Origin of the sequence: Litoribacterium kuwaitense (assembly GCF_011058155.1) — a bacterium.
In the GTDB taxonomy this organism is placed as follows: Bacteria; Bacillota; Bacilli; order Bacillales; family DSM-28697; genus Litoribacterium; species Litoribacterium kuwaitense.
Map to the genome: position 1 here is coordinate 1 of NZ_JAALFC010000018.1, position 57,671 is coordinate 57,671.

At 41.4% G+C, this 57,671-nt stretch carries 54 protein-coding genes and 4 pseudogenes (1 of these 58 running past the window's edge); 36 read left to right on the forward strand and 22 right to left on the reverse strand.

What is annotated here, in order from left to right:
* Positions 1–680, forward strand: a pseudogene (locus tag G4V62_RS10485) (quinolinate synthase NadA); the annotation flags it as partial.
* A 65-nt stretch (positions 681–745) separates the two neighbouring features.
* Here the strand turns inward: G4V62_RS10485 and G4V62_RS10490 are convergent.
* The 4 genes from G4V62_RS10490 to G4V62_RS10505 all read right to left on the reverse strand — a co-directional run bounded on the left by G4V62_RS10490 (position 746) and on the right by G4V62_RS10505 (position 6,918).
* A complete protein-coding gene (locus tag G4V62_RS10490; RefSeq protein ID WP_165201967.1) occupies positions 746–1,597 on the reverse strand; it encodes a hypothetical protein in 852 nt (283 codons plus the stop codon).
* 337 nt (positions 1,598–1,934) lie between these two features.
* Entirely contained in the window at positions 1,935–2,810 is an 876-nt protein-coding gene (locus tag G4V62_RS10495) for a PucR family transcriptional regulator (RefSeq protein WP_165201969.1), read from the reverse strand.
* A gap of 54 nt (positions 2,811–2,864) precedes the next feature.
* The gene (locus G4V62_RS10500) at positions 2,865–3,275 is read right to left on the reverse strand and encodes a carbonic anhydrase (protein ID WP_165201971.1); all 411 of its coding nucleotides are present in this window, start codon (positions 3,273–3,275) and stop codon (positions 2,865–2,867) included.
* 34 nt (positions 3,276–3,309) lie between these two features.
* On the reverse strand, positions 3,310–6,918 hold the full coding sequence (locus tag G4V62_RS10505; protein ID WP_165201973.1) for a dynamin family protein: 3,609 nt from the start codon (positions 6,916–6,918) through the stop codon (positions 3,310–3,312).
* 168 nt (positions 6,919–7,086) lie between these two features.
* Between G4V62_RS10505 and G4V62_RS10510 the strand changes: the two genes are divergently transcribed.
* Positions 7,087–7,473 carry a VanZ family protein gene (locus G4V62_RS10510; protein WP_165201975.1) on the forward strand — a complete coding sequence of 129 codons (387 nt, stop codon included), beginning with the start codon at positions 7,087–7,089 and terminating at the stop codon, positions 7,471–7,473.
* Between the two features lie 111 nt (positions 7,474–7,584).
* On the opposite strand, the gene G4V62_RS10515 is transcribed toward G4V62_RS10510, so the two are convergent.
* Both G4V62_RS10515 and G4V62_RS10520 read right to left on the reverse strand, forming a co-directional pair.
* Positions 7,585–8,217 carry a GDSL-type esterase/lipase family protein gene (locus tag G4V62_RS10515; protein ID WP_165201977.1) on the reverse strand — a complete coding sequence of 211 codons (633 nt, stop codon included), beginning with the start codon at positions 8,215–8,217 and terminating at the stop codon, positions 7,585–7,587.
* A 239-nt stretch (positions 8,218–8,456) separates the two neighbouring features.
* The gene (locus tag G4V62_RS10520; RefSeq protein ID WP_165201979.1) at positions 8,457–9,047 is read right to left on the reverse strand and encodes a TetR/AcrR family transcriptional regulator; all 591 of its coding nucleotides are present in this window, start codon (positions 9,045–9,047) and stop codon (positions 8,457–8,459) included.
* Between the two features lie 109 nt (positions 9,048–9,156).
* Between G4V62_RS10520 and G4V62_RS10525 the strand changes: the two genes are divergently transcribed.
* A complete protein-coding gene (locus G4V62_RS10525; RefSeq protein WP_165201981.1) occupies positions 9,157–9,861 on the forward strand; it encodes an N-acetylmannosamine-6-phosphate 2-epimerase in 705 nt (234 codons plus the stop codon).
* Positions 9,862–9,954: 93 nt separating this feature from the next.
* Here the strand turns inward: G4V62_RS10525 and G4V62_RS10530 are convergent, their stop codons facing one another.
* Both G4V62_RS10530 and G4V62_RS10535 read right to left on the reverse strand, forming a co-directional pair.
* Positions 9,955–10,584, reverse strand: a complete 630-nt coding sequence (locus tag G4V62_RS10530; RefSeq protein WP_165201983.1) for a restriction endonuclease — start codon at positions 10,582–10,584, stop codon at positions 9,955–9,957.
* 116 nt (positions 10,585–10,700) lie between these two features.
* Positions 10,701–11,498: a helix-turn-helix domain-containing protein gene (locus G4V62_RS10535; protein WP_212508743.1), complete on the reverse strand. Its 798-nt coding sequence runs from the start codon at positions 11,496–11,498 to the stop codon at positions 10,701–10,703.
* 199 nt (positions 11,499–11,697) lie between these two features.
* Between G4V62_RS10535 and G4V62_RS10540 the strand changes: the two genes are divergently transcribed.
* From G4V62_RS10540 to ucpA, 5 genes are all read left to right on the forward strand, one after another.
* Positions 11,698–13,176 carry an ABC transporter substrate-binding protein gene (locus tag G4V62_RS10540; RefSeq protein WP_165201985.1) on the forward strand — a complete coding sequence of 493 codons (1,479 nt, stop codon included), beginning with the start codon at positions 11,698–11,700 and terminating at the stop codon, positions 13,174–13,176.
* A 50-nt stretch (positions 13,177–13,226) separates the two neighbouring features.
* Entirely contained in the window at positions 13,227–14,186 is a 960-nt protein-coding gene (locus tag G4V62_RS10545; protein WP_165201987.1) for a carbohydrate ABC transporter permease, read from the forward strand.
* The gene (locus G4V62_RS10550) at positions 14,186–15,016 is read left to right on the forward strand and encodes a carbohydrate ABC transporter permease (RefSeq protein ID WP_212508744.1); all 831 of its coding nucleotides are present in this window, start codon (positions 14,186–14,188) and stop codon (positions 15,014–15,016) included. The genes G4V62_RS10545 and G4V62_RS10550 overlap by 1 nt, the downstream gene beginning before the upstream one ends.
* Before the next feature lie 26 nt (positions 15,017–15,042).
* Complete coding sequence (locus tag G4V62_RS10555) at positions 15,043–16,503, forward strand: sulfatase family protein (protein ID WP_165201989.1); 1,461 nt, start codon at positions 15,043–15,045, stop codon at positions 16,501–16,503.
* A 329-nt stretch (positions 16,504–16,832) separates the two neighbouring features.
* Positions 16,833–17,624 (forward strand): SDR family oxidoreductase UcpA, encoded by a 792-nt coding sequence (gene ucpA / locus G4V62_RS10560; RefSeq protein ID WP_165201991.1) that lies wholly within the window; start codon positions 16,833–16,835, stop codon positions 17,622–17,624.
* Between the two features lie 270 nt (positions 17,625–17,894).
* Here the strand turns inward: ucpA and G4V62_RS10565 are convergent, their stop codons facing one another.
* The 4 genes from G4V62_RS10565 to G4V62_RS10580 form a co-directional block, all read right to left on the reverse strand.
* Positions 17,895–18,131, reverse strand: a complete 237-nt coding sequence (locus tag G4V62_RS10565; protein WP_165201993.1) for a hypothetical protein — start codon at positions 18,129–18,131, stop codon at positions 17,895–17,897.
* Positions 18,132–18,587: 456 nt separating this feature from the next.
* Positions 18,588–19,523 carry an ABC transporter ATP-binding protein gene (locus G4V62_RS10570; RefSeq protein ID WP_165201995.1) on the reverse strand — a complete coding sequence of 312 codons (936 nt, stop codon included), beginning with the start codon at positions 19,521–19,523 and terminating at the stop codon, positions 18,588–18,590.
* 2 nt (positions 19,524–19,525) lie between these two features.
* A complete protein-coding gene (locus G4V62_RS10575) occupies positions 19,526–20,245 on the reverse strand; it encodes an ABC transporter permease subunit (RefSeq protein ID WP_165201997.1) in 720 nt (239 codons plus the stop codon).
* A gap of 99 nt (positions 20,246–20,344) precedes the next feature.
* Positions 20,345–21,208 carry a M15 family metallopeptidase gene (locus G4V62_RS10580; RefSeq protein ID WP_165201999.1) on the reverse strand — a complete coding sequence of 288 codons (864 nt, stop codon included), beginning with the start codon at positions 21,206–21,208 and terminating at the stop codon, positions 20,345–20,347.
* Between the two features lie 337 nt (positions 21,209–21,545).
* Between G4V62_RS10580 and G4V62_RS10585 the strand changes: the two genes are divergently transcribed.
* The 12 genes and pseudogenes from G4V62_RS10585 to G4V62_RS10640 all read left to right on the forward strand — a co-directional run bounded on the left by G4V62_RS10585 (position 21,546) and on the right by G4V62_RS10640 (position 33,227).
* Positions 21,546–22,313 carry a DeoR/GlpR family DNA-binding transcription regulator gene (locus tag G4V62_RS10585; RefSeq protein WP_165202001.1) on the forward strand — a complete coding sequence of 256 codons (768 nt, stop codon included), beginning with the start codon at positions 21,546–21,548 and terminating at the stop codon, positions 22,311–22,313.
* A gap of 382 nt (positions 22,314–22,695) precedes the next feature.
* A pseudogene (eutH, locus tag G4V62_RS10590) lies at positions 22,696–23,834 on the forward strand (ethanolamine utilization protein EutH).
* Complete coding sequence (glpK, locus tag G4V62_RS10595; RefSeq protein WP_165202005.1) at positions 23,803–25,308, forward strand: glycerol kinase GlpK; 1,506 nt, start codon at positions 23,803–23,805, stop codon at positions 25,306–25,308. The pseudogene eutH and the gene glpK overlap by 32 nt, the downstream one beginning before the upstream one ends.
* A gap of 112 nt (positions 25,309–25,420) precedes the next feature.
* A complete protein-coding gene (locus G4V62_RS10600) occupies positions 25,421–26,821 on the forward strand; it encodes an NAD(P)/FAD-dependent oxidoreductase (protein WP_165202007.1) in 1,401 nt (466 codons plus the stop codon).
* A gap of 2 nt (positions 26,822–26,823) precedes the next feature.
* Positions 26,824–27,672, forward strand: a complete 849-nt coding sequence (locus G4V62_RS10605; RefSeq protein ID WP_165202009.1) for an FAD-dependent oxidoreductase — start codon at positions 26,824–26,826, stop codon at positions 27,670–27,672.
* A complete protein-coding gene (locus tag G4V62_RS10610) occupies positions 27,669–28,127 on the forward strand; it encodes an SRPBCC family protein (protein WP_165202011.1) in 459 nt (152 codons plus the stop codon). Before G4V62_RS10605 ends, G4V62_RS10610 begins: the two co-directional genes overlap by 4 nt.
* Positions 28,128–28,619: 492 nt before the next feature.
* Positions 28,620–29,078 (forward strand): MarR family winged helix-turn-helix transcriptional regulator, encoded by a 459-nt coding sequence (locus G4V62_RS10615; protein ID WP_165202013.1) that lies wholly within the window; start codon positions 28,620–28,622, stop codon positions 29,076–29,078.
* A gap of 6 nt (positions 29,079–29,084) precedes the next feature.
* The gene (locus G4V62_RS10620) at positions 29,085–29,582 is read left to right on the forward strand and encodes a hypothetical protein (RefSeq protein ID WP_165202015.1); all 498 of its coding nucleotides are present in this window, start codon (positions 29,085–29,087) and stop codon (positions 29,580–29,582) included.
* Between the two features lie 88 nt (positions 29,583–29,670).
* Positions 29,671–30,282 carry a transglutaminase-like domain-containing protein gene (locus G4V62_RS10625; RefSeq protein WP_165202017.1) on the forward strand — a complete coding sequence of 204 codons (612 nt, stop codon included), beginning with the start codon at positions 29,671–29,673 and terminating at the stop codon, positions 30,280–30,282.
* A gap of 62 nt (positions 30,283–30,344) precedes the next feature.
* Positions 30,345–30,986 carry a ribonuclease H1 domain-containing protein gene (locus G4V62_RS10630; RefSeq protein ID WP_165202019.1) on the forward strand — a complete coding sequence of 214 codons (642 nt, stop codon included), beginning with the start codon at positions 30,345–30,347 and terminating at the stop codon, positions 30,984–30,986.
* Between the two features lie 122 nt (positions 30,987–31,108).
* Entirely contained in the window at positions 31,109–32,212 is a 1,104-nt protein-coding gene (locus G4V62_RS10635; protein ID WP_165202021.1) for an acyltransferase family protein, read from the forward strand.
* A 97-nt stretch (positions 32,213–32,309) separates the two neighbouring features.
* Positions 32,310–33,227 (forward strand): EamA family transporter, encoded by a 918-nt coding sequence (locus tag G4V62_RS10640; RefSeq protein WP_165202023.1) that lies wholly within the window; start codon positions 32,310–32,312, stop codon positions 33,225–33,227.
* Positions 33,228–33,442: 215 nt separating this feature from the next.
* Here G4V62_RS10640 and G4V62_RS20840 read toward each other — a convergent pair.
* A pseudogene (locus tag G4V62_RS20840) lies at positions 33,443–33,670 on the reverse strand (helix-turn-helix domain-containing protein); the annotation flags it as partial.
* 162 nt (positions 33,671–33,832) lie between these two features.
* Between G4V62_RS20840 and G4V62_RS10650 the strand changes: the two are divergent.
* On the forward strand, positions 33,833–34,063 hold the full coding sequence (locus tag G4V62_RS10650) for a helix-turn-helix domain-containing protein (protein WP_165202027.1): 231 nt from the start codon (positions 33,833–33,835) through the stop codon (positions 34,061–34,063).
* 205 nt (positions 34,064–34,268) lie between these two features.
* On the opposite strand, the gene G4V62_RS10655 is transcribed toward G4V62_RS10650, so the two are convergent.
* On the reverse strand, positions 34,269–34,766 hold the full coding sequence (locus G4V62_RS10655; RefSeq protein WP_165202029.1) for an SCO family protein: 498 nt from the start codon (positions 34,764–34,766) through the stop codon (positions 34,269–34,271).
* 572 nt (positions 34,767–35,338) lie between these two features.
* Here G4V62_RS10655 and G4V62_RS10660 point away from each other — a divergent pair.
* The 3 genes from G4V62_RS10660 to G4V62_RS10670 are packed head-to-tail and all read left to right on the forward strand — an operon-like array spanning position 35,339 to position 38,164.
* A complete protein-coding gene (locus G4V62_RS10660; protein ID WP_246218386.1) occupies positions 35,339–36,325 on the forward strand; it encodes a TRAP transporter substrate-binding protein in 987 nt (328 codons plus the stop codon).
* 52 nt (positions 36,326–36,377) lie between these two features.
* Positions 36,378–36,893 (forward strand): TRAP transporter small permease, encoded by a 516-nt coding sequence (locus tag G4V62_RS10665; RefSeq protein WP_165202033.1) that lies wholly within the window; start codon positions 36,378–36,380, stop codon positions 36,891–36,893.
* Positions 36,890–38,164 carry a TRAP transporter large permease gene (locus G4V62_RS10670; protein ID WP_165202035.1) on the forward strand — a complete coding sequence of 425 codons (1,275 nt, stop codon included), beginning with the start codon at positions 36,890–36,892 and terminating at the stop codon, positions 38,162–38,164. Before G4V62_RS10665 ends, G4V62_RS10670 begins: the two co-directional genes overlap by 4 nt.
* A gap of 87 nt (positions 38,165–38,251) precedes the next feature.
* On the opposite strand, the gene G4V62_RS10675 is transcribed toward G4V62_RS10670, so the two are convergent.
* The 3 genes from G4V62_RS10675 to G4V62_RS10685 all read right to left on the reverse strand — a co-directional run bounded on the left by G4V62_RS10675 (position 38,252) and on the right by G4V62_RS10685 (position 39,651).
* Positions 38,252–38,821 carry a nitroreductase family protein gene (locus G4V62_RS10675; RefSeq protein WP_165202037.1) on the reverse strand — a complete coding sequence of 190 codons (570 nt, stop codon included), beginning with the start codon at positions 38,819–38,821 and terminating at the stop codon, positions 38,252–38,254.
* Positions 38,822–38,905: 84 nt separating this feature from the next.
* Positions 38,906–39,268 (reverse strand): fluoride efflux transporter FluC, encoded by a 363-nt coding sequence (locus G4V62_RS10680; RefSeq protein WP_165202039.1) that lies wholly within the window; start codon positions 39,266–39,268, stop codon positions 38,906–38,908.
* The gene (locus G4V62_RS10685) at positions 39,265–39,651 is read right to left on the reverse strand and encodes a fluoride efflux transporter FluC (protein ID WP_165202041.1); all 387 of its coding nucleotides are present in this window, start codon (positions 39,649–39,651) and stop codon (positions 39,265–39,267) included. Before G4V62_RS10685 ends, G4V62_RS10680 begins: the two co-directional genes overlap by 4 nt.
* 246 nt (positions 39,652–39,897) lie before the next feature.
* On the opposite strand from G4V62_RS10685, the gene G4V62_RS10690 reads away from it, so the two are divergent.
* From G4V62_RS10690 to ytvA, 6 genes and pseudogenes are all read left to right on the forward strand, one after another.
* The gene (locus tag G4V62_RS10690) at positions 39,898–41,283 is read left to right on the forward strand and encodes an erythromycin esterase family protein (protein WP_165202043.1); all 1,386 of its coding nucleotides are present in this window, start codon (positions 39,898–39,900) and stop codon (positions 41,281–41,283) included.
* A gap of 119 nt (positions 41,284–41,402) precedes the next feature.
* Complete coding sequence (locus G4V62_RS10695) at positions 41,403–42,650, forward strand: MFS transporter (RefSeq protein WP_312855479.1); 1,248 nt, start codon at positions 41,403–41,405, stop codon at positions 42,648–42,650.
* A gap of 69 nt (positions 42,651–42,719) precedes the next feature.
* Positions 42,720–43,274, forward strand: a complete 555-nt coding sequence (locus G4V62_RS10700; RefSeq protein ID WP_165202045.1) for a hypothetical protein — start codon at positions 42,720–42,722, stop codon at positions 43,272–43,274.
* Between the two features lie 436 nt (positions 43,275–43,710).
* Positions 43,711–44,280: pseudogene (locus G4V62_RS10705) on the forward strand (YIP1 family protein); the annotation flags it as partial.
* Positions 44,281–44,342: 62 nt separating this feature from the next.
* A complete protein-coding gene (locus G4V62_RS10710) occupies positions 44,343–45,071 on the forward strand; it encodes a ZIP family metal transporter (RefSeq protein WP_165202047.1) in 729 nt (242 codons plus the stop codon).
* 113 nt (positions 45,072–45,184) lie between these two features.
* On the forward strand, positions 45,185–46,285 hold the full coding sequence (ytvA, locus tag G4V62_RS10715) for a YtvA family blue-light photoreceptor (protein WP_165202049.1): 1,101 nt from the start codon (positions 45,185–45,187) through the stop codon (positions 46,283–46,285).
* A 484-nt stretch (positions 46,286–46,769) separates the two neighbouring features.
* Here ytvA and G4V62_RS10720 read toward each other — a convergent pair whose 3' ends face one another.
* A complete protein-coding gene (locus G4V62_RS10720; RefSeq protein ID WP_165202051.1) occupies positions 46,770–47,555 on the reverse strand; it encodes a zinc ribbon domain-containing protein in 786 nt (261 codons plus the stop codon).
* A 106-nt stretch (positions 47,556–47,661) separates the two neighbouring features.
* On the reverse strand, positions 47,662–48,006 hold the full coding sequence (locus G4V62_RS10725) for a helix-turn-helix domain-containing protein (protein WP_165202053.1): 345 nt from the start codon (positions 48,004–48,006) through the stop codon (positions 47,662–47,664).
* 119 nt (positions 48,007–48,125) lie between these two features.
* Here G4V62_RS10725 and G4V62_RS10730 point away from each other — a divergent pair, with 119 nt between their 5' ends.
* Entirely contained in the window at positions 48,126–48,389 is a 264-nt protein-coding gene (locus G4V62_RS10730) for a hypothetical protein (RefSeq protein ID WP_165202055.1), read from the forward strand.
* An 83-nt stretch (positions 48,390–48,472) separates the two neighbouring features.
* Here the strand turns inward: G4V62_RS10730 and G4V62_RS10735 are convergent, their stop codons facing one another.
* Together G4V62_RS10735 and G4V62_RS10740 are read right to left on the reverse strand one after the other, a co-directional pair.
* Positions 48,473–49,003 (reverse strand): chromate transporter, encoded by a 531-nt coding sequence (locus G4V62_RS10735; protein WP_165202057.1) that lies wholly within the window; start codon positions 49,001–49,003, stop codon positions 48,473–48,475.
* Positions 49,000–49,563: a chromate transporter gene (locus tag G4V62_RS10740; RefSeq protein ID WP_165202059.1), complete on the reverse strand. Its 564-nt coding sequence runs from the start codon at positions 49,561–49,563 to the stop codon at positions 49,000–49,002. Before G4V62_RS10740 ends, G4V62_RS10735 begins: the two co-directional genes overlap by 4 nt.
* A gap of 276 nt (positions 49,564–49,839) precedes the next feature.
* Between G4V62_RS10740 and G4V62_RS10745 the strand changes: the two genes are divergently transcribed.
* Both G4V62_RS10745 and trxB read left to right on the forward strand, forming a co-directional pair.
* Positions 49,840–51,252, forward strand: a complete 1,413-nt coding sequence (locus G4V62_RS10745; RefSeq protein ID WP_165202061.1) for a helix-turn-helix domain-containing protein — start codon at positions 49,840–49,842, stop codon at positions 51,250–51,252.
* Positions 51,253–51,372: 120 nt separating this feature from the next.
* Positions 51,373–52,323 (forward strand): thioredoxin-disulfide reductase, encoded by a 951-nt coding sequence (gene trxB, locus G4V62_RS10750; RefSeq protein WP_165202063.1) that lies wholly within the window; start codon positions 51,373–51,375, stop codon positions 52,321–52,323.
* Positions 52,324–52,710: 387 nt separating this feature from the next.
* Here trxB and G4V62_RS10755 read toward each other — a convergent pair whose 3' ends face one another.
* Positions 52,711–52,944, reverse strand: coding sequence for a ferredoxin family protein (locus tag G4V62_RS10755; protein WP_165202065.1), 234 nt, complete (start codon positions 52,942–52,944; stop codon positions 52,711–52,713).
* Between the two features lie 159 nt (positions 52,945–53,103).
* On the opposite strand from G4V62_RS10755, the gene G4V62_RS10760 reads away from it, so the two are divergent.
* The 3 genes from G4V62_RS10760 to G4V62_RS10770 all read left to right on the forward strand — a co-directional run.
* The gene (locus G4V62_RS10760) at positions 53,104–54,162 is read left to right on the forward strand and encodes a PdaC/SigV domain-containing protein (RefSeq protein WP_165202067.1); all 1,059 of its coding nucleotides are present in this window, start codon (positions 53,104–53,106) and stop codon (positions 54,160–54,162) included.
* A 519-nt stretch (positions 54,163–54,681) separates the two neighbouring features.
* The gene (locus G4V62_RS10765; protein ID WP_165202069.1) at positions 54,682–56,430 is read left to right on the forward strand and encodes an ABC transporter ATP-binding protein; all 1,749 of its coding nucleotides are present in this window, start codon (positions 54,682–54,684) and stop codon (positions 56,428–56,430) included.
* A 5-nt stretch (positions 56,431–56,435) separates the two neighbouring features.
* Positions 56,436–57,671: the 5' portion of an ABC transporter ATP-binding protein gene (locus G4V62_RS10770; RefSeq protein WP_165202089.1), read on the forward strand. The gene runs 777 nt beyond the window's last position; only the first 1,236 of its 2,013 coding nucleotides appear in the window; the start codon lies at positions 56,436–56,438; its stop codon lies off the right edge, out of view.

A 57,671-nucleotide genomic window follows, 5' to 3' on the forward strand; every position in this document is an offset into this window, starting at 1 on the left:
CACAGCGAAGATTAAAGCCTTTTGTGGGCGACATGGGGGAGCGACGCTAACATCGTCCAATGCACGTAAAGTGATGGAATGGGCGTATACGCAGAAAAACGAATATTGTTTTGCCAGACCAGCATTTAGGAAGAAATACAGCATATGAGATGGGTGTTCCACTTTCGCAAATGGCGGTTTGGGACCCAATTCGGCATCAGCTCGAAATGCAAGAAGATCATCAAGAGGAAGAGATAAAGCTATTACTTTGGAAAGGCCATTGTTCGGTACATCAAGGCTTTACGGTATCACAAATCAAAGCATTGCGAAAACAAGACCCTTCGATACGAATCATCGTTCATCCCGAGTGTACATTTGACGTCGTTCAAGCTGCGGATCTCTCTGGTTCTACAGCGAAAATCATTCAGGAGATTGAGCAGGCTCCCGCAGGCACAAAATGGGCCGTAGGTACTGAAATGAATCTTGTCAATCGGTTAGCAAAAGAACACCCATCGCAGCATATCCGTTCATTAAATCCATATATGTGCCCATGTTTAACGATGAATCGCATTGATTTGCCTCATCTGACATGGGCCTTAGAGCGAATTGATGCGGGTAAGCCTGTCAATCAAATTAGCGTTGATGAGGAAACTGCAGCGGCAGCACACACTGCAATCGAGCGAATGTTTGCGCTCGTGTAAACAAGCGTGTGTCTTTATTTCAAAAAAACGCCCATAAGTCATTGAAAGGACTCATGGGGCATGATTTACGAAGGATGATCAATGTGAAATGCAGGCACCTTTTCTTCTGAAGAGGTGTTTTTTTGGGGATTTGAATAGGAGGTACTTTCATGATGGGTAAGGTGATTTGTGTCTGTCTCCTCAGTAGAGAGCGATTCGAGCGGAGGAGCATTATTGGTTTGTTCATTTGTTTCTTCAATCGTTAACGATAATCTATATTTACAACCTCGGTCTTCAATAAACGGACAAAGCGCATTCAATTTATCAATAATTTGTGAAGTTGTAAACATTCCCTCGATATTAAAAGTCATTTTATGGGGGCTATTTTTATTAGGCAGTGATTCCGCTGGTATATTAGACTGGTTGTGTGTATGTTGTGGCGTACTTTGCGTCTTTTTTAATAAAGCCAAAGTATCCGCTACACTTTGGTTTAGTTGTGTAGACTTTTGTTGTAAATGTAGTGGACTATGATATTCGCTTTTCTTTGATCTATTATGCTCGCGTTCAATTTTGCGTCTTTGATTGTAGACAGTTGCAGTACTAACCTCCCATTTTTCTGCGAGTTGCTGAGCAGAATGGTGTTCCAAATATAAGTGAATTAATTCATTTTTTTGGTGGTTAGGTAGTAATTGGAATCGTGTGTATGGAATGACTTCTTTGCGGTATTCTTTCATCTGGTCTTCTTCTACGGGAACAGTACGTTTAGAATGTTTTTTTTCACGGAGAGGGATCCCTAGTTTTTTCATCATTGAATAAAGCTTGTAATACGGGCAGTCCAACATGTCAATAATTTCTGAGGTTTTCATCGTGCCGCGCCAATGTCTAATTAGCTTCTCTTGTTCAGCAAGGGGTTTTTCGATCAGTTCATGATACTTCAACCGGCAGATCCTCCTTCTACAAATTATAAAACGTTTTATTTATTCAGAATTCGTTATGAATTAGCAAATTCCTTTTTTTTGATCCCATTTTTTACGCTTTGAAATTATTCTAGTCTGGAACATGTCTCCAAAAAAATAAAAAAACGCTCTGTAAAGGGTAACGCTAACTTAGAGCCGGCTTCGCATCCGTCGTGACTCTGTTCGTTCGTTTCTTATGATCAAACGTTAGCAAGGCTTTCGATTTAGCCTGAAAATGTCGAAAAAAGAGTGTAGACAAAGCCGCGAAAGACTTTGTCTGCACTTTAATAATAGCTCTTATGAACACGTATCGTTGACACTATAAATCCATAGCTAACATGGCGATGTATACTGTTACGGCTTGGTGAAATGTTTTAACATCTAGTTGAGTGCGCTCAATAAATTTGTCGACTCGGTATTGCAAGGAATTGCGGTGGACAAACAGTGCTTTTGCAGCAGTTGAAATATTCATGTTTGATTCGAGAAACTTCCTGACACTGTGAAGCAGCTCTTTGTCATCAGCAACTTGTTCGAGCATCGCTTTCACCTCTGCAATGGTTTCCTGTGAGCTTTGGGAGACAAGATAAAGCGGAAGTTGCTCAGCATGGAAAAAAACGGGTGATTTCGAATGAAGCTTTCTTGATATCGCAAAGCTTTCTTGTTCAATAAGATAGCGGGCATAAGCATTTTCGTCGGCTTTTTGTGTGTGGCCAATGTATACATGGACATCTGAGTAAAAGTCTCCGGTTAACGCTTCAGCCAAATCCTCATAAGCGATCGGTTCCTCTAAACTTACGGTCTGTGGCTCGATGAGAAAGCCTCGGTGTAAGCTTTCCCAAATGATGACGGGTGTGTAAGGGTAAATGCCTTTGACAGCTTCTGCAAAAGAATCTCGATCTAAGAGCGCTTCTTTAATATGAAAATGGATTAACCGATGTTCAGGTAATGGCTCTGTTGGCATACTTTTTTCTATGAACAGCTGGTGCCACGGACGCTCCTGATCATTTAGCGTATGCGTATCGATTTCATGACTAAAAAAAAGCTCTAATAACTGTCTTTCTTTTAGACCCATTGCAGTTTTTAAAATGCCGACCCACTGCCCTTCAACATGAAACCATTCATATTGACCGGCATCATGAACAGCATGTTCAAAAATGAGGTTGTCCTGATATAAACGTTTGAGATGATCAAGCATAGGGGCTCGCTGCCTAACTTTATCAGGCCGACAGCGCTTCACCACCCTTCATTCTTAAGCTGAACGAGATTCGCTGACAGAGAGTTGAGTCACTTGACCTTCCTCACTCACATGCAGGCTGACAAGAGTCAGTTGTGGATACCAAGTGCGAAGGCGCTCGAGAGCACGTTCTGTCGTTTCTTTTTGCACATCGGATGTACATGGGTGACCGGCACAATCGTCATGACCAGCTACAATGATGACCTTCGATCTGTGGGCGTTCACGGAAACTTCAATCATTTGCTTGAGGCGTTCAACATCACCTTCATTGCCATCAATTAACACTTTGTTGGCGCCTGGTGCTGTGACACAGTCGACATATTGTATGTCGTAATGTTCCTTAATCCATTGATTGACAGGCTCTTGAACACGACCATCCATACAATTAATAGCTGTCGCAAATGTTTGATCGATAGATATCGGCAATTTAACCAACTCCATTTTTTAAGTTATTGTTTTTTTAAGTGTAAGACAACAGTGTTTGTTCAACAAATTTTTCTTCTTTTTGCCACGCTTCTACAGCCTCAGGGGAGAGCGCTGACAAGAGTGACGCAGCCGTTTCTTTTACGGCATCCTGAGATGATTGCTTGCATGCGTCAAGCTGTGCGTGCAAATGCTTAGATGCCCACGGGGTCAAAAGCTGTTCAGCACTTTTTTGCCAAGCAGACAACGCATCATCTAAAGCCTTGAACAGATCGTTCTGTAATTGTTCTCTACCCGGTCCCTCTGAGAAATATTTAGCATTTTTCATATGCTTTTGCCACGTTCGAAGTACTTCAGAAGAAAACTGGATCACTTCGATCATTTCTGGTACTTTCTGCTGTTTCATATCAACGGTTGGCAATGATTCTTGAAAATGTTTCGCAAAGGTCTCAGCCCAATTTTCTTGTGCTTCCACCGTCAGTTGATAGCTTTTTTGTTCGAGTCTAAGTGCAGTTGCCCTAAGCTCTTGTGCTAAAGCTTCGTTGATGAGGGTTAGAAAATCGTTCATCCCAGCTTGAAAGGCTTCCTTTGCTGAACGTTCAGCGAAAAGCCCAGGGTGGAAAGCTTGCTTAAACCACGTTCCAGTATTGAACTGTGAACGCTGCTTCACGTGATATAATAGCTGATCCTCCTCGTTTTTAAGCGCTGTTTCAAGAGGGGATTGAGCTGTGCTTTGAATCTTGTGTAATATGGCATCCCGCTTCTTAAGAATGGTGTCGGCTTTTTCCTGTCGCATTTCTTCTGAAAGCCGCGCATTCTCGGAAGCTTCAGAGAGGAGACGCTTGACGAAACGCAAGTCAGCGATCGCTTCATTGGTGACGACACTTGCAAGTTCATTTTGGATGAAGTCATTAAAGCGCTGTTTCATTGCCCCAAGCCCAGATTGCTGACGAGTTTCTTCAGAAGAAGACAACGCTTGACGGCTCGAAATAGCGTACAGCCGCGGTTGCTGAATTTGACGAGCAATGAGCTGCTGTTTTACATAGGATTGCACTTGTTCAAGCTCAGCGTCGTTTTTTGCTAAATCTTTAGCATTGACAATAAAAAACATTTTATCCAACGCAAAAGCGTCTTTCACTTTACCGAGCTGTTCCAGAAACTGTCGATCTGCTTTAGAGAATGCATGGTTGTAATACGTCACAAAAAGAATAGCATCAGCATTTTTAATATAGTCAAAAGCAACGGACGTATGTCTGCTATTCATCGAGTCGGCCCCAGGTGTATCAACGAGCACGACACCTTGATTTGTCAACGGACAATCGACATAGACATCAACACTTTCAACGAAACAGGCTGTTCTTTCTTCGGCTGTATACGCCATATATTGACTTTTCGTTGCCACAAAGGATGTACCAAGTGTCTCTTTTTGCTGCTCTAATCCGTGAGCAATTGCTTCAACAAAGGCTTTTTGCGCGCCGGCATGATTTGGCCAGTTCAGCTGAGCGAGAAGAGAAGAGAGCTCCTCTAAAGTGGAAATTTCTGCATTTACAGGCTGTAAAGCGTCTTTCGCATCGTCAAGTAGCTGCGCCTCATCTTTCATATGAATCACAGCCTCGCCATCATGGTGCTCGTTGTTTGGAGCTTGAACCCTAATAATCGAAGCTGTCGTAGGCTGAGGTGAGACCGGCAGGTGACGTCCACCAAGCAAAGCATTGGCAAACGACGATTTCCCTGCTGAAAATGCGCCGAAAAGAGCAACGGTAAAGCGTTGCGTATTGAGCCGTTCCGCTTTTTTATATAAGCGTTCAGCGACAGAATGTGTGCCAGGGAGCGCGGAAATTCGTTTCCCTACTTCGGTAAGGTCATGTGTTAGCTTTTGGCGATCGACCTGCAACACTTTCGAAGTGTCAATGCTCACCCCTGTTGATTGTGTGTCTTCCAACACATCTGGTTCTTCAACAATTTCTTCTTGCTGAACGAATGCTTCTGCAAAAGGACGCACTTCCGAAGTTAAGAGGTGATTGAGCGCTTCTTCTTCATAGGTAGGTGGGTGGTCTAAAACGGCGATCATTTCTTGCTCAAGCTTATCAAGCTCTGCATCTAAAGCACGTCTTTGTTGGTCGGCTTGAACAATTGCCTCCAACTGCTGCATCTTTGCCTGACGCTCCTCATTGGTATGCTGCTCAAATTTTTGTAACGAAGAGAGTCCTTCTTCAATTAACGGAAAGAAAGCCTGTCGAGAACGTTGACGAATGAATGCGATGATGTCATCTCTATATTTTAACACATAGGTTGCATTGGCTGTCGCCCCTGATTGGACGAGATCTGCCAAGTCTTTACTTGTTACAGAAAGGTCTGTATGAAAGACGCTTTCAACCAACCTTTCATCTTTAATACCAACCTGCTGCATTGCATTGCGGACTAGGTCACGAAGGTTCGTCACAAGTTGTTTTAACGCTTTAGATAAAGCGTTATGAAATGCATCGAGACGTGCGTCCTGCTCTGCAAGCACTTTCTTTTTGTTGCGAAAGAGTCCCGTTTTAAATTGCGGGTCGAGTGAAGCGAGATATTGGGCCGCTAACTCCCTTGTTTCGTATGGAAAAAGGTGTGCGTTTGCGGCTGTACGATCGACAGCTTGCCGAGTCTCTTCGGCAAATTGCTTTTGATGATCAATCGCTGTTTGTTGTGCATGATTTTCATTTGAAAGCGCTTCTTTTGCTTCTTCAAGTTCTTCAGCTGTCAAATGCTCAAGGGTGTCGGCGATCTGTTCTCTTTGTTGGCTTTGAGCTTGCTTTTCCCAGGACAAATGCTCTTGTATTAGCGCTTTAGCTGTCACTCGTGCAGCTTCATCGACATGATTGGAAGCGTTTTTTGCGTAGTCATGTAGAAAATGACATAGCTCATGCCATTCGCTTCCAGCTGTCTCAGGTGAGTGAACAGAGGTTAAAAATAAATACGATGTATCCACCCCGCGCTCTTGAAACGCTTGGCGAATATCTTGGCGAAAGGTCTCAATTGAAATTTCTTCATGATGCAGCTTGTCGATTTGATTTACGACGAGCACAACCGGTTTATTTTGCTGTTGAATCGCTTGGAGGAAATGAATATTGACTTCGGAAAGAACGTGGTTACAATCCATTACATAAACGATCAAATCAGCAAGGTATAAGCCGGATTCTGTAGAGCGTTGGTGGGCATCATCGACAGAATCAACGCCAGGAGTGTCGAGTAAAATACAACTCTGGTCGAGTTGTAGGCTCGGGTGAGAGAAGGTGACAGAGGCAATGTCCTGCCCATCCTTCATAAAATGTGAGATGTCGTCGAGCTCATAAGCTTCAGGAATGGTATACGTTGTCCCCTTCATCGATTCAATTGTTGCTTGGTGCTGCCCTTTTTTGATCTCCACTAGGTTTGCACTAGTTGGAATAGGGCTGGACGGTAAAACCGGCATGTTGATAAAAGCATTAATCATACTCGATTTCCCTGCCGAAAAATGTCCACAAAATGCGATATGCGATTCTCCGCGCACAGTCTTTTGGAGGAGTCGTTTTATTTTTAACTGCGCCTTCTCATTTCCAGCATTCTGAAACAGAAAATGTAAGTGAACGAGAGACGCAACGGATGAATGATCTACGGTCACAGTCATGAATAAATCCTTTCTCTTTTGTCTGCTAAAACAAGCATAGCAGAAAGTGTCTTTACAGAAATGATAAGTCAGGTGCTTTAGGATGTCAAAGCATGGTAGAATGAAAATTTAAATTGGTTGGATGAGGAAAAAATGAGGGGAAAAGGTTCACAAAAGGGGCAGAAACCATTGAAAAAGGTCGTATGGATTGTAGTTACTTGGGTGGTGCTTTTGTTGATTACTTATCGTATGTCGTTTTTTACAGGACAAGGCACAGCGACAGTCATTGAAAAAATTCCGACCGCTGAAAATATTGCGATCATAAATGTTCTTTTACGTAAACTGACACACTTTTTTTCCTACGGTGCTTTAGCTGTTGTTCTATGGTGGGCATTAAAAACAAAGAAGAACGGTTTTGCAATTGCTTGGACGATTGCGACCCTTTGTGGTTTGTTTGATGAGGTTTGTCAGTTTTTTCATCCTAATCGAACTGGAGCATGGTATGATGTCGTCATCAATTCAGCAGGTGCATATGTATTTTTATTGGTGATTACAAAAATAAAGAGACGGTCGTAAATCGCCGTCATTTATCATGTGGAAAACTGGAATAAAGGGGTAAATTTACGCAATGAAAGTACCCATTTCACCCCTTAGTTCGTCTGATCCAATCTAACGATCATAGCCCCTTTACTTTGATATACCTTGATAACCAAGTGCATCAAACACATATGCCATCCGTGCATACCCTTCATTGTTCGGGTGGAGTCTATCTAACGATAATAGCTGAGGGTGCTGTTGAAAGATACTATACATATTTCCTACAGCAACACGGGGGCTTTGAATATAGAGAAGCCGTCGGTTGAATAAACGAATCCATCTGTCAAAATCAGGCTGGTTTGGCCAAGGATTATAAATGTTTGCGATGCGAATCAACGGAGGTGCTTGGTTGCGAGAGCGTTTTATTAATAAGTCTACGATGGACCCGATGTTGTGCAGGCACTCATTGATTGCTGACCAAACGATGGCATCCTCTTTTGTGACTAAGTATTGACGACCGGCCTGCAACAAGTCATTACTTCCTGCAGTTAAAGTGACGATGTGTGCGTATTGATCATCGGAAGGTGGGGCATTTAATAGGAGCTGAAGCAGTTCACCACTCGTAAGGCCAGGACGTGCAAGGACCTTTTTATCAACAGGACGTTTCAAGGCTTGGGATACTAAGGCTTGATATTTTTTTACGTATCCTGAGGAAAATATGAGTCCGCCAACACCCACAGTTAATGAATCACCAGTAGCAAATAACCGTACAGGTCCCTTCATGATGTTCACTCCTTTTAAAACAAGTCACAATCATAAGCGGTAAGTGGCGCTTCGCAAAGATGTGTATTATTTTATGCTGGAGAAGCTTTATCGTGATAGGGAAGTGTTGAAAGTGGGGATGAGAAGTAAACAATACGAAGAGGCCAGTGTTTTTACCTGGCCGCAGCCTGTTGCCAAACGCTTTCATTCTTTGCCCGCTTGACTAATCATTCTTTTAAAAGTGCTTTGTTTTGTTCAATTTAATGTGACGGGGTAGCTAGCCCAGATAAAAACACATTCCAAGAACCGATAATTCGTTTTTCATATGTCTCTTTATCATATAAAAATTGTTCGAGAAAAATGCCGTCCATGAGACAGAACAAAGCCGCGACAATATCGTCAAGCGATTGGTCGGTTTTAAAGGAGCCATCGATCTGGCCTTTTTGCAATACGCGCCTCAATACAGCTGTTACTTTTGTTTCCGCTTCAAGTATGGTCTGTTTAAGCTTTTCGGCATGAACTTCAGGAGGGTAGACGAGCAGTGATTTGTATAAACGACCTGCATCCGTATTGGCAAAAAAAAGAGACGATTCCGTGACCATTGTGCGAAGCTGTGTGGGAGGCGGAAGGTGGTCAAATCGTTGTTCAGCAGTCGTGAAAAATTCCACATGTTGATTCATTGCCTCATCAGCACAAGACAGGTATAAATTGTCTTTGTTCGTATAATGATTGTAAAGAGACGGCTTTTTGATACCTACCTTGGCTGCAATGTCCGCCATTGAGGTGCCAGAATAGCTTTGATCGGCAAAAAGTCGAATGGCTTCATGAAGAATTTTTTGAGAAGTATTCATAGCAAAAACTCCAATTATTTTTCAAAAATCCTACCACAAGGAAGGAATTGCGTAAAGGGAAAGCGAAAATGGAGAAAATGTTCAAATTGAATTTGTAGGGGGGAAATTAATGTCACAGGAGCATTTTGACTGGAAGCAGCTTCAAGGTCAGTTAATTGTGTCATGCCAAGCTTTGGAGGATGAGCCGCTACATGGCGCTCACTTTATGGCGCAAATGGCTTTAGCTGCTTACCAAGGTGGTGCCAAAGCCATTCGCGCAAATGGTGTAGAGGATGTAAAAGCAATCAAACAAACGGTAAACATTCCAGTCATTGGACTGATCAAGCGTGAGTACCCGAATTCGGATGTGTATATCACTCCTACCCACATAGAAGTTAATCAATTAATAATGGCAAACGCGAATGTCATCGCGCTCGATGCGACAAAGCGCAGCCGTCCAAATAAAGAAGCGTTGCCAGACCTGATTGACCAAATTCATAAAGAAGGTAAACAAGCGATGGCAGATATTTCAACATTAGAAGAAGGGCTGGCGGCTGCAGAAGCAGGAGCTGATGCAGTGAGCACGACGATGAGCGGGTATACGCCTTATTCTCCCCAGCAGAAAGGACCAGATTTAAAGCTGGTGAGCGAATTGTCGCAAGTTCTTACAATTCCTGTTATTGCTGAAGGACGAATTACCCGACCTGAAGAAATGATCGAGGCGTTTAAACGAGGAGCGTTCGCGGTTGTTGTAGGATCAGCAATTACGCGCCCTCAGCTCATTACAGAAAGATATACGACTGCCGCTGCTGATTGGAGAAAAGACCGCATCTAATTCACCGCCAGTTTTCTTGTGGTCGCACAAAGAAGCTGGCGGTTGTCGTTTGTTAATGAGTGGAGCCTATTAGCGACTTCAGTCATGAGAGGCTTAAACCTTCATATAATAAGCACCGGCGGTTACTTTTCCGTGTTGATGACCGGGGGAGCGATAGCGAGGGCGCACGTTAGACAAGTCTGGATAGATGGCTTCTTCAACGATCTGCCTTGCTTCTAGCGCTTGCCGCTTCTGAACACGTGTTATGAGCTCTTGAAGGTCATCACGAACGAGTATGATCGTGTGAGTCACTTTCGCAAGGTGCCAGCAGGCTTCGGTGACATTCGGAGCAGAAGTAATGATGACGCCACGATCTGCCTTGTAAAAGGCTACAGAGGAAAAAACTTCCTGAACAGCGCTAATCCCGACCGCATCACGATAACGCTTAGCTTGTACGGCAAATGCTGTTCCATCCTCATTTGTCAGAATGATGTCAGCGCCAAAATCCCGACTTTTGGCTGTTTGACGTGTAACGAAACCGATGGAGGCTAGTAAAACCGTTAAATAGTCTTCAAATTCATGTCCTTCCATACGATCGATGTCTCGTAGCGTGATTTTGGCTACATCGTACCGCTTTTTTCGCCGCCAGCTCCGCCAGAGAAAAAAGAAACATAACACAGTGAAAAATACGGTTATCACAACGAATACCCATGATATGGATAGATTTTCAAACCAAAGGTTCAAGTCGTCTCACTCCCTTACGTACGTTACTATTGTATCAAAGCACACAAGTGTTCGCTCGAATTTCCGTAAAAAACCTTGGCAGAGTTAACGCTTGCCAAGGTTTTTAGTGTGCCGTCTTATTCAAGGTATTTTGTAACATTTCGCGCATATTCGCTCGGAGAAACACCTATATGTTTTTTAAACATCCGAAAAAAGTAGGACGTATCATAGTAACCTAAATAAAATGATATGTTGGCAATCGTCATATCAGAATTAGCAAGCAAACTGCACGCCTCTTTAACACGAAGCTGGTGCATATATTGAATCGGGGTTTGACCAACGACTTCCCGAAAAAGAGTGCTCGTGTAATTAGGCGATCGTTGAATAAGCTTTGCCAATTCTTCAGTTTGAATCGCTTCCCGATAGTGTTCGAGGAGGAAGCGTCTGATTTTATCGACATATTGGGCTTTAATGGGGACGACCTCTGGCTTTTCTATTTCCCGAGCGATCTTTCCAATGAGCTCGATGAAGACACCTAAACAAATATGCGAACTGAACGGTGCGTTGTTTTGGGATTCTTTATAGATTTTTTCGAAGGCACGGTGAAAAAATTGAAAATGGTGAACTTTATGGTGAACGAAAGTCTCTTTCTCTAAAAAAGGGATTTGCTTCATCGTGTCCATATTCACCTCAAATAGAATGGCATATTTTTGATGAGGACCTGAAGGATGGTTATATCCAGCCCGGAAGGTATTTTTAGGAAAGAAAATGATCTCACCTTCACTGGCAGTATGCAATTGATCTTCAATTTCATATATATTTTTCCCTTTAGTTACAAATATCAAAATATGGTAATCTATGTGCTCTTTTCGAGTAAGCCAATTGGGAATAAAATCATCAAAATGAACTGATTTAATGGTAAGTATGATGATCACCTACTTTTAGAGTGATAAAGGTTATTAAGATAGTATCATTAGAATATGGTAGCCGCAATTGAAATAATTAGAAAAAAACGAAAATAAAAATATACAATACATCGTAGTTTTGTACATAGACAAAAAATATGATCAGTACGTATACTGTTTCTACAGCAATGAAGAAAGCGTTAACAAAAATATCGGAAAGGGTGATTATGTGAGAAATGTACATTTTATCCAACGGATTGTCTTTTGTTGTTTAGTTGCATTGTTATTATCAGCATGTGGAGCGAACAATAATGATAATGCTGCATCAGAGAATGAAGATGCTGATGGAACGATAACATTACAAGTGATGGACTGGAGCGACAGTGTCAAAACAATAAGGGAAGAATTTCATAATCAATTTATGGAGAAATATCCAAATATTAAGATTGAGTATACCCAGCTCACCGTTGATCAATTCAAAAATACAATTTTAACGGCGGTGAAGTCGGGAGAAGCACCGGATTTGTTTCCAGTTCCTTCTGGAATGAAGCTAGAAACCCTCGTGACGGATGGTTGGTTTCAACCGATTGACCCTTTGATTGATCAAGAATTTAAAGACATGTTTGTCGAAGGTACTTTCACAGAAGGGATTACGATGAACGAAGGGCAAATCTACGCCATTCCTGAAGCACAAACGATGCCACATAGCTTAGTCTTCTACAATAAAACTTTGTTTGAAGAGGCAGGTCTAGACCCGGAAAACCCACCAGAGACTTATTCAGAATTCCGTGAAGCAGCACAAAAAATTACTGACGCTGGGGCTGGACAATATTATGGAATGATAGAGGGCGGTAAGCAAAATAATCGCTGGCTGACGACTGCAAAAGAATGGGCTTCAATGGCGGGTGCCGGGCTGAATAGTTCATCTCCGGTCAACCTTGCGACTGGATCGACAGATTACGCGACCGAACCTGTCAATGGCGTCTTTGAATTGTTTGAAAATTTACGTGATGATGGCTCCCTTCATCCGAAAACAATGAGCATTTCTGCACCAGAAGCGCGCGCTCTCTTTGGACAAGGTCAAGCAGGTTTTATGGTTCAAGGTGCTTGGTCGATTGGCGTTTGGAATAAAGAAAATCCCGATCTCGACTTCGGCGTAATGGCGCCACCGGTACCCGACTCAGGAAGAAAAGGATCGATTCCTATTGTAAGTAGTGCACCATGGATGGGGATTTATGCAGGCTCAGACCATCCTGAAGAAGCAGCGTTGTATTTGGAAGAGCTCTACGGTGGAGATTATTTTCAAGCGGAGCGTGTCAGTTCTGGAGACAGCTTTTCCACTGTTAAAGGGATCAATGAAGAGTTTGTGACTGATGAGAATTTAAAAGACTACTATGACATCGTTCAAGAGGTCGGCAGTCGCATTCCTGACCCAGTGATTCGCAATCCTGAAACAGTCGCTGTTTTTAACGAATACAATGACGTACACCCTGACCTTGGTGGTTTGTTAGGAGGCGTTGTTTCAAAAGCTGTAGATAATCCCGAGCAAATGTTGAAAACGTATTCAGAACAAGTAGGCGTAGCATGGACTAAAGCCATTGAAGCAGCGCAAGAAAAGGGAGCTGACATCGAAGAAACGGATTTTGTCTTTCCTAATTGGGACCCTTTAGAAGATTATACGGAAGAAGATTATGCTGAATTAAAGTAAGAATTGGGGTCTTAAGTGACCCCGATTTGTCAAGAAAGGAAGGGATTCTCATGAGGACGCTCTCCAAAACGTCTACGTCGGCTGTGTCGAAAAAGAAGATTTCAAATAAACGAAGAACGACGCTATGGTGTTGGCTATTTATTTTACCTAATCTTATTTTCTATGCGATGTTTCAAGGCTGGCCAATTATCGTAAATTGGTATTATTCGACCCTCGATTGGTCGGGGTTAAGCTCAGATGCTGTATTTGTTGGGTTGAACAATTTTAAAGAGCTCATGCAAGATCCTTATTTTTGGAATGCGTATAAAAATAGCTTCGTTTTTATGGCTGGATCCGTTCCTTTAATGCTTGGACTGGCCCTGATCGCTGCCCTCGTTTTTAATAATCCGAACTTAAAATATGCAAGCATTTATCGAACCTTGATCTTTATTCCTGTTGTTACAACAGCATCTGTCGTCGGGATTATTATGGTTTATATTTGGGGTTCGGATGGGGCAGTGAACTATACACTCATGCAAATTGGACTTTTAGACGAGCCGGTCAACTGGTTAAGCGATCCGAATTTGGCAATGATGACTGTTATTTTAATAAACATATGGAAAAACCTTGGGATGAATATGGTGTATTGGATTGCGGGACTCCAAGGTGTGCCGCGAGAGCTTTATGAAGCGGCGCGAGTGGATGGAGCTGGTCATTTCAGAACGTTTTTCTCGATCACTCTGCCACTGATTTTGCCGGTGGGAGCTGTCATCTTATTACTGAATGTCGCTGGTTCATTAAAGGTTTTTGATTTAATTAAAACAATGACAGATGGCGGACCGTTTTATGCGACTGACGTTGTATCCACCTATATTTACCGCTTTGCATTTTCAAGTGAAATGGGCTTGCCTCGCTTAGGCTATGCAGCATCTGCAGGAATCTTCTTTGCCTTTACAATTATGATCATTGCCCTCATTCAAGTACTTGTGAAGCGTTCTCTCAATTCTAAGAAGGTAGGAGGGCAGCAGTGATGACAATGAAAAAGCTTAGTCAAGGACTTACGCACGCCTTTCTCATTGCCCTATGTTTTGTCTGGATTTACCCATTTTTATGGATGATTTCGGCATCATTTAAGACTCAAAATGAATTCTTTGAAAAAGGCTTAAGCTTAATTCCGGAATCTTTTCAGCTGGATAACTTTATCCGCGCATGGAATGAAGGGAATTTTGGTCAATATTTCAGCAACTCCATCATCGTGACGATCGCAACAATATTAATCGTACTCTTTATTACAGCGACGTGTGGTTATGCACTGGGGCGCTACTCATTTTTTGGCAAGAAAATGTTTATCTTCATTTTAGGTATTAGTATTTTTGTACCGCTGGAATTTTCTATTATTCCAATCTTCCAACTCATTAAAGATCTTGGCTTAATGAATTCATTATCTGGTGTCATTATGGCTGAAGCGGGTGGAGGCCATGTGCTTTTTGTCTTATTATTCGCAAGCTTTTTTGCCCAAATTCCTAAAGAGCTTGAAGAAGCAGCAATTATTGATGGTTGTGGGTTTTTAAGAACATTTATCCATGTGGCTTTACCCCTTTCGAAACCGATTATAGGTAGTGTTGTAATCATGCAGTTTATTTGGACATGGAACTCTTTCTTACTTCCACTCGTCTTGACGCTGAGCACACCAGAATTACGAACTTTGGCTGTCGGTTTATATGCGTTGCGTGGAGAGAACATCGTTGATTGGACTGGAATCGCAGCTGGTGGAACAATTGCCATTGTTCCGATTATCGTTATTTTCTTAGTATTGCAGCGTTATTTTGTCGATGGAATGGCTGGCGCTGTCAAAGGCTAAAATAATTATCTAAAGGGGAAAAATAAATGAGAGTACTTTTGCTAGATTTAGATTCAACGAGGCCGGATCATTTAGGGTGTTACGGTTATCATCGAAATACGTCACCGAATATTGATCGGATTGCTGAAGAAGCCGTACGCTTCAATCAATATTATACGTCTGATGCCCCGTGTTTTCCGTCAAGAACAGCATTAACGACAGGGAAATTTGGGATTCACAATGGTGTCGTTGGACATGGTGGTACGGCTGCTGATCTGCGTCATGAAGGAGAAGGGCGTCAATTTAAAAGCCAGCTTGATACAGAAAGCTTTGCCTCCATCTTCCGTAGCGCCGGTTTAAAAACAGCGTTAATTAGTCCATTTGGAGAGCGTCATTCGGCATGGCCTTTTTACGCAGGCTATCATGAAATGTACAACACAGGAAAAGGTGGTATGGAGTCTGCGGAAGAGGTAACGCCTGTCGTTGAGGACTGGTTAGAGCGGAATGGGGCACAAGATGATTGGATGCTGTACGTGAACTTTTGGGATCCTCATACGCCGTATCGTGCTCCGGAATCGTTTGGTAATCCTTTTGCTGACGACCCATTACCAGCGTGGATTACAGATGAGGTATTTGAACAGCATCGAAAAAAGGTCGGCCCACATAGTGCCATGGAAATTAATATGTATAACAATGAAACTTTACCAGAGTATCCAAGGTATCCAGGAGAGTTAGAAAATAAAGACGACCTTCGTCGCATGATGGATGGCTATGATTGTGGTGTTCGCCATATGGATGAACATGTCGGTCGTGTCTTTAAAAAGTTAGAAGATCTAGGTGTTATGGATGATGTCGTTATCATTATTACTGCCGATCACGGTGAAAATATGGGTGAGCTCGGTATTTATGGAGAGCATGGCACAGCAGATCAAGGGACATGCCGCATACCGATGATTATTCGTTGGCCTGGTAAAACAACGGGAAGCATAGACGATGGCCTTCATTATCACATTGACCTGTTGCCGACCTTAGCTGAAATGTTCGGCACTCAACCTTCACCGAATTGGGATGGACAGAGTTACGCAACTGTCATTTCTGAAGATAAAGATGCAGGGAGAGACTACTTAGTCGTCTCGCAATGTGCTCACGTTTGCCAGCGCAGTGTACGCTTTGATGATTGGCTGTACATTCGTACGTACCATGATGGCTATCACTTATTTGCTAAAGAGATGTTGTTTAATATAAAGGAAGATCCTCATGAGCAGCATAATGTCGCACAAGAACGAAAGGACATTTGTATGAAAGCCGTGTACCTGCTCAATGAATGGCATGACGACATGATGAATTCTATGGATGTTGATGTTGATCCGTTATGGACAGTGATGAAAGAAGGCGGTCCGTATCATGCAAAAGGACATTTGAAGAAGTATGCCGAGCGTTTAGTGGAAACAGGGCGGACAGAAGCTGTAGAAGAATTAAAAAGGCGTCATCCACAAGAACAGTTATAAGCGAAAATCTCATACACGGCTACAGAGTGTAGGTCAAGTCTATCCGGACTTTGTCTACGCTCTTTTTCAAAAGAAAATCTTACACCGCTATGCCTTTGTCAGTCTAGGCGTAAAGGCAAGTAAAGAATCGAAAGCAACCCAACCTCTAGTTTGCGGGTTAGAGAGGCGGAAAGCGACGAATGCGACGATTTTGGTCATAGATTGGGTTTTTAGCATTCTTCGTTTGTAAGGTAAATGTTAACAAAAATTTAAAATTAATCTTCCTTATGGGTCTGGAGAATTTGTTATACTCAAAGTGAGAATGATATCCAATAAAGGGAGGTCTTTCGATGAATAAAATGGACGGAAAAGTTGCTATTGTTACAGGAGCTGCTATGGGAAATGGAAAAGGAATTGCTGAAGTGCTCGCTAAATATGGCGCGGTCACAGTTCTCTTCGACATTTCAAAACAAGTTCATGACACAGCTAAGGAATTAGAAGAGAAAGGTTATAAAGCAATGGCTGTTGAAGTCGATGTCACTGATAAAGATGCTGTACAAAAAGCGGTTGATCAAGTGATAGAAACGTACGAACGAATAGATGCACTTGTAAATAACGCAGGAGTTGTCCGTTTGGCGAACTTCCTCGATATGGACGAAGAGCTGAGAGATTTCCATTTTAATATTAATATTAACGGTGTGTGGAACGTCACAAAGGCGGTATTGCCGCACATGAAAAAAGAGAAAAAGGGTAGAATTGTAAATTTATCATCTGTAACCGGAACAATGGTTGCGGATGCAGGAGAAACGGCTTATGCTACGACGAAAGCAGCTGTCTTAGGATTCACAAAATCGTTAGCTAGGGAAACGGCAGAGGACAATATTACTGTGAATGCAATATTGCCTGGATATGTATTGACACCGATGGTCGAACAAATGGCAAAAGAAACAAATCCAGACAATCCTCAAGAGGTAATCGACGGTATTGCTAGCGGGGTGCCATTAGGTCGTTTAGGTCGGGTTGAAGAAGTTGGCGAGGTCGCTGCTTTCTTAGCCTCAGATGAATCCAGCTATATCACAGGAACACAAATTGTGTTAGACGGGGGAAGCACTTTACCAGAAACTGTGTCTGTTGGTGTTTAAAATATCGGTAAATAAAAAACAACTTATTAGAAAAAGTTTAGTACTTATTATAGCCTGAACCAAAAATGGTTTTTCAACAGGCAAAGAGCCGCGCTTCTAAGTAGCGCGGCTTATTTTATGCAAATTAAAAATAGGTTGAGAGATCATTGAAACGATAGTTAAAAATGAAAAAGAACAAACCACATGAATAAGGATGTATATCATGATCATTTAATCGTATCAGATGATCATTTTTGGTTCTTTATTAAGAATGATTTATGTAATTTGTGACTAATAATGGTCGAGGTTTTTAACTTCTATATAAACAAAAGAAGGATAGCGAACATTTTCATTTTTTACTTTTGAAGAACGAAAAAATTTCTCATTAAAGCTATCACAAAGCTCTTTTGCTTTCTCTTCTGTACTACAATAGCCTACATAGTTATGACTAAACTTAGTTGGCTCACCATCGTCATTCGTCATTGCATCGAATACTTCGACTAAGTATATTGAGTTTTTTTTCTGCATCTTAAACACTCCTTAAGAATAAATAATGATCTCTCTAAAGGAATGGTATGTTAAACATGTGTGACTTTGTACTCAAATTAACAATTTTTAATGAAAATACTGCAGTTTATAGTTTGTTTAATATTTTTTTGATGTAATTGCTTTCATCTGAAGAGATATAAAACAAAAATCTTTAGAAAGTGTAATTATTTTAGCTTTTTTACTTATGTTTAATAGAAAGATGATCATTAGTAAAATTATTTAGATTTTTAATTGCATCAAAAAAATAATAGTGCTCTTCAAAAATATCGCGGAATAAAAAGTTAAATGATAAGTCAAATTTCATAAAATCAATATAGGTAAATAAAACTAAACTTAATGTAAAAAATGGAGACGGCTTTATAGCGGCTTCTAACAACTACAAGTCGGGGTCAGGCGAAGGATTTAGCCTTCAATGAAAAGCGTGCAGACAAAGTTTTACAAGCTGTTGTCTGCACGCTCGGATGGTGAGGATTGAAAGAAGATATCTTCTAGGGAAAGTGTTTCTGGGCGCACAGCATGCACTTCAATACCTGCATACACAAAGGCTTTGACCATTTCGGGAATATTGTCAGTTGAGTCTGTGTCCAAGGTCAACGTTGAAGGCTGAAGCTCACTCACCTGAAAAGCAGGGAGATGCTCGTGCAACCATTGTTCATTCAATTCAAACTGTGCGTTATATGAAACGGTCACTTTGACACGGTTTCGTGCTTGCTCTTGAAGTTGTGCTAACGTCCCGACGCGCTCAATGCGACCGTCATGAAGAATAGCCATGCGATCACAAATGCGTTCAATTTCATTTAAATTATGTGAAGTGAGAAACACTGTTTGCCCATTTTCTTTTAATTTTACGATTAATTGCTGAATTTCTCTAGAAGATTCAGGATCGAGGCCAGATGTCGGTTCGTCCAAAAACAAGAGCTTTGGTTCACCTAACAATGCTTGTGCAAGAGATAGCTTCTTTTTCATTCCGAATGAAAAGGAGGCAATTTTCTTTCGCTCTTCGCCCTGAAGCCCAACCGAAGCGAGAAGCGACAGGAGCGATGACTTATCCGTTGTAGCTTTTTTTAATCTAGCCATATGTGCGAGAAATTCAATAGCTCTCAAATGAGGAAACATGTTTGCGGCGTCAGGCATCACTCCGACAGAACGTTTAATAGCGGTCATATCTTGATCATTATGATTAAACACTTGAAACTGACCTGAGCTTTTATGGACGATCCCAGTTAAAATATGAATGAGTGTTGATTTACCTGCACCATTTCGACCAACGAACCCAAACAATTCCCCTTCATTCACTGTCAGTTGTACGCCGCGCAATACGTCCTTTTCGTTATAAGACTTTTTTAATTGCTCAATTGTTAAAGCGTTCATCTTTATAAATCCTTCCTTTTTAAAAGAAATAGTCCGGCAAAGAAAAACAGACCAGTCCACAAAATAGGAACAAACGTTAATGCGCCAGGTCCGTGCTCATATAGATGTAATAACGCATTGTAAGGAAGAACGTATTCGTGAATGGTTAGAAGAAGTAAAAGGTCCTCTCTAAATGTGGCAGTCAATGAAGCGATCGGCGCTGCGAGCCCGATGAATAACCCTAAGAAGAGGCTCATTCCAGGTTTAGGAATGATCGTAGATAAAAACAAATTTAAGGCAATGGCATAGGCGAGAAACAGGAAAAGCGGCAGAAGCACGTTTATCATATTTGTTGACGAGACGAAAAACAAAATGAGGAGACAAACGAGCAAACAAATCGTCCAAAAGCTAAAAAAGCCAATGAATTTTCCTGTGTAAAGCGCTTCTCGAGACATCTTTGTTAAAGAGAAACGAATATTTTGCGTTTGAATTTCGCCATTTATACGATCATGGGATAACGAGAAGATGTATAAAAAACCGATGCCGAAAATGGCGAGTAAAAAGAAGGTAACGATTGCATCGTTAACCTCAGCAGGGCTACCGACATCACTACCTAGTAGACCGATCGCCGCATTTTGTAAGCGGGCCAGGCCATAGCTCATCAATAAAAAGGAAGCAACGACGAAAATGGTTTTGATGCTTTTAAAAAGTTGAATAAATTCGTAACGAGCAATCGCTAGCAATAGATTCACATCCTTTTCTTATTGTGTTGTACATCAATCATACGTAAATTATTTTTAAAGGTTTCAAAAAACTCTCCAAGAAAAAGGTTGGAGAGGTGTCTATGAGAATGGTTTAAAGGTAGTGACGATCACTCCGTCAACATTATTGCCAGAAATGATGTAATCGTATCCCTTTAGGATATCTATTGTTTTGATAGGCGCAGGATAGTATTGAATTTGATAATTTTTCCCATCGAACGTTGTCGAGATGGTCTCTTCCTCTTTTAAATACGTTAAATATTCCTCTAAAACAAAATCCTTTTCTTTCATGATCGCGCTATGAGGTAAGCCTACATAGCGAATATGCCAAGGTTCATAAGAAATTCCAGTGATGTCAGTTTTTCCTTTTGGATATCGTAAAATAAAGCCGTATTTCCATGCGTTTTCTTCGATCCACTTTCCTTCAGCAGCTTTATCCATCGTCGTTGTCGTTGAACCGACATCAAGGGATAAGCCTAATTGGTGTTCGCTAAATCCTCCCGGTAAGGCAAATTCACTGCCCATCTCTTCATAGAGTTGGTTTTGTTCCTCAGAATTTCGGTAACCACTCGTAATTATAAAATCTTGAACGCCATCTCGGTTGGCAGCGGAAATTAATGTATTAAAGGCTTGAGTGACCTCTTTCGAAAGTGAAATGGAAGCATCATACAAGCCGTAGTTACCTTTTAATTCATGATGTTCATATAAGTTAACAATGTCTTTCTTTACCGCCGCTTCTTTAACAGGGTGTTGATCGTTGACAAGGAGTAAATCCCCTGTATGCACCTGGCTCGCAGAAATCTCTTTTTGAGTAACCTCGTTCTTAGAATAAGGTGTTTGCTCCGTTTTACTAGTTGTGTTTGACAGCATTTTATCTTCATGGTTCCAAATAAATGGTAGAGTGATAATGACCATAAATAAAATTATAATTCCCCATATTTTCATTTCTCTCGCCTCCTGTTCTATAAAAATCATAACGAACAAAGGTTAAAAGTATTTGAGAAAAATAAAAAGAAAACCTTAAGAAAAACATAAATGAGGTGCTCTTAATAACGTTTGATAGATCAACAAAACGCAAATACCTTTACAAAAAGGAAGGTATGTGATGGTCGCTCGGGAGATCGTAAAGAAGGAACTAGGCTAAATACGTCGAAGCCAAACAATAATGGATCTGCCAAAGAGGGAATCTACTTGACAATCTTTGCAGGCTAGCGTACTTTTTCATCATAAATCAAACGACACATTCATAGGGTAAATCGTAGCTTGAGAGGAGAGCACTAGCATGTTAGCTCAGGAAAGATATACGATCATTTTGGAAATGCTTGAAACGAATAAAATTGTGAAGGTGCCTGATCTTTGCAAGGCATTTAATGTATCTATTGAAACAGTTCGTAGGGACTTAGAATACTTAGAGCAAGAAGGGAAGCTCAAGCGCGTTTACGGTGGAGCGGTTTTAACGACAAAATCGGCAAAAGAGCCTTCCTATTATTCCAGGTCCACGAAAAATGCAGAGGAAAAAGTTGCGATTGGAAGGAAGGCTGCGGAGCTTGTCTCTAATGGAGATACGTTAATGATTGACCTAGGAACGACGACATTAGAGGTTGCTAGACATTTAAAAGATAAAACAGATTTAACGATTATTACGAACTGCCTTACGATTGCCCAGGAGCTGGTTGATGTCCCTACATTTAGAGTGATCCTGCCTGGCGGACTATTACGAGCGAAAGAATTGGCGTTATCAGGATTTATTTCGGAGCAATTTATGAATGATTTTAATGTAGATAAAACAATTATCGGTGCAGGTGGAATTACAGTTGATCGTGGGATTTCCGATTATCATCTAGAAGAAACACGAGTACGTCGGACGATGATTGAAAAGGGAGAACAAACGATTGTTGTCGCAGATCACAGTAAATTTGGCATAAAAGCACTTGTCAATGTTTGTTCGCTTGAAGACATAGACACGATCGTGACAAATGGAAAATTAAAAAAAGATATTGCTCAAACGTATGTGGACAAAAACATCAAGGTTATCGGTTTTGGGGAATAATCGTGAAGTGAAGTTACCTTCACAAAGAAAAGGGCAGCTCCGTGCTTACCTCACAAGAGACGTCTAACATTGACATACATAAGGTATAGAAAATACATCATCACTAATAAAAACCACCCTGACATGGAAAAGGGGGGTTTTTTTGTGCATTATTTATGGATTATGGAATAGTTTATAACAAGGTTTTTTGTTTGGCTAGACTCGTTTCTAGTTAGAAAAGAGGTGGTTTTCGGCAAATAAAGCAGAAAATAAAGCGAAAAACGATTGAAAGCGCTTGCTAAAAAGGATATAATACTCAAAAATACACAACAAACACATATAAAATTGGTATCAATAAGCGAAAAACGGTATTTTGTTGTGTGGAAATAAGGAGGGAATGTAGATGAGCTTTGATGAGATCATTATTTGGATGATGGCGATTGGTGTGCTTATCGGAGCGGTTGACCGTGTCATCGGTAACAAATTTGGATTGGGCGAACAATTTGAAGAAGGCTTTAATGCAATGGGCCCGCTAGCTTTAGGAATGGTCGGTATTATTACACTGACTCCTGTCATATCAAATGTACTTGGACCGGTCATTATTCCGGTTTTCAATGCAATGGGGGCGGATCCGGCAATGTTTGCGTCCATATTGGCGAATGACATGGGAGGTTATCCGCTTGCGATGGAGTTAGCAGTGAATGAAGAAGCAGGGTTATTATCGGGACTCGTTGTCGCTTCGATGCTCGGTTGTACATTAGTCTTTTCTATTCCAGTCGGGCTAGGGTTAATTGAACAAGAAGACCGTCCTTTTTTTGCTAAAGGGTTACTTGCTGGGTTAGTCACCGTCCCTTTTGGTGGGTTAGTTGGTGGATTAATTGCTGGTTTTGACGTTCAGATGATCTTTATGAACCTTATTCCGGTCATTATTTTGTCGGTATTGCTTATCATCGGTTTAGCTCTAAAGCCAGACCTTTTAATCAGAGGAGCCTTGTTGTTTGGGAAGTTTATCGTTATTGTCATCACGATCGGATTAGGTGCTTCGGCATTCGAATCGTTAACAGGCGTTGTCCTCATCCCTGGAATGGCTCCAATTTCTGATGGGATTGAAATTGTCGGTTTAATCGCAATTATTTTACTTGGTGCATTTCCGATGCTTCATCTCATTGTCAAAGGGTTAGAAAAGCCATTAACAAAAGTCGGTCAAAAAATAGGTATGAACTCTGTAGGCGCTGCCGGAATTGTCATTACTATGGCAAATAGCGTACCGGTTTATAAGATGATGAAGGACATGGATAACCGTGGAAAGGTCATCAATACAGCTTGGCTCGTTCCCGCAACAGCAGCATTAGGAGATCATTTAGGCTTTACAGGAGGCGTTCGCCCAGACATGATCACAGCAGTCGTCTTAAGTAAAATAGCTGCTGGCATTCTTGCGATTGCAGTCGCTTATTGGTTTACGAGAGATACGAAAAATAAAACGACAAACTAAAAGAGGGAGTGCTCGATAATGGCAGGGAAAAAGTATTTTATTGGGCTTGACCAAGGAACAACTGGAACGACGACGCTCATTCTTGATGAAGCGTGGAACATTCATTCGCAAGGATATATGGAACATACACAATATTATCCACAACCAGGATGGGTCGAGCATGACCCCTTAGAAATTTGGGAAAAAACGAAAGAATCGATTCGAATGGCATTGGAAAAAGGATATTTACGATTAAATGAGATCACCGCCATGGGGCTAGATAATCAAGGTGAGACGGTGGTCGTCTGGGATAAAACAACAGGCATGCCGATTTATAATGCGATTGTGTGGCAGGACCGAAGAACAGCACAGGAGGCTGATCGACTCCAAGCCGAATGGGGAGACGTCATAAAAGAAAAAACAGGTGTGATCGTAGAATCATATTTTTCAGCCTTGAAAATTAAGTGGGTGTTGGATGAGGTTGAAGGAGCAAGAGAAAAAGCAGAGAAAGGTGAGCTTTTAGCAGGAACGATTGACACATGGCTTATTTGGAAAATGACGGCTGGAAAACTGCATATGACGGATTATTCTACAGCATCCAGAACGATGTTAATGAACATACATGACGGATGCTGGGATGAAGACATTTTAGAGCGTTTGACCATTCCAAAATCGATGATGGCGGAAATTCGTTCGTCGAGTGAATATTACGGTGAAACTGAGCCTGCAAGCTTTATGGGGGCAAAAGTACCAATTGCTGGTAGTGTCGTCGATCAGCAGGCAGCGCTGTTTGGTCAAGCCTGCTTTGAGCCGGGCACAGTAAAAACGACATATGGAACTGGCTGTTTTATGTTAATGAATACGGGTGAAAAAATTGTCGATTCACCAAATGGACTATTAACGACCGTTGCATGGGGACTTGATGGAAAGATGTCATATGCGTTAGATGGCGGAATTTACATTACGGGTGCTGCAATTCAATGGTTGCGTGATGGTCTGAATATTATTGAAACTGCACAAGAAACAGAGAACTTAGCTAGATCAGTACCAGATAACGGAGGTGTATATTTTGTTCCCGCGTTCGTTGGTTTGGCTGCTCCTCATTGGGATCAATATGCGAGAGGGACAATGATCGGAATCACCGGAGGAACGACAAAAGCGCATATTGTCCGCGCGACGTTAGAGAGCATTGCTTATCAAGTGAAAGAAAACATGGAAGTGATGGAAAAGGATTCGGGGATTAAAATACAAGTGATGCGTGTCGACGGTGGACCTGTTGTCAATGATTTTCTTATGCAATTTCAAGCAGATCTACTAGGAATACCTATTGATGTGCCTATGATTACAGAGACGACCGCTTTAGGAGCAGCTTATTTAGCAGGGATGGCAGTCGGTGAGTTCGATAATCTGGAAGCGATTTCAGCAAAATGGAAGTTAAGCAAACGGTATATGCCTAAGATCGATGAAGGTGAAAGACAACAAATAATGAATCGTTGGCGAAGGGCTGTGGAACGTTCGAAGAATTGGATTGAAAATGATGTATAATGAGGTCCGGCTCTCTTTTTTTAGTTATTTTTGTGGATTTATACCAACTTGACGTGTAAAATTGGTGATTGTACAATGTGGTTAAGTGTTCCAAGGAAGGGAGATTTGCACGGTGCAGAATGAAACAAGAGATGTATTAGTCATTGGCGGTGGTGTCGTAGGCACGGCCATCTTAAGAAAACTGTCTTTATATGATTTATCTATTACATTAGTTGAAAAGCAGCCTGATCTTTGTGAAGGTGCCAGTAAAGCGAATAGTGGGATTGTCCATACTGGTTTTGATGCACCGCCAGGGTCTGTTGAAGCAGAATGTCTCAAACGTTCACGTTATTTATGGTCTGATTATGCTGAACAGCTTAAGATTCCCTATATCCCTACCGGAGCAATGATGATCGCGACGAGTGAAGAAGAAAAAGACATGATTCAAACAAAATACATTCCTAATGCTAAGGAAAATGGTGTATTTGTCGAGTGGATAGAAAGAGAAGAAGTGAAAGAAATGAATCCGGCCGTTACAGACAAGGTTATCGGCGGTTTATCAATTCCTGGGGAGGCCATTTGTGATCCGTTCACAGCGACACGCTCATTTGCAGAGTTGGCGGTTTTAAATGGTGCAGAAATACACCTTGAAGCAGGAGTGACGAGCATTGAAGAAACAGCACAAGGGTTTGCGGTTTCTCTAGAAAATGGTGCGGTCATCAAGACAAAATTCATTGTCAATGCTGCAGGAGTGTATTCCGATCAAATAAGTCGAATGATTGGCGATAAAAGCTATACCATTTCCCCCCGCAAAGGACAATTCATTTTAACGGAAGAAGAAATTGAAATTTCACAGATCGTTTTACCAGTTCCTACACCGACGTCGAAAGGAACACTGATTTCTCCTGTTGTCTTCGGTGGGTTCTTGTTAGGGCCGACAGCGGAAGATCAAGAGGATAAAGACGATCGTTCAACGAGCTCAAAAGGAATGAATCAAGTGCTGGCCGGCTGTGAAAAGCTGATCCCTGATGCAAAGGAATATGAGAGTATTCGCCAGTTTGCTGGGGTAAGGGCAGTTTGCTCCACAGGTGATTATGTCATTCGAGCCTCTGAAAAAAACAGCCGTTTTATTCACGCGGCAGGTATTCGGTCGACAGGTTTATCGGCCGCCCCTGGAATTGCCGAATTGGTTGCCGAAACAATAGCTCAGTCTGGACTCATCTTGGAAAATAAAGAAGACGCCCTACTTGAAACGCCGAATTTATTTAATGATACGGAGGAGAGTGTTGGCGAAATTGTCTGTTTATGCCGCACGATCACACGTAGTGAAATTACGAACGCCCTCGAGGGGCCTATTCCTCCAACGACCATTGATGGTGTAAAGCGAAGAACTGGGGCTACACTCGGAGAATGCCAAGGAAATTGTTGTATCCCTAAAATATTGGATCTTCTAAGTGAATATGAATTAAATCGTGAAACCCCACTCAAGGGACTGAAGAACTCAACAATAGCCCTAAAAAAGGGGGGAGAATGACAATGACCTATGAGTTAGTCATTATTGGTGGAGGAATAACAGGCATAAAGGCAGCTATAAAAGCGCATGAGATGGGATTAAAGGACGTAATAATCACCGATCACAATGCCCAATCCGGTGGTTTTTACAGCAGCCTTTTTCAAAGGGACGAATATCGTGAAGAGAAAGCCCTTGTAGATCAATTTAAGAAGCTTCCGTACGAAAAATGGACGCAATCAACCGCCATCGGATTATTTGAAGCCTTTACAGGCGGTGAACACGAGTTAAATATACAAACGCCTGTAGATACTAAAGACATTAAAGCTCAGAAAGTCATTATCGCTTCAGGAGCACTCGAAAAGCCACGTGAAGCGCATAAAATAAGTGGAACGAGACCCTCTGGTGTGATGACGTCACTGATGGCTATGGGTTTGTTAGAACGAGGTTACATTCCGGGTAAAAAGACAACGGTTTTTGTGAATAGTAAAGCCTCTCATTCATTAGCTGAAGAGATGAGCAGCAAAGGAATTGCCGTTAAAACAATAGATCCGAACGACTACAGCCTCCATGCTGTTCATGGCCATGCCCATCTGACAGGCATTGATATCAAGCATCGCAAGAACGGTTTAGTAGAGTCTACTCCTTGTGACAGCTTAATTTTTAGTGAAGGATATATTCCTTCCACCTTTTTCTTAAAAGGGTCAGGCATTGAACTTGATCAGCAGTTCTTTATTCATATCGACGAGAAAGGGCAGACGAGTGTTGACGGTATTTTAGCCTTCGGAACATGTACTACCTTCCCATATATGTCTGACGACCAAATCGAAGAAAACCTTGCACAGTTTTTAAAAGAAGGAGGCATCAACACATGAAGGTAAGAGATTCATTTATGATTAATGCACCTAAAGCAGACGTTTGGACAGTGTTTATGGACGTTGAAAAGCTTGCAAGCTGTGTTCCTGGCTGTGAAAACTTAGTTGCCCACAGCGATACAGAGTACGAGGCTGACATGGTTGTAAAAACAAAGTTTATGACGATCAAGTTTAAAGCAAATGGCGTCCTCGTCGATGCAGTAGAAGGCGAAGAGATAAAAGTTGAAATGGTTGGAAAGCCGATGAAACTTGCAGGCTTATTTAAAGCAAAGATGGGCATTCTGCTCGAAGAAGCAAGTGCGGAAAACACGAAGGTCAATTACGAAATGGATTTGCAAATGACTGGTCGTTTAGCGACATTAGGAGATATATTAATGAAGGGAACGATTACGAAATCTGCCAATGAATTTGCTGAAAACGTACAAGAGTTGTTTGAAAAAGAGCAGCTAAAATAATACCCACTTGTTCTTCTGCTGTGAAGCGTTCGTACTCACAGCAGTTTTTTTAATTGTTTTCACTGATACAAAGGTAAATAAAGTACGGACTTTAAGAAGAGAACGCACAAGCTCAATTTTTAATAGAGGCAATGTCATTTCGTCTAACATAGGTATAAAATCCTATCTGCCAAGGCTTCTTTGAAAAAAGCTTACACTCTCATTTTACATCAAAAACCTACGTCCATTACTTCGCTTTCTTTTCATAGTAGCCTTCCAGACTCACCAACTATGTGAGCACTTTGAAGGCAAAAGCGTGTACATTTAATATGATTTCGCCCTCTACGACAATCGCCGTCCCCGACAGTTGTTTGTGTTCAATAGAGTTTCTAATCGTATAGCTATACAATTCAATGGTGGCCGCGTTGACACATCATTTAAAGTAGTATATTATTTCGTGAATAAATTGTTTCATAAAGAAATATTCGTAATACGAAAAAAGGAGGGTTATTGATGACAAAAGAGCGAGAAAATATTCAAAAATTTATGACCTCCTTACGTGAAATGCATAAAGTGATGGATCAAGTGTTTCGAGCGATCGCTGTCGACATGGGACATACACCACTGCAACTGTTTGTATTACGCCAGATTGCTCAAGCGCCTGAGCAATCTTTAAAAGACTTAGCAGAAGAGTTGAAGGTGAGCAATTCGACGATGAGCGGTGTCGTTGAACGACTCGTACAGGCGAATCTCATTAAGCGTGAGCGGTCAACAAAAGATCGTCGCGTCCTTGTCATGGAGCTCACTGAGGAAGGACAGACAACAAGCAATGATTTTAGACAACGCTTTTTTGCTAAGCTTGAAGGGATTAAACGCTTACCTGAAGAAGACATGCAGAGACTTTTAGCATTGCACCAAAATATTATTGCCCGTATTAAAAGAGATCAAGCGACAACTACAGAAGAAAGGTGATCATAATTGGAACGATCAACACGTAAGTCGAGGATGACCTTAATCAACTTTGTTTTACTCGTTCTCTCTCTCGTCGGCTGTACTGGGAAGGGAGAAGATGTAAACCATTACTATCTTTCCTTCATAGGTGAAAGTGAAACGTGGAAAGTCAGCGAATACACAATGACATTGACGCCGGAAATGCAGAAGCTTGGTGAGGGTACATTAATGATGAAAGGTCAGAGTGACTATCCAAGCGATTGGTTTCATATGCAAGTATTCGCTCTCGTCAATGGTGAAGAGCAGGTTTTGCAAACGAAGTCAGTATCTGCACCAGACAATAATGATATTTCCCAGATGACGATTGGGGCGGTAGAAGGCGAACGGTCCCTCTCGATTGATGAGATGAATCGGCTCTATATTACGGTTGAATGGAACGATATGGAGACGGGAGAAAACATGAAAGAAACCATTGCATTGCTTGATCAACCGATTCGTTTTGAGCAGATGAGTGAAGATCAGTAGTAAGGCGTCGGGCATGGCGATAGCCAATGCATTTTTTGCCGTTCAACAACAATGCCATTATGGATCTCAAAAAGGTGGGTGAGTGATCATGAATTTTTTCTGTGAGTCTACCAACTTAAGCGATTATTTACTAGAATCTCCTGAAGTGGATTATACTCATCCTTTAGTACAGGCGACCACGAAGGAGTTATTTACTTCCACGCAAACAGAGATAGAAAAAACAAAAATCGCTTTTGAATTTGTTCGTGATCAAATTGCCCACTCTTGGGACATTCAATCACAACGAGTCACTTATCATGCTTCTGAAGTGCTGGCCTATCGTGAAGGAATATGTTACGCAAAGTCACACTTGCTGGCCGCTATCTTACGTAGCCAAATGATACCTACAGGCTTTTGTTATCAACGGCTCATGTTATTTGATACACCAGAGAAAGGGTATTGTGTACACGCTCTCAATCCGGTGTACTTACAGTCAGTAGGTCGATGGGTTCGTTTAGATGCACGTGGCAATAAACAAGGCATTGATGCCCAGTTTTCACTAGAGAAAGAAAAAATCGCCTTTGCTCCGCAAGAGGCATTTGACGAAATCGATTATTCTACGATTTTTGTCAAGCCACATCCAGCGACGACAGCAGTGTTATTAGAAAATACGGACGCCATAGATATGTATAGATATCGTTTACCAGAAGCGTTAAAGTAGAATATGGCTTACGCTTGCAATGATGAAGATCCTTTTTAGAGAAGGTTGAGAGGAGATGCTGCATGGCAAAACAGAAATATTACACCGTATGGCGGGGGCGCTCACCAGGCGTTTACGCAACATGGAGTGAGTGTGAGAAGCAGGTGAAAGGGTTTCAAGGAGCGCGTTTTAAATCGTTTCCCTCAAAAGACAGTGCCGAAAAAGCCTTTCGTGAAGGACCGCCAAAAGATCCTTTTACGACACCGAAGGAACGTGCCAAAGCGGCCACATCCACTACCACAGCCACATCGTCCTATATTGAGGACAGCATCTCGGTAGACGCGGCTTGCAGTGGGAATCCAGGGGTCATGGAATATCAAGGGGTCGAGACGAAAACGGGAAAACAGATTTTTCACGTCGGACCCATTGAACAAGGGACAAATAACATCGGGGAATTTTTAGCGATTGTGCATGCATTAGCCCTTTTGCACAAAAAGAATGACGCGCAAACCGTGATTTATTCGGATTCAAAAATCGCCATTTCTTGGGTGAAAAAGAAAAAGTGCAATACGACGCTAAAAGAGACAGAAGTGACTCGTCCACTTTTACAGCTCATCCGGCGTGCAGAGAAATGGCTGGAAACACATGCTTATCAAAACCCGATTTTAAAATGGGAAACAAAAGCGTGGGGAGAAGTTAAAGCCGATTTTGGCCGGAAATCTTAACGGTTCGGGTTCATCGTGAAATCAACGGTGTTTTAAGGAAGTATATTGTGACAAAGACCCTCCCTTTAGCAATATTGCCTGCGAACGAGTAAAGGGAACGTATATTTTATGGGGGTAGGGCGATGTCCAAGGCGCACTTCAGTGAATTGACATTTATACGAGCTTTTGCGTGCATCACCATTGTCACTTTGCATACGGTTGAACGTGCTCTTGAGCATCCTGAATATAAAGGTACGTTAGGGCAGTACGCTCAATGGGGTTGGGAAAGTGCTTATATGCTTATGTTTTACGGTACGCCCCTGTTTATTTTTTTAAGTGAGGTCTTGATTGCATACTTTTATAAAAATGGCTTGCCAGCGAGCTTTTTCCCAAAGCGTTTAAAGTATATCTTCTTGCCATTTGTGTTTATGGCTTTCTACTACGCGGCAACGAAGGCAGACAGTTGGCTTGATTTTACCGAGCGCTTCTTTATGCATGCGGTCATCGGTGATTATCACGGTTATTTTGTGTTAATCATTTTTCAATTTTATTTATTGCATTGGCTAGGCCATCGCTGGTTAGCGAAGCAAGCGCCTGGACCGGTGATTTTTACAAGCCTGCTTATCACAGTGGCTTATTTATCTGTGTTTAATTTTATACCTGCGCCTAGCTTTCCTTTTAGTGATTACGTTTGGGAGCGTTATTATTGGGTACCTTTTCCCGGATGGCTGTTTTATTTTGTGACCGGCTATTACGTTGGCCGTTCGTATCCGGCATGTCGGCAATGGTTAAAAGCGCATCGTGCGTCGTTGTATTGGCTACCATTACTGACGAGTGTGATCGTCTTGGCACTCTATTGGAATGAATGGCTCACGATCTTAAGTTCTAAACGGGTTGATCTCGTTTTGCATACATCGGCTGTGCTTGGCGCCGTACTCGCTTTTGCGATTCGTTTTCCGGTGAATCATACATGGGTACAAACGGTCAGCAGGTATTCGTTCGGCATTTATTTGTGGCATATGTATTATTTGTTTGCGTTGAAAAATGTGCTAGGCGTCCTTTCTATAGAACTTCCTTTTTCTATATATGTGGTCACGCTTGTCGGGGGAAGCACAGTGTTATCCATGCTAACGATGCGATTGTTAAACAGGCTCCCGTTCGGCGCGGCATTGACAGGATTATTAAAGCCCGCATCTGTTCCGAAAGCGAAGACATCGCTAGAACAAAAGGAACGTTTATCGACGTAGGTTTTGGGAGATACAGCTTTACTCCCTTTGTTTTCAAGCAAATTCGGCGTATAATGGCAAGCAGGGTCGGAGGAACGTGTTTTAGGAGGAACTTCATATGGTGCGATGGAAGGCGATTTTGATTGTATTTATCGGGGCGGCAGGTTTTGGTTTTACGCCTGTCTTTGTGAAGAGTGCTTTTCAAGAAGGGTACACGCTTGCCCAACTGAACGGGGCACAAATGCTGCTCGCTTTTTCTATTTTATGGCTCATTGCTGCGATTAAGCGGGTTAAAACGAAGCAAGTGACGCGGAAGCAAGTGTTCAAACTCATGCTGGCGGGATCATTAAATGGCAGCACCGGTATTTTTTATTACGGAGCGATGGCTTATTTGCCCTCGTCTGTAGCCATTATTCTTTTGTTTCAATTCGTTTGGATTGGTGTTTTGTATGAATGGCTGTTTGATCGAGTAAAGCCGTCATTAATTACGTTATTATCCGTGGCGCTAACGTTGACTGGCGTCTTTTTTGCGGCTGGTTTGACGTTTGAAAGATTAAAGGAACTGTCAACGTTTGGTCTAGTATTAGGCATGATTGCAGCATTCTCTTATGCTGGGTTTATTTATGTCAGCGGACGAGTCGTTCGCGATGTCGATCCATTTTTACGCAGTCCGATTATGATTTCAGGGGCAACGGTGCTCGTTCTCGTCATTTTTCCGCCCACCTTTTTATTCACAGACGTTGTTTCTAGTTCGTTATGGTTGTTTGCGTTAGGAGCAGCAGTGTTTGGTTCGGTGCTCCCGCCGCTGTTTATGGCGATCGGCGTTCCGCATATCTCAAGCGGGCTTGCAACGTTGCTCGGTTCGGCTGAGCTTCCGGTCGCGATTTTAATGGCAAGCATCGTTTTGAATGAAGTTGTCTTGCCGTGGCAATGGTTTGGGATATTTTTAATTTTGTTATCCATTACATTAAAAGATGTTGTGGAGACTTGGTGGTCACGCCGCCATGCTCATCGACCCTCGCACGATAAAGCATAGCTTTCACGAAAAAGCGGTTTGAAACCTGATAGGATTTCAAACCGCTTGTTTTAATGCTTGCCTTCATCCGAAAGGCGTTGGCGCCGCTCGACGACCCATTCAAAATGGTGTTTGATTTCAAAGATATCTTGAGCTGATAGACTCTTCCAGGCATCTATATTTAAAAAGAACAAATCATCGATCTTGTGTGCTTGAAAAATCTGGTGAACTTCCAAGATATCCCGATATGGTTCTAATGCAGGGTTTCCCTTTGGAGAATCGCGGCCAAGCAAATAGTCTATACTGACGTCAAAATAATCGGCTATCGTTATTATCGTATCGTAATCTGGCTCACTTCGCCCATTTTCATAATGAGAATAACGTGCCCTTGTAAGGCCCAGCTCATCAGCAATCCATTGTTGAGTTTGTTGTCCGCGCAATTGCTTTAATCTTTTTCCGATCAATCGAAAAATCCTCCCGACGAGATAGCCTTTACAACTTATTATAGATACGAAATGTATCTTAGACTACAAAAGTTAACATACGTATCAAATAATTATTGACGATATATTTTTGATCATTTATAATTTTCATAGGTGGTAAAATTTGAAAAGGGGGAATAAATAATGAGACAAAAATTAGCCCATGAGCGGTATAAACGAGGGTGGACCCAACGAGTTGTAGCCGAAAAAATGGACATCTCTGAAGTGTATGTTCGTAAGCTAGAAAAGGGAGTCGCGAACCCTGGGAGAGAAACAATGGTTCGGTTTGAACAACTGTATGGTGTTTCCGTTTATGAATTATTCGATGATATTTTTCGGAATAATCAAAGTAGAGAAAGAAACGATTTGTTTTGAAAAATCTGATAAAACAAAAAAATAAAACATTCCACCTAAGTCGAATATCAAATCGCTTAGGCGGGACGTTTTTTTTAAGACTGAAGAGATTTCAGATCGGCAATGATCGCATCATAATCAGGGCTTTCATTGCCAGGATAGTACGACATAATTTGTCCATCAGGTTTAATGACAAAAAAGTGAATCCCATGTATATACGTGTCTTCTAGTTTTTGAACAGTTGATTTAAAAGTGTTCTCGGAAACGATTTCACTTCTTCAGGACTGTACCCCGTGACGAAATGCCAATTTGAGAAATCGGCGTTAAAGGTTTCGCCAAATTCTTTCAACACTTCAGGCTGATCTCTTGTGGGGTCTACTGAAAACGACACGAAGGTGACATCAAGGTCTGCTTCTTTCGCTTTATCTTGCAGCCTGGACATATTAAATGTCATTGGGGGACAGACGTCAGGGCAGTTGGTGAAGATAAAATCAGCAACCCACACTTCACCGTTCATATCATCGGTTGAAAAAGGCTCACCCTCTTGATTGACACCTGATAAAGTGGGTACCGGATCATCAAACGATATAGCAACGGCAGGCCCTCCTTCCTGTTGTGAACCCCCCGTTTGTGGAGACAGAACGGTCAACCACAGCACTAAACCGACAAGAATCACCATTAAAATAATTAAAGGAACACTAACGTATGCTTTTGTGAATTTCAAACAGTTCACCTCACTATAAACCATTTATGTCATCCTTTATAAGTGTAGACGAAGTTGATCAGAAGATTCAATAGCTGAAAACTTGTTGTTATGACGGAGGTGTGACAAGTTTAGCTGATTGTAGAAAAAACCTGCTTTACATTTCGTGTGTTTCTTTCAAAAAGAGTTTATTTTTGTGTTAAGAATCTTGTGGTTAAGCCACTCGAAGCATTTTTAGGAACATACTGACACTAATGCTTGTAGATCTGTTCTTAACATTTATTCAGTACACCAGTCTCAGTAAAAGGTAAGTGCCAAGCATGCCCCCAGCTTTCAAGGGGTTATTTGTGTTTTTCGAATATAAGATTTACCTTCGAAAGGATAACATATATCTTTTGATTTCTACAAAATCATACAGTAGGGAAGTCCAAATTTTATCAGTCATCGTGCAAGTGTGATATCTGACCATCATATGTTAATGAAAGACGGTATAAGTGAGAGGAGGAAAAAGAAGCTTGGAAAAACTTTTACAAGTGTACAGGAGAACAGATTGTTCCTTAAGCGTTTATGTTAAGGAGGGCTTTTATTTGAAAATGATAGCGGTTTCATTGGTGGTTGCCTTCCTCTTAAACCTTACAGGATGTCAGCTTTTAGAGAATGCGGGAAAAGCAAACGCCGAAGGGATCACTACAATTAAAATCGCCCACTATTTTTCAGAAACCCACCCAAACCACATTGCTTTACGAGAGAAATTCAAGCCAATGATTGAAGAAAAAACGAACGGCAAATACAAAGTGGAAATTTACCCGGCAAATGAACTTGGTGATGAAGCACAATTTATTAGCGGGGCAAGGATTGGCACAATACAAATTGCAGTGGCTGGAATGTGGTTACAATCAGCCAATCCAAAAATCGGTGCAGTCGAATGGCCTTTTTTGTTTGATAGTTATGAGCAGGCAAAATATATTTTAAACGGCAAAGCAGGAGATGAGCTTTCTAAAGCTTATAAAGAGCTTGGGTTAGAGACGATTGGATGGGCAGCACATGGATTTCGAGTTGTTTCAGCCAACCGCCCTATAGAATCAATGAAAGATTTTCAAGGCTTTCGCCTACGAGTCACTAATTTACCAATGTTTGTAAGCTTGGCCGAGGCATTAGGGACAAATGTTCAACCGCTTGCTCTTTCTGAAGTATTTACTGCGCTCGAGCAAGGTGTCATTGATGGGCAAGAGAACCCGTACGTCATGTTAAAAGAATCGGCGATGTATGAAGTGCAAAGTCACGTCATTGAAACCAATCATGTCTTTAGTCCCATTGCATACTTAATGAACAAAAAGTTTTTTGAAGGGTTGGATGCTGAAACAAAAGAGATCGTTATGGAAGCGGCCCAGAAATCGGCTGATTACGAATGGGAGCTTCTCCAGCAGGCTGAGGAAGAGGTGAAGGATTACCTTACTGAAGAAGGGTTAGAGGTCATTGTACCTGATGAACAATTGAAGCAGGATTTGCGGGATGCGATGAACCCTGTGTATGAAAATCTATATCAAGAATACGATTGGGCCCAAGAATTTGTGCAATGATAGAACGTGAAAAAGAGGCATACGAGAAAGAGAAGCTGGAGAGGTGAGTTTAATGAATAAAATCTTAAAGGTACTGAATCACCTGTTAAATAGTGTCATTATGATCATTCTTGTATCCATGGTCTCTTTGGTCTTCTTCAATGTCGTTCTTCGATACGTTTTTGATTCAGGCATTACGTGGTCTGAAGAGCTCGCGCGCTATTTATTTGTCTGGGTCGTGTTCTTAGGGGCGGTCGTCGCGACAAAAGAGAAAGGACACTTAGGTGTCGACCTTTTAGTAGGCGCTGTTGCGCGAAAATACCAAAAGCTTTTGTATGTTGTATCAAACGCGATCGTCGTTTTTGTGCTTACCCTATTTTTGGACGGGTTATTTAAAATGATGGCATTGAACAAGATGGTGTCAGGACCGGCCACAGGGATTCCTGAAGTTGTCTTTTATTTAGCGGGTGTTGTTGCAGCAAGCTTAATGATAATAATTACGAGTATTCAAACGATTCGTTTCGTATTTTTAGATCAAGATAAACCAAATTGGGCTAAGCCGCGGAATGAATGGGAGGAAACAAAATGATCCTTGTATTTATTCTCACGTTATTTCTATTCTTATTGATTGGTATTCCGGTAGCGATTTCGATGTTAAGTAGTGCGATTGTGATGCTCGTTGTCCTTGGGATGTTTGACACTGGAATATTAGGCGATTATTTAATCAAAGGTGCCAACAACTTTTCGTTAATGGCCATCCCATTCTTTATCTTGACGGGAGAAATAATGAACGCAGGTGGTGTGTCCAAGCGAATTGTTGAATTTGCCAGTGCGTTCGTCGGTCACATTCGGGGCGGTCTCGGCTACGTAGCAATTATTTCAGGAGTGATTTTTGCTGGATTATCAGGGTCAGCAGTTGCTGATACAGCGGCATTAGGTGCCATTTTAATTCCAATGATGATCGCCAAAGGCTATAACAAAAATTCCTCGACCGGACTTGTCGCTGCCACAGGGATCATTGGTACTATTATTCCACCAAGTATTCCAATGATTTTGTTCGGAGTTGTAGGTGGTGTGTCCATTACGCAGTTATTTATGGCTGGCATTGTACCCGGAATATTAATGGCATTAGGTTTTGTCGTGGCCTGGTATATTGTTTCTAAAAAAGTGAACAGTGAAACGCTGCCGAAAACGAATCTGGTCCAAAAATGGGTTGCGTTTCGGCGGGCAATTTTAGCACTTTTGTTGCCGGCCATTATTATCGTTGGTCTTAGGGGTGGGGTTTTTACACCTACGGAGGCAGGTGTTGTTGCTGCGGTGTATGCGTTTATCCTTAGTTTAGGGTATCGGGAAATGACGTGGAAGCAGTTTTCGAGTGTGTTTGTGGATACGGCAAAAACGACAGGTGTCGTGCTATTTGTAGCTTCAACAGCCGTCGTTTCAGGATATGCGATTACGGTGGGACAGATTCCGCGCGAATTGGTTGATGTGCTAAGTGGCCTGACGACAGATCCGACGATATTACTATTGCTGATTATGGCGTTTCTGTTCATTGTCGGGGCGGTCATGGACTTAACCCCCGCCGTCTTAATCTTTACCCCTGTCCTGCTTCCGGTTGTCACAGCGGTCGGCGTTGATCCAGTCTATTTCGGCTTATTAATGGTCATCAATTTGTCCATTGGTTTGATTACGCCACCTGTTGGAACCGTTCTTTATATTGGGTGTAGTATTAGTAAAATCAATATGTTAGATATAACGAAGGGCATTTTTCCTTTTTTGCTCGTGCAAGTAGGCATCTTAATCTTGTTGATTTTAGTCCCAGAGATCGTCACTGTGCCCTTGGGGTGGTTTACTGAATGACGTGACTCGAGCTTGCAACAAAAAAGACCTTTTTCCGTTTATGATGACGGAGAAAGGTCGTTAAATAGTAACCTTTTGTTTATCGTTTTAATAGACTGAGAGTTTTTCTTCAGCAGGCGTGCGTGTTTTAGGCGCAGGGATATTTTCCTCATCAAAAAAGCCAAGATGAAGAAAGCCGATAATCTTTTCTCCAGGCTGAACCCCAAGAATCTGATGTGCTTGAGGGTCCCAAACGTGAGGCTGGGTTTTCCAACAAACGCCAAGACCTCTTTCCCATGCCAATAGCTGGAAATTTTGCACTAATGAAGCAGTGGCATAAATATTTTCCTCATGCTGTTTTTGCCGTGGATCTTCTTTCATAATGATTACGAGAAAGGCAGACGGTTGACTGAAATAATTGCGTCTATTTTCTTGACGGTCTTGCGGAAAAAGTTCAACAAGCTCGTCAACGAATGCATCCTTCCGTTCGCTAGAAATAAAGAGAAAGCGCCATGGCTCACGGACGCCATGATTTGGTGCAAATACCGCATCGTTCAATAGCTCGACAATCAACTCTTCCGGTACAGGATCTTGTTTATAATTGTTTTTAATCGAACGTCGTTGACGTATCGCCTCAGAAACGGGGCGTGTCTGGGCTTGAATCGTATTTGTCGTCATGCTGAATCACTCCTAATGTCTTTTGGAGAAAAATTTGAGAATCGTTATCAATGTCTCTATATTATACGGAGTCGAAGGAGACCGTCAAGGTAGACGAAATAATGTAGCCAATTCCCATCCTATTCCGCACAAAGCAAGACCGCCAATAAAGGTAGCTGTCACGTACAAGAAAAATAAACGATAAGAGGATGCTTGCAGCATACGCCAAGCATCTAATGATAACGTAGCATATGTAGTGAAGCCACCCAATAGACCAGTGGAGACGAAAAGTACAACAGGCTCGGAAGGAAACAATCCTTGGATAAAGCCGATCACGAGTGCGCCCCCCAAATTTACTGCGAGGGTTGACCATCGGAAGAAGCCGTTTTTAGACGTCAGTATGGAGGATACCCAATAACGGCAGAAAGCGCCTATCGCGCCACCTAAAGCAACGATAAGCATAGTCATAATGTAGCCTCCTTATTTCTCTGGGCAAGATGATGACTTAACATTGCCCCCAATGCAGTAAACACGAGACAAACGAAAAAAGTCAGCCCCGCATAAAGCAATGCCACCCCGTATTTTTCCTCTTGCATCGTTTTAATAAGTTCAAAAGAAAATGTAGAAAAGGTCGTAAAGCCTCCTAATACGCCTGTAGTCAGCCCCGTATGAACAGCAGAGGTCCATTTTTTGCGAAAATAAGTGCCTGTCATTAAGAGGCTAAGTAAAAAGGAGCCTAAACTATTGGCGATTAAGGTTGGCCATAAGGCGCTTCCAAGGAGAAGAGTTAGTCCATACCGTCCTAATGCGCCAATGGCTCCACCAACCATCACCATCACCCCATTTTTCATTCAACCGTCCTCCTCATCATGTCTATGATGATTGTAAGTAAAAACATTGAGACAAGCAAATGCCGAGAGATTGGAAAAGGGCTTTTTCATCGTATGTCGAAAAGAACTATTTGAAGTCGATTTTGCGAAAAAGAGAATCATCGCTTAAGTGACGATCATAAGGCACAGTTGATTTAAAATGCTTTAAAGGAAGGTTGGTCTGGAATTATAGTGATGAGTTGTGCAAAAAGCGGAGGGGGAAAAGTCTTGCTGAGGCAACAGTTGGCAGCTAGAAATCTCGTGTTCATCGTTTTTATATATGTATTTTTGTTAGCTCAGCCTCATCAAATCGCAGAAGCTGACGCGCAAGGAGAGCGAGTCGACCGATGGGAGGAAGGGATTGAACGTCTCAGCCATAACGTTTTTCTTTCTGGAACTCATGAACAGAAAGATCTCGATTTTTTAAAACCTCTAATTAATGATAAACGCATCGTCCTCATTGGAGAGAGCGCACATGGTGCGAGAGAGTTTAATGCTGTCAAGGCCCGAATCATTCGGTACCTGCATGAAGAGATGGGTTTTTCGGTGATTGCTTTCGAAGCACCGATGGGACAGTCGGTCGCAGCTTTTGCTCAGAGCAAGACGGGAACCGCATCACAGACAATGACTGAAGGCATTCCTTCTGTGTGGCATTCTCCAGACATGGAGCGGTTGTTTTCCTTAATGAAATCCAAAGAGGAACAAAAGGATTTTTTAACTTTTACAGGAATTGATATTCAGCCAGATTCCTTTTTCGGACCTTTCTTAAGCGAAGGGGTGTATCACCTAGATCGGTCACGTTCAAACAAAATCAGGCAAATGGAGGAACATTTTTATGAGTTGTATCATAATCAAGCGACAATCGATCAGGCATTTATTGAAGCTAACGAGTTACAGCCACAATATGAAGAGTTAAAATCATGGATTCGACGGCACCAATCAGAGCTGCGAAAGTCATACACAAACAGCGTAATTAAACAGATTGAACGGGTCGTTGACAATCGGATTCATTTTTTAAAGCATGGCGTTCAAGCGCGGGTAAAAAGCAACGCGCAAACAAATCAACATCCTTCGACAGTGACAGATATACAGCAAAGTGATATGTATTATCGCGATCGTCAAATGGCAGAAAATATCGACTGGCTCGCTCACGAGCTTTTTCCTGATGAGAAAATGATAGTCATCGGTCACAATTATCATATTCGCAAACAAAATACTGCAATGCACTCTTTTGTCACTTTTGAACCTTACATGAAAGACCCTTTGCCAACAATGGGAGAGTTACTTTCAGAGAGGCTTAAAGCGAGCAGCTATGCTCTTGGTGTATTTGCTTATAAAGGACAAACCTATGATCGACAAGGGGCATTTGTAAATATGGATACGAATTACGATGAATTTAGCCTCGAGCCACTATTGGAATCAGCCGGTCATCGGGTTACATTTATGCAGTTGACAGGGACTCGGTTAGACCCGACAACGAGTTGGATGACAATGCCGATGAACGGATCTTATTGGGGGATGCAAAAAGAAACTTTTATACCTAGGCAGCAGTATGACGGTTTGCTATTAATTAATGAAGTTTCTCCTGCTTTGTACGCACAACCATCCAAGTAGTATGAATGGGTCGGACGACGAGCTGCGTCGTTCGTCCTTATTCGTTAGCAAGCGCAATGCTTCACATTTTCAGTAAAAAGAGGTAAACTATTTAGAGATACGAAATAAAAACAAAGAAGGTGCAAATCATCTCTAAAGAAAGACGAAATGTTGTCATTATGTGGTCGGCGAACTTTTTGATTGCGGGCAGTATGACGATGGTTCTGCCTTTTTTGTCATTATTTATTGAGACAATGGGGAATTATAGCCCTGAGTACGTACAAAAATGGTCAGGCTTGTCTTTCGGCGTTACATTTGTGACGGCTTTTTTATTTTCACCGCTTTGGGGTCGTTTTGGTGACAAATTTGGCCGAAAAAAAATCTTAATGATTTCTGCATTGGGATTGGGCTTGTCTGTCCTACTGATGACATGGGTGAATGATGTATACCAGTTATTTGTGCTTCGTCTTTTTATGGGCGTTTTTACAGGTTTTATTTCTACATCACAAGCACTTATCTCAGCGCAAACACCTAAGCACATTTCCGGAAAAATTTTAGGTACTCTACAAACAGGAAACGTATCAGGAGCGTTGTTCGGACCGCTGATTGGCGGAGTACTTGCAGATGTAGCAGGTTTTCGCTACACTTTTATGATTACAGCTATCCTTATGGGATTGACCGCGACCATCGTTTGGGTAGGTGTAAAAGAAGTTTTTCACGATGACAAAGGCTTTAAAGAAACGAAAACAATGACTTCTAAAGACGTCATGACTTACATTATGTCGAAGCCCGTTTTATTAATGATTATGTTTGTGTCTCTGCTCATTCAAGCAGCCAACTTCAGTATTCAACCTCTTTTGGCTCTTTTTGTTACTGAATTACACGGACCTAACAATAATGCATTTTTTTCTGGTCTCGTTTTTTCAGCTACCGGCCTTGGCAATCTTTTGTTTACGAGACAATGGGGGAAAATTGGCGACCGTATAGGGTATGATAAAGTTATGGTAGCCGTGATGCTTCTGGCGGCATTATTCTTCCTTCCCCAAGGCATGGCAACTGCGATTTGGCAATTGGTGATTTTACGTGTATTATTTGGAGTTGTGATTGGTGGCTTTATCCCTAGCCGTGTTGCTTATATACGGCAGGCGGCCCCGCTTTCTATTCAAGGTGAGGTACTTGGCTACAATAACAGTTTTCGTTTTCTTGGGAATGTGATTGGACCGATGCTTGGTGGAGTGCTTGCCGGCTATATCGGCATTTCATCTGTATTCTATGTCATGTCCTTATTATTTGTTGTATCGGCAGTGTTGCTCATGGCGGCAATGAGGCGTGAGCGCAAAAAGTTGGAGCACCGTGCGAAAGTGTCAGATTATGTTTCATCCCCATAAGGAAAGTAAATATTACGAATAGGTATCACAATAGGTTAACCCTATTGAAAATAAAAGGAGGACTTTAGATTGAACATGAAAAAATGGATATTGCCACTATCAGCAGCTGTGTTATTGACTGTTGCTGGTTGCAATAACGATCAACCAGAAGAACAAGATACGACAGAAGAGACTGGTCAAGAAAACGCTGAAGAAAACGAAGCTACACAAGAAGAGGCTGGTCAAGATACGAAGGAGTCCTCCGAAAATAACGACGACACAGCTTCTGAAGGCGAAACGGGTGAGGCTGAAAAGTCGCCTGAGGGTGAAGGAAACGCTGCTGCTGAAGGTGAAGGTGCAACCGATCAACAAGGTGAGTCACAACAGCCTGCTGATGGCCCTAAGGATGACCAAAGCTTAACAGAGCAATTAAAAGCCGAAGCTGCTGTAGCAGATGGACGTATATATGAGAGTGAGGACAATGTCGTTGCGACAATCCAGCTGCAATCAACGGCCACAGCGGAGCAAGGACAGCAGCTTGCTAAAAAATATCAAGGTTTGCTGCAAGAAAAGTATGCAGGGAAGCAAGTGATTGTTCAGGCTGTGTTAAATGGTGAAAATGTAGCTAACTTGGCTACTGAATAAATGAATATGTTCATTGTTCCTGTCAAACAAGGGACAAACCGAGTGAGAGTGTAGACAAAGTTTTCCGTACTTTGTCTGCACTTTTTTTGACGGGAATCACTGCGAAAAGGTCACTAGAGCGAGGGAAGAATAAGAGGAAATAGGGGATATGAAAACGATCATCGTGTATGGAATGGCTGTTGTTTTTAGAAATGAATCGCTTCTTTTATCATCGTCATTGAAACACTTCACAGTTCAAGTTATAAAAATAGTTATGATACAATGAAGCACAAGTACATACATTGCAACAGAGTATAGAGTTTTTGAAAAGGAGTAATGTAGACGTGAACGCCAACCAAGCTTTGTTAAAAATTTGGACTTCACCTCGAAAAACGATGGCGCATATGTTGAAATATGACTCTAAGCGTTTGTATATGTTCATCCTCTTTTTGCAGGGGTTGCTTCGTTAGCTAGCGGTTCGTTTTTCCAAAATGATGGCAATAATAGCATGACCAATAGCATGCAAGGGATGGACAATCCATATCTTTTTTTACAGGATTTGTCCTTTCCGATCGTGCTGTTGTTTTTCCTTGTGGGAGGAGCGATTACAGGTTTTCTGTTTTTATGGTACGTCGCCCCTTTCTTTGCCAGTATCACAGGTCGCTGGCTAAAAGGTGAGGGAGTCTTTCGTGACATTCAGCGTGCCTACGTTTGGGCAAATGTGCCGCAAATGGTTCATGGTGTGCTTATGGTTCTCATTTTATTAATCGTGCAAAAGAACATATTCACTCCCGTTGATGCGTTATCTCCTGCCTTAAGTACAATGGCTACGGTTTTTTCACTGATTACGTCTGTACTTGCGATCTGGTCCTTTGTGCTTTGGATTAACACATTGAGTGTCGCTCATAACTTTTCAAGGTGGGCTGCCTTAGGAACAATTATTTTAAGCTTCATCGTTATGGCTGGTGCAATTTTAGTCATTGGCGTCGTTATCATGTTCGGCGCTATCCTTATTTACACATTTTAGGAGACATTGAAGAATAAGAAAGGTGGAAACTGAATGAGCGCTGTCTTCGTTCAGAGTTTGCAATGCTAGGAGTCATTATCGGAAGTGTCCTTTCAGCGATGGCGACAGGTGTTGGTGCTTTACCAATCCTGATTTTTCAAAATGTAACGCATCGTTGGAGAGACATTATGCTCGCATTTACAGCTGGCGTGATGATGGCTGCCGCTACGTTTAGCTTAATACCACAGGCTTTAACAGAAGGGCGTTTTATAGAGATTGTGTTAGGCGTTCTTTTAGGAGTAACTGTGCTAACCTTATTAGAGTTTATCGTACCTCATGTGGAGCTTGATCACCGAAAGCAGGCATTGCCCTTTGATCATAAAGCCTTATTAGTGATCTCAGCCATTACGCTACACAATATCCCCGAAGGCTTATCTGTTGGTGTAAGCTATGCAAGTGACGAGGAAGGACTTGGGGGTCTTGTTGCATTAGCAATTGGTCTGCAAAATGCTCCTGAAGGCTTTTTAGTGGCGTTATATTTAATCCAAGAACAAGTCAGTAAATATAAGGCATTTTTCATTGCTACATTAACTGGCGCTGTAGAAATTATATCGTCATTGTTAGGGTTTGTGTTGACAGCACAGCTCGCCTGGTTGGTACCTATAGGATTGGCATTTGCTGCAGGAGCAATGCTGTTTATCGTATACAAAGAGTTGATCCCAGAGAGCCATGGCGATGGTCATGCCCGCCCAGCGACATTTGCTTTTATAGGAGGGCTTCTGTTAATGCTTGCGCTGGTCACTTATTTTTGATTTAAATAGGAAGCAGCATGCTTACAAGTTTTAAAGGGTATGCTGCTTTTAAGATCAGTGCTCAAGTTCGAGATGAAACATTTGTTTTGTCAGTGCAAAAGGAGAGAAGGGTTATGTTCAAACAATATGTGATGCAGCTTAGACAGCCAGCATTGGTTATAGATGAGCAATATCATGTTTTTCTAACGAATCACTCGTTTAGTGAGCGATTAGGTTATACATTAGAAGAAAACCTTCAAAAATCGCTGCAGAATTTAGTTAAAGCTTGTCCAAAGAATCATCATCAATTAGTAACGGCTTCATCACTTATTTTTGTTACAGCTACAGGAGAGCAAGTAACTTTTTCAACAACGGTTGATCCAATCATTACGGAGGAAGGCATTTATTATTTTATCCTCTGTGAGGAAGTCTTTAAGTCTTCGTCAAATCTAATGAATCAATCGTCTTATAATGAATTGTTAAAAAGAGCGTTAGATCATTCTAAAGTTGGCATTGTCATTACCGATCCGTCCTTAAACGACAACCCTATTGTTTATATGAATGAAGGGTTTCGTCTTTTAACCGGATATTCAGAAGATGAAGTCATTGGGAAGAACTGTCGTTTTTTGCAAGGAGTCGAAACTGACCCAATGAGCGTGCAAAAAGTTCGAAATGCAATACATGACATGAGAGCCATTAATATTGAAATTGTAAACTACAAGAAAAACGGGGAAAAGTTTTGGAATGAGCTGCATATTGATCCTGTCTACATAGAAAATCAAGGTCGCTATTATTTTTTTGGCGTGCAAAAAGAAGTGACGCAAAGAAGACGGATACAAGAGGATCTAACGTCGTCCTTAAATGAAATTAAAAATTTATCTACACCGATCGTACCCATTAGTGAAGGGATTTCAGTCCTTCCGCTTATTGGCATTATGGATCAGTCGAGATGGATGATCATTGAGGATAGTGTATTACAATGGGTGAGCCAGCATGGAGAAGAACAATTAATTATTGATTTATCAGGCTTAAATCAAATTGAGGACAGCTTGCATGAAAAACTATTGAAGCTATCAAAGATGCTAAAGCTCATGGGGACACAAATTATTCTTACTGGCATTCGCCCAAATGTCGCATTGACGAATGGCGGAATCACTGGCGAGCAGTTTGGATTCAAAGCTTACCCAACTGTAAAGGTTGCATTAAAAGAGTTAAATGAAAGAAATGAAAGTTGACGTTAGATCGCATCACACCGATACTCATGTAGTTTAGTAGGGCTGTCAGGAAAAACCGACGTTAAAGATATTCATACTAAAAAGCCCAATCTCTTTAAAAATAATCGAGAGAAATTGGGCTTTTTCAATTGTCCATGAAAGCGTTGCGAAAGATCATTGCTGAGACTTTACCAGTGTCAGTTAAGTTATATGATTATAATGGTTTGATGACTACATTTTCTGCAAATATTGAAAATGATCAGATAGCGATAACCTTTAATTAAAGGATACGAGAATCATCAGACATTTGGATGGAGTCTTAACCGTAAAACTGCACCACAAGTCGCAAATTACCTTAGAGATGAGGTGTCTAACGGTTGGGAGCATCTTATCGAAATGTTAAACATTTTCGTTGGTGACGCGTTTGCATAAGAAAAGTCCACACAAGGTCATTCACAAAACGATGTCTGGACTTTTACACTTTAGAACACAAGTTTAAAAGGTTTTAAAGCATAGACATAAACAAATTGGATATATAGTCATTCAATAAGCGGCTGAATAAAACGAATTGAAAAATTGCAAGCAAAAGTATAGCATAAAAGTAATCCATTCTTGGCGAGCCTTTTGTTTTAAAGCTCACTAAGATAAAGCAGGCAGCAAGAATGAACGAAAATAAGGAAAAAAGCAAAAGTATCGTAAAGATGCCAACACTTTGAATCACGAGTGCGAGCAAGCTTAAAATTAACAGCGCGGAAGATACAGAAGAAAGAGCGCCGAGCCTAGCGATAACAATCAAGAAATCGACATTGGCATTTTGTAATAATGAAATAAGCCAGATAGCTAAAGTGCTTAAAGCAGCGAATAATAAAATAAAAATGAATGGCTTTAAAAAACCGGTAACAAAGCCAGGATCAAAAAAATCAATAGACGTAAAGAAGGCACTCATAGAAAGTGCATATAACAATGCGAAAACGACAATTGAAATCACGCCGTTTATCATATCGTTTTTATCTAGCTGTTGGGCTGTTGTTAAAGGAGCTCGAAAGACACGAGATAAAAACTGACCATAATGTTTTGCAGTCTTCTTCCCTTTTTCAACATAGGGATTGTGGTTTTTGACAGTTTGTTGCTGGTCAAAAGTGGTATTCTCTTCTTTCGTCAATGTCTGGTCGTCAACCTGTTCCTGATCCATCGTGTCATTGTCAATTTGGTGGCTCTGTAGTAAGCGTCCACAACGAGAACAAGCGGTCACGTCATCGGTATTTTCTTTACCACAGTATGGGCAGATCATTCACAATCTCTCCTTTTGTCATGAAGTAATGGTATGTTTACTACTCTTACACTTCATTTAAACATACCAGATTATTTTTCCAATCCCCAATTTATATGTGTCATTGTTATTTATGTTTTTGGATAACCTTCCATAGCTCTTGTAACATTTGTTGTTGGTCTGCAGGTGAATGAACAACTTCTTGAACAAAGTTGTGCAAAGGCTCATCATTGTATGTAGCTGGAGGCTCCATGACTTGCTGAGTGTGATTTGTCTCTCTGCCAACAAGCGCATCAATCGTCACGGCATAAAAATCTGCTATGCCAATTAGTGTATCCAGTGAAGGCTCGCGCTCTCCACGTTCGTACATACCTATAGCACTTTCGCTAATGCCCAAAGCTCGACTTAGTTGTTTCTGAGTTAAACGTTTAGCTCTCCGTAAGCGTTTTAACTGTAGTGATAAGGAATGCATTAAAAGACCTCCTCAGCACAATATTAACACGTTTTGTGTTTTTTGAAAACTGATATTGACGTTTCGTGGTTTTGTGAATACAATAATAGGAACAAATGTTCTGTTAAGGGGTGGATAAATTGGCTTCGTACCTACAGAAGGATATTGCTCAATTCGTATACCGTCGTATGGAACGTGTTTGGCCCGAGAAACAGTCAGAAGACTATGCTATTGCTCATGCCCATTTTTATAAACTGTTGCAAGATATAAAAGAGAAGCTGCCCAATGAAGAGGAGCAAACGATTTTACAGCTTGAAAGTGAAGTGAATGCTATGTTAAGTGAAGGTGAGCGTTTAATGTACAAACATGGATTCAAAGACGCGCTTCACCTCCTATATCGTTAGCAAAAAGAGCAATTTACATTACTATACAATGAATAAATTACAGAGTACTATAGGATAAATAGACTTATAATCTGTCATAGAGCTTATGAAAGAAAAATGCCTCCATATAACAATGCACCTAAGATCACAATGGCGGGGTGAAGTTTTTTAATTTCAAGAAAAAAGTAGCTTGAAACGATTAGAACAATTGTATGAATCCAACCTGATCCAGTTGCACCTTCAGTGAAAAATTGTAGTGTCATAGTAAGAAGTAATATACAGATGACAGGACGAATGTACCCTGTCAGCCTTTTGACTTGGGGCGCATTTTTAAACTTCGCCAAAAAACTCATTAATAAAAGCATCAATAGAAGTGAGGGGGCAACTGTAGCAATAATAGCTATGAAGGCACCTAGCCAGCCGGACGTCGTATAACCAACGTATCCAGCCATTTTTGTAGCTATAGGACCAGGGAGTGTATTTGCCATCGCGAGCATTTCGCCAAATTGTTCATTTGTCATCCATTTGTATCGATTAACAACCTCATGCTGTACAAGGGGAATAGAAGCTGGTCCTCCTCCATAGCCAATTGTTGCTGGAATGAGAAATGCAACAAATAAATTCCAAAGAATCAAGATGATGCTCCCCCTTTCTCCCGATGATGGTCTCTAGGATAGAGAGCCACTGCGATACAAGCTGCAATTAAAATAGCAGGGTGCCAGTTTAAGACAAAAATAAAAAAAGCACTTCCTCCCAAAATGATCAGATTTTGTGCACGTCCTAAAACGTCATGCCCTTTTTTAGCAAATTGCCAAGCCATTACTCCAAGCATAACTCCAATGACAGGGCCTACCGCTTTTGTCATTCCTTGTATAAAAGCGTTATCCTGAAATGTTTTAAAAAAGACAAGCAACATGATGATGAGAAAAACTGTTGGTAACACACAAGCAAGGATAGCGGTGAAGAGACCTCGTATTCCTTTGAGGCGGAAGCCGATATATCCAGCCATCTTTGTTAATAAAGGACCGGGAAGAGCATTTGATAGCGCAAGGATATCTGAAAATTGATTCTCATCTAACCATTTATGTTTTATGACAACCTCTTGGTACACTAATGGAATAGATGAAGGGCCGCCGCCATATCCTAGCATGCCTATTTTAAAGAAAGAGAGTGCGATCGCTCTTAAATGTGTCATATTCATTCACCCTCCTGGGGCAGTCATTATTTATGAATGTCTGTATTTGATTATAAGTCAGGAAAAGACTTCCGTCGATCGATAGAAAAATTACTGAAATATATCCTCGAAGGAAATATAATGGGATTATAATTGTAAAGATTTTCTTACAATTATAAGTGAAGAGAAAAAAATCAGACAATAAACTTGCTTATACGAGAATACGAGGGCTTATCAATCCACTCTTGTTTGCTGTGTGGTGTTTGCCATAAGAGCCCAAAAGGGGTAGGGTACAGGATGAATATTTGGATCATCGAAGCTGATGAGCATATACAGATAGGGCTAAAATGGTTAATACAAGGAAGCTGTGTAAAAGTGGATGAAGTGACTATGAGCTCATCCTTTCATGGTTTTTTACCAAAAGGAATGATTATCGATTTAATTATTATCGACTTAAAAATTCTTCAAGGAGAGTTGAAAACGGCTTTCTTTAACCTCGTGAAGGATCAGCAGATTCCTTGGATTGCCTTGAGCGAAAAGTGGGAGCGTCGAGAAATTAAAGTAGCATTTCGTCATGGGGCTGGAGATATTATAAAAAAACCGATCGAAACAAATGAACTTTTGGATGCTATACAGTATACAATGGTAGATCAAACCATTCATCTAACCAGCCGTTCACGTGACTTGTATATGACGCCAAGGTCAATGGCGGTTTGTCGCCCAGTCGATCCTCCATCTTATGAACAATTTGGTTTATTTATTAGCGATTATCAATTTTCTTCGTATGTAAATGTTGAACGATGTGATGATGAGTGGGCGTTATCTTTTTACTCCGCCTCATTATATGAATGTATTCAAGAAATGTCGACATTGCTATACCAGTGGAAAATGAAAGAAAAAGGACCTTTAAATATTGCTGTAACAAATGATGGAACAAGATCGCCACATATGATGAAACAGGAGTGTAAAAGTGGACTGAAGAGAGCTTTTTTCCATGGTTTTGACGAAGTCCATGTTCATCTTGGTGAACAATTGTATTCATTGCCATCTCTTGTGTCGCAAAATCAGCTAGAAGAGTGGCGACAGCTTCTTGTTGAAGGAGAGGTTCAACGGATTGTCCAGTTTATACGTCAATACTATAAGCCGTGGAATGCTCCTTATATTGAACCAAAATCAGTGCGAATTCATTTAAGTCAGCTATTTGCTGACGGAAGAGCCTTTATGGATGATGAAGACTCAACTTGGTCTGTGTATGAACGATTAATAAAATCAGTTTGGACAGCACCTATGCTTGATGAAATTATTGAAGAGTTGGTCGCATGGGTTCAAACACTTAGAAGTAAATTAGGGGATACACTTGAGCAAGCGATCAAATATATTGAGGATCAGTATGCCAATCCAGATTTAAAGCTACAGGATATTGCCAAACATATTCAACGAAATCCATCGTATGTGAGTCAACTTTTTGTGAAGAAATTAGGCAAGAATTTCAGGCGAATTCTTACCGAAGTACGAATAAACAAGGCGAAAAAACAAATTCTTTCAACAGAAGATAATATGAAGAAGGTTGCTTTAAATACTGGTTTTTCTTCTGCAGGTTATTTTGCAAAGCTATTTAAGGAAAATGTAGGTGTCTCACCAACAGAATATCGTTCAACCGTTCAAAAAGAAACGACCGTTGATTTGCTGACAGACATTAAAAATGAGTAAATTGCAAATTGATGGAGTAGGTTCGTTTTGTCTTGCAAAATACGGGGAAGCCTATAGAGGATTACTTAATAGTTGTGTTGAGCAAGATAAGCTTTATGTTATTAAAGGAGGTATATTAAATTGTATAAAGCTGTTATACTTGGCACTGGTCCTGCGGGGCTGACTGCAGCGATTTATTTAGCGAGAGCGAATATGGAACCTGTGATTATAGAAGGACCAGAGCCTGGAGGACAACTTACACTAACGACAGAGGTGGAAAACTTCCCGGGCTTTGAGCAAGGCATTTTAGGGCCTGAACTTATGGAAACGATGAAAAAGCAGGCAAAACGGTTTGGTGCGATTTTTAAACGCGGCTTGGCGACGAAGGTGGACTTGAAAAATGCGCCATTTCAAGTTGAGGTCGATTCATTGGGAACGATAGAAACAGAGGCATTGCTGATTTCTACCGGAGCCTCTGCAAAAATGTTAGGTATCCCAGGAGAAAAAGAGTTACTTGGTAAAGGTGTAAGTACCTGTGCAACGTGTGACGGCTTTTTCTTTAGAGATAAGAAGGTCATCATTGTCGGTGGTGGAGATTCAGCAATGGAAGAGGCAACATTTTTGACTAAGTTTGCTAAAGAAGTCAACATTGTCCATCGGAGGGATGAACTTAGAGCATCAAAAATTATGCAAGACCGGGCTAGAGCGAACGAAAAAATTACGTGGTCAATGAATTGCACGCCTGTTAGCGTCGTTTCGGACGGAATGAAGACGTCCGGCTTAGAAGTTATGAATAACGACACCGGCAAAAAAGAAATCATTGATGCGGACGGGATCTTTATCGCTATCGGTCATCATCCGAATACGGGTTTCTTAAAAGGACATCTACGTTTAGATGACCAAGGGTACATTATTGTTGAACCTGGCACGACAAACACTTCTGTACCAGGTGTATTTGCTTGTGGAGACGTTCAAGATCATAAGTATCGCCAGGCGATTACAGCAGCAGGGACCGGTTGTATGGCTGCGATGGATTGTGAAAAATACCTAGAGGGTGAACGTATGATTGACTGGAGCCAAAATATGTCTTGAAAAGGGTACACTGCAAACCTTTGCAAATGCTTATATGTCGTATACGCATCGTAAGCTTTGGCTTTTTTGATGTCAAAACTCCCGTATTTATAAGTAAACAAGTTTTACTTTGCTACATGAAAGCACGACGATCTTGATGGTGTTGAGCTCGAGGAAAGCCATCACTTGCAGCTTTGAAATGAAACATGAAGCTCTCCTCTTAGATGTGAAGCTCAATGTAGGTATTTTTTTAAACAATGGGGAGCTGTATTATGCTAAATCGTGATAATTCCCTGATGAACCCTTCTAAAGCAACTAGTTATAGTCAAATGGTAAGTCAATCCTTTTAAAACTCATTGGAAAAGTATGAATTTATCCGTGAAGAGACCGCCCGTAAAAAGGGCGGTTTTATTTAAAGAAGTTGGCGTTTTTCAAGATGAATGATTCTTCTTCCTTAGGAACCTCATCATCTGGATAGATGGCTTCTACCGGACATACCGGCTCACATGCGCCGCAGTCAATGCAAATATCCGGATCAATGTAGTACTGATCATCACCTTCGTGAATACAGTCTACCGGACATACTTCGACGCAATCCGCTGCTTTTTCGTCCTGGCAAGCGGAAGTAATAACGAAAGGCATTCTTGTCACTCCTTTTAGAAAGATATTCTCATTACAAACAATTTAATGGTTTTTGTCAAGGTGATTATGATTTAAAATAAATGGGTAAAGATAAATTGTACTACGTCGTCCACGTCAATTTTTGTCGAAATTTATTAAACATCAGGGGGTTATTCAAAAATGAAAAGGAAAATGATACTAGCAGGGGCGTTCAGTCTTGCTACTTTTATTGGGGCGGTGTTACCAGGTACATATGCGATGAACACTGTGGTAGCTGCTGAACAAGCAGTAAAAACTGAAGGCCATGTCACTATAAGTTCTATCAACGAAAAAGCGCCTGAATACAATGTTCAAATCAATTACCCACAATTCCAAGGTTTAAAGGACCAGGCGTTTCAAGAGTCCATCAATCAATCCATTAAAGACTGGGTCAATCAGAAAAAAACAGAGATCGTTGACGGGGCTCTGGAGTATCCATCTCCACAAGGAGCAGCTTATCAATTATTTATGGATGTGACCGAACGCCAATCAGGTAATTTTATTTCTGCTGTTATGACAACTTACCAATATACTGGCGGGGCAAATGGCAATGAAACAGTCTCTTCTTACAATGTTTTAAATAAAGCCGAAGGGAAATCCTTCACACTACCAGAAGTCGTGAAAGACATTGACCAATTGAATAACCTAATCCAAAAAGAATTTCAAAAGCATGAAGACGTCTATGGGGCAACCGCTCTAAATTATCCAGGGGTTCGCGAGGATCAGCCCTTTGCTCTAACAGACGATGCCTTAATCGTTTATTTTTCCGAATATGAAGTAGCACCTGGTTCAGTTGGAGCAAATTCTGTCTCTATCCCCCGTGATGAAATTGCCTTGATTGATGAACTTGCCGACCAGAAAAGTAACATAAATGCTTCAGAGAAAGCGACAGTCACTGTTCCAGTTAAGAAAAGCGATCAAGGAAAAACCTTGATTTCTGTCCGGGAGCTTGCGGAAGCGTTAGATATGAACATTACATGGAATCAAGAATTAAGAAGGGTGTATTTAGAAGAGGCTGGGGCTTCATACGAAATCGTACCTTCCGTACCTATTTACCAAGTCAACGGTATTTCTATGCGAGACATTGAGCAACCGGTATTTATTGACGGCCATGTTTTCGTGCATACAGACTTCTTAACGGATGCATTAGACGCCAAAGTGAGTTCATCTACAGCTGATCATATTTCTATAACGAGGTAAGTCAATCGTTTATTGTAAAAAGTTTGCAAAGATGCTTGCTTTCTAAGTTTAAATCAGTGTAAGATAGGAAAGATCAATCAAACGAAACGGACGAGAGAGGAGGTTGTCATCATGCAAAACGTTATTTTAAACCAAGGAATATTATTAAGCTCCATCTGTTCTTATTTTGCTGATTCAACCTCTTCAATACGAATATAGTTATCAATATCTGGAAAACAGGTTTCGTATGGATAAGTAGCCATTGGGTCATACGATAGCCTTGTTCGTCTTCAGTGTTGCTTATTTTCTATTTCGTGAAGGTGTGTTGCATTTGCAGCGCACCTTTTTTGTTTTTTTAAACAAAAAACAGTCCTCACCTTCATAAAGTGATAGGGTTTGAGCGATCAATTTTACTTATTCAGAGGAGGAAAATTTAAATGTCAAAACAAAAGAACATTAGGAATAGTGAGAAGAGTTATTTAGATGACGGTTAGTGACTGATCGTCGATCGGATGAAAGATACGGAAGGAGTAGTACGTTATGTTTCAAGTTTTAAAACGGTTATCTTGGTTTTTTAAAGAAGAAAAGAAGCGTTATACCATTGCATTAAGCTTGCTCTTCATTGTAGGCGTGATTGACCTTGTTCCACCAAGAATTATTGGACTCACTGTCGATCAGATGCAAATCGGGGCTATGGATAAGGAAAAAGTTGTTTTATACTTATTTGTTTTATTAGGAACGACTGCCCTATCCTATATATTAACCTATGGCTGGATGTATCAGCTTTTTGGCGGTGCCTTTTTAGCGGAGAAACGCTTGCGCTCAAAATTAATGAGTCATTTATTCAAGATGGCCCCGCCTTTTTTTGAGCGTCAGCGTACGGGTGATTTAATGGCACGAGGAACCAATGACTTAAAAGCAGTGTCGATGACGGCTGGGTTCGGTTTGTTGACCCTCGTTGACGCAACAGCTTTTATGCTCGCTATTTTAGTGGCCATGACAATTATGATTGATTGGAAGCTGACTCTTGCTGCTGTATTGCCCTTGCCGATCATGGCCGTGGCTATTGCTTATTTAGGGGGTAAAATTCATACACGGTTTACAGCGGCACAAAAAGCGTTCGGGACACTAAATGATCGGGTTTTAGAGTCTGTGGCAGGAATGAGGGTTATTCGTGCCTTCAGAAAAGAACGCGATGATGAAGAACGGTTTTATCGCATGAGTGAGGACGTTTATGAGAAGAATGTGCGAGTTGCTAAAATTGAGGCATTTTTTGACCCTTTAGTTAATATTATTGTTGGCTTAAGCTATACGATTGGGCTTGGGTATGGGACCTATCTTGTGTTACAGCAGGAGCTTACGATTGGTCAGTTAATCACCTTTAATATTTATTTAGGGATGCTTATTTGGCCGATGTTTGCCATTGGCGAACTCATTAATATTATGCAACGAGGCAATGCTTCTTTGGCACGAGTGAATGAAACACTCGAAGAGAAAGAAGATGTGCCAGATCCTGAAAATCCTGCGGTTGTAGGAGGAGACGGTTCAATTGTCTTTAATGAGCTAAATTTTTCGTACCCGGATACGGATGATGCACAATTAAAAGAGGTTTCCCTAAGGATTGGCAAAGGAGAAACCATTGGTATTGTCGGGAAAACTGGTAGCGGAAAGTCAACCTTCGTGAAACAGCTTTTACGCTTTTACCCAAACATTCAGGGAGAGCTTGGTTTTTACGGTGCGCCTATTGCACAGCAAGCGAAGGTTTCTGTTCGTGCCCGGATTGGTTATGTGCCACAGGATCACATTTTGTTTTCAGCATCGGTGCAGGAAAACATTATGTTTGGAAACCCTGATGCCACGGAGAAAGAATTTAATGAAGCTGTTCGTCTATCCGCTTTAGAAAAAGACTTGACCTTTTTGCCGGAAGGTCTTGAGACGATGGTTGGAGAAAAAGGAGTGGCTCTTTCAGGTGGGCAAAAGCAACGGATTTCCATTGCCCGTGCCTTGATCGATGATCCCGATGTCTTAATTCTTGATGATTCACTATCTGCTGTCGATGCAAAAACAGAAGCTTTGATTGTGGAAAATTTACAGCAAAACCGTACCGGGAAAACAACCTTAATTACGACCCATCGGATGTCGGCAGTAGAGCATGCGGATCAGATCTATGTGTTTGATCAAGGTCGGATTGTCGAGTCGGGGACGCATGATGAGCTTATGAATGGCGACGGTTGGTATAAAGAACAGGCTGTAAGGCAAAAGATGGACACGGAAGGAGTGCTCCCGTGATGAAAATGCAAACAGGAAAGCGGCTTTATCAATACGCTTTGACAAGTAAAAAAAGAATTTTGCTTGGGTTATTGTTACTGGTGGTAGCGGTGGGAGCAGAATTAAGCGGTCCACTTATTGCCAAGACCATTATTGACCGTCATATTGTCGGTGTTGAAGAGCCATGGTATAGCACGACAGAGCAACCTAATGCTGTTGAGTACAAAGGCACATGGGTCATTCGTGAATCGTATGCTGACGATGCTAATTCATTGGAACCGGCTGGTCAAGTTGCTCAGATCGGAACGACTTTTTATTGGACAGAAGAGGTTCTCCCACAATATGGGGAACGTTCGTTTGACAATGGGGTTATGAGAGTGTCAAGCGAAGAGATCGAGTTTACGACACAAGCCAGTCCTTTAAGTGGCTCAGAGATTTTGGCTTTTTATCAGCCAGAAGTGGCAAAAATCATTGGCTGGCTAAGCTTTTACTTAGGATTAATTATTGTGGCCACCTTTTTCCAATACGGACAAAATTATTTTCTCAAAGTCTCAGCTAACCGTATTATTCAAAGGATGCGCATCGATGTATTTTCTCATTTGTCGCGCTTGCCGGTTCGTTTTTTTGATAATCTTCCCGCCGGAAAAATTGTTTCCCGCGTAACGAATGATACGGAAGCGATACGTGAGTTGTATGTTGCTGTTTTGTCTAACTTTTTTACGAGCGGTATTTATATGCTTGGTATTTATACAGCGATGTTTTTCTTAGATGCGCGCTTAGCCGCATTTAGCTTGCTACTCATTCCGGTGATGGTCGTGTGGATGGTCGTTTACCGTAAGTTAACATCTAAACACAATCATGACATTCGCTCCAAAATTAGTGAAATTAATGCGAATATGAACGAAAATATTCAAGGCATGTCAATGATACAAGCGTTTAGACGTGAGCAAGATCGGATGGAGCAATTTGAGGAAATGAATGAATCCTATATGCAGTCACAGAAAAAGCTCCTTCTCATTGATTCTCTGACGTCACATAACTTAACATGGGTGTTAAGAAATATCGTCGTTGCCATGATTATTTGGTTTGCCGCAGGTGGAGCAGCTGGAACAATAGGCAGTATTATTACGCTCGGTACGCTATATGCTTTTGTCGATTACGTCACGCGCTTGTTTGAGCCTTTGAACAATATAGTTAACCAATTAAATAACTTAGAGCAGGCAAGGGTATCTGGAGAGCGTGTCTTTAAATTAATGGATGAA

Bases quoted from the DNA above. Each gene is read 5' to 3' on its own strand.
- G4V62_RS10495 (WP_165201969.1), bottom strand. From the start codon at position 2,810: ATGCTTGATCATCTCAAACGTTTATATCAGGACAACCTCATTTTTGAA.
- G4V62_RS10505 (WP_165201973.1), bottom strand. From the start codon at position 6,918: ATGACTGTGACCGTAGATCATTCATCCGTTGCGTCTCTCGTTCACTTA.
- G4V62_RS10515 (WP_165201977.1), bottom strand. From the start codon at position 8,217: ATGAAGGGACCTGTACGGTTATTTGCTACTGGTGATTCATTAACTGTG.
- G4V62_RS10520 (WP_165201979.1), bottom strand. From the start codon at position 9,047: ATGAATACTTCTCAAAAAATTCTTCATGAAGCCATTCGACTTTTTGCC.
- G4V62_RS10525 (WP_165201981.1), top strand. From the start codon at position 9,157: ATGTCACAGGAGCATTTTGACTGGAAGCAGCTTCAAGGTCAGTTAATT.
- G4V62_RS10545 (WP_165201987.1), top strand. From the start codon at position 13,227: ATGAGGACGCTCTCCAAAACGTCTACGTCGGCTGTGTCGAAAAAGAAG.
- G4V62_RS10550 (WP_212508744.1), top strand. From the start codon at position 14,186: ATGACAATGAAAAAGCTTAGTCAAGGACTTACGCACGCCTTTCTCATT.
- G4V62_RS10555 (WP_165201989.1), top strand. From the start codon at position 15,043: ATGAGAGTACTTTTGCTAGATTTAGATTCAACGAGGCCGGATCATTTA.
- ucpA (WP_165201991.1), top strand. From the start codon at position 16,833: ATGAATAAAATGGACGGAAAAGTTGCTATTGTTACAGGAGCTGCTATG.
- G4V62_RS10565 (WP_165201993.1), bottom strand. From the start codon at position 18,131: ATGCAGAAAAAAAACTCAATATACTTAGTCGAAGTATTCGATGCAATG.
- G4V62_RS10570 (WP_165201995.1), bottom strand. From the start codon at position 19,523: ATGAACGCTTTAACAATTGAGCAATTAAAAAAGTCTTATAACGAAAAG.
- G4V62_RS10580 (WP_165201999.1), bottom strand. From the start codon at position 21,208: ATGAAAATATGGGGAATTATAATTTTATTTATGGTCATTATCACTCTA.
- G4V62_RS10585 (WP_165202001.1), top strand. From the start codon at position 21,546: ATGTTAGCTCAGGAAAGATATACGATCATTTTGGAAATGCTTGAAACG.
- glpK (WP_165202005.1), top strand. From the start codon at position 23,803: ATGGCAGGGAAAAAGTATTTTATTGGGCTTGACCAAGGAACAACTGGA.
- G4V62_RS10605 (WP_165202009.1), top strand. From the start codon at position 26,824: ATGACCTATGAGTTAGTCATTATTGGTGGAGGAATAACAGGCATAAAG.
- G4V62_RS10610 (WP_165202011.1), top strand. From the start codon at position 27,669: ATGAAGGTAAGAGATTCATTTATGATTAATGCACCTAAAGCAGACGTT.
- G4V62_RS10615 (WP_165202013.1), top strand. From the start codon at position 28,620: ATGACAAAAGAGCGAGAAAATATTCAAAAATTTATGACCTCCTTACGT.
- G4V62_RS10625 (WP_165202017.1), top strand. From the start codon at position 29,671: ATGAATTTTTTCTGTGAGTCTACCAACTTAAGCGATTATTTACTAGAA.
- G4V62_RS10630 (WP_165202019.1), top strand. From the start codon at position 30,345: ATGGCAAAACAGAAATATTACACCGTATGGCGGGGGCGCTCACCAGGC.
- G4V62_RS10635 (WP_165202021.1), top strand. From the start codon at position 31,109: ATGTCCAAGGCGCACTTCAGTGAATTGACATTTATACGAGCTTTTGCG.
- G4V62_RS10640 (WP_165202023.1), top strand. From the start codon at position 32,310: ATGGTGCGATGGAAGGCGATTTTGATTGTATTTATCGGGGCGGCAGGT.
- G4V62_RS10650 (WP_165202027.1), top strand. From the start codon at position 33,833: ATGAGACAAAAATTAGCCCATGAGCGGTATAAACGAGGGTGGACCCAA.
- G4V62_RS10660 (WP_246218386.1), top strand. From the start codon at position 35,339: ATGATAGCGGTTTCATTGGTGGTTGCCTTCCTCTTAAACCTTACAGGA.
- G4V62_RS10665 (WP_165202033.1), top strand. From the start codon at position 36,378: ATGAATAAAATCTTAAAGGTACTGAATCACCTGTTAAATAGTGTCATT.
- G4V62_RS10670 (WP_165202035.1), top strand. From the start codon at position 36,890: ATGATCCTTGTATTTATTCTCACGTTATTTCTATTCTTATTGATTGGT.
- G4V62_RS10675 (WP_165202037.1), bottom strand. From the start codon at position 38,821: ATGACGACAAATACGATTCAAGCCCAGACACGCCCCGTTTCTGAGGCG.
- G4V62_RS10680 (WP_165202039.1), bottom strand. From the start codon at position 39,268: ATGACTATGCTTATCGTTGCTTTAGGTGGCGCGATAGGCGCTTTCTGC.
- G4V62_RS10685 (WP_165202041.1), bottom strand. From the start codon at position 39,651: ATGAAAAATGGGGTGATGGTGATGGTTGGTGGAGCCATTGGCGCATTA.
- G4V62_RS10710 (WP_165202047.1), top strand. From the start codon at position 44,343: ATGCTAGGAGTCATTATCGGAAGTGTCCTTTCAGCGATGGCGACAGGT.
- ytvA (WP_165202049.1), top strand. From the start codon at position 45,185: ATGTTCAAACAATATGTGATGCAGCTTAGACAGCCAGCATTGGTTATA.
- G4V62_RS10720 (WP_165202051.1), bottom strand. From the start codon at position 47,555: ATGATCTGCCCATACTGTGGTAAAGAAAATACCGATGACGTGACCGCT.
- G4V62_RS10725 (WP_165202053.1), bottom strand. From the start codon at position 48,006: ATGCATTCCTTATCACTACAGTTAAAACGCTTACGGAGAGCTAAACGT.
- G4V62_RS10740 (WP_165202059.1), bottom strand. From the start codon at position 49,563: ATGACACATTTAAGAGCGATCGCACTCTCTTTCTTTAAAATAGGCATG.
- G4V62_RS10745 (WP_165202061.1), top strand. From the start codon at position 49,840: ATGAATATTTGGATCATCGAAGCTGATGAGCATATACAGATAGGGCTA.
- G4V62_RS10755 (WP_165202065.1), bottom strand. From the start codon at position 52,944: ATGCCTTTCGTTATTACTTCCGCTTGCCAGGACGAAAAAGCAGCGGAT.
- G4V62_RS10760 (WP_165202067.1), top strand. From the start codon at position 53,104: ATGAAAAGGAAAATGATACTAGCAGGGGCGTTCAGTCTTGCTACTTTT.
- G4V62_RS10765 (WP_165202069.1), top strand. From the start codon at position 54,682: ATGTTTCAAGTTTTAAAACGGTTATCTTGGTTTTTTAAAGAAGAAAAG.